This is a genomic window from Nannocystis pusilla (genome assembly GCF_026626665.1).
GTDB classification, from domain to species: Bacteria; Myxococcota_A; Polyangia; order Nannocystales; family Nannocystaceae; genus Nannocystis; species Nannocystis pusilla.
In genome coordinates this window covers 7322814-7380484 of the sequence record NZ_JAPNKE010000002.1, presented here as the reverse complement: position 1 = coordinate 7380484, position 57671 = coordinate 7322814, and the positions used below count along the sequence as shown (strand labels likewise).

The following is a 57671-nucleotide window of genomic DNA, read 5'->3' as shown; positions in this document are numbered from 1 at the left end:
CGCCGGCGCGATCAAGCTGGCGCCGCGGCTCGAGGACATCCACATGAACCTCGAGGCGCTGCTCGTCGACAAGGTCGGGCAGCTCGGCAAGAAGACCCACTCGGCGCGCAGCCGCAACGACCAGCAGGCCACCGCGCAGCGGCTGTACTTCCGCCGCTCGACGCGCGCGCTGATCGACGCGATTCACGCCTGCCAGGTCGAGCTGTACGCCCATTGCCGGCGGCACGCCGACCTGATCATGCCGTCGTACACGCACCTGCAGCGGGCTGAGTTCACCCATTACGCGCACTGGCTGGCGACCTACGTCGTCATGCTCGAGCGCGACCGCAGCCGCTTCGAGGACGCCCTGCGGCGGGCCGACGAGTGCCCGCTGGGCGGGTGCGCCTCGACGGGGACGAGCCTCGGCATCGACCGCGAGCTGTCGGCCCGCCTGCTCGGCTTCTCGCGGCCGACCCGCAGCAGCATCGACGCCGTCTCCAACCGCGACTACCTGCTCGAGTTCGTCAATCACGCGGCGATCCTGATGATCACGCTGTCGCGGCTGTCCGAGGAGATCATCACCTTCAGCAGCCAGGAGTTCGGGTTCCTCGCGCTCGACGACGCGCTGTGCACCGGCAGCTCGATCATGCCGCAGAAGAAGAACCCGGACGTGCTCGAGCTCGTGCGCGGCAAGTCCGGCGTCGTCGTCGGCAACGCGACGAGCCTGCTGGTGATCTGCAAGGCGCTGCCGCTCGGCTACAACAAGGACCTGCAGGAGGACAAGACGGCGTGGTTCTCCGCGCTCGACAACTGCATGTCGTCGCTGGCGCTCATCGGCGACGTGGTCCAGACGATGACGCCGTCGGCCGAGCGCATGGTCGCGGCGACCCGCAGCGGGCACATCCTCGCCACCGAGTACGCCAATTACCTGGTCAAGAAGGGCCTGCCGTTCCGCGACGCGCACCGCGTCGTCGGCGGGCTGGTCAAGCGGGCCGAGGCCGACGGCGTCGACGTGGCCGAGCTCCCGCTCGCGGTCCTGCGCGACGCGAGTGCGCTGTTCGACGAAGACATCCGGGCGATGAGCGTCCGCGAGGTCGCCGCGAAGAAGAACTCCGTCGGCTCCTGCGGCGACGTCGCCCTGCCGGCCCTGCTCCAGGAGCTCGGGGCGCTGCTCGACGACTACGCGTCACGACGGGGGCGCGACGCGGGTTGAGAGCGCGCCCATTCACTCTTGCCATTCACTCTTGCCATTCGATCGGAGCCGAACGTGTCTTGGTCGCTACCCGAGGGAACCGCAGCTTCCGGCGTCTCCTTTGGTTCCTTCGGGGAGCTGCTGCAGGGGGCTCTGCCCGACGGCGAGGACTTCCTCGTCACGCTGCCGATCGAGCGCCACGCGGTGGCCCACTTCTACCGCTCCGACGAGAGCGAGACGCTCGAGGTGTGCCCGCGGTGGAAGACCAAATCGCAGCGGCTGGCCCAGAGCCTGCTGCGCAAGTACGGCGAGAGCGGCGGCGGGCAGCTGTTCTTGGCCAGCGAGATCCCGTGCGGCAAGGGCCTCAGCAGCTCGTCGGCCGACCTCGTCGCCACCGCGCGGGCGATCGAGGCCCACCTCGGCTTCGAGCTGCCGGTCGACGAGCTGTGCCGCAGCCTCAGCGAGGTCGAGCCGACCGACGGGGTGATGTTCTCGGAGTCGGTGGCCTACTTCCACGTCAAGGGGGCGCTGCTCGAGCGGCTCGGCTTCCTGCCGCAGGTCGAGGTGCTGTCGCTCGACGAGGGCGGGCAGATCGAGACGCTCGAGTATCACCGCCGCGGCGCGGCCCACTATTCGCTCGAGGAGAAGCGGCGGTTCCGCGAGCTGCTCGATCGAATTCGCCGCGGGTTCCAGCGCGGAGATCTTCACGCGGTCGGTGAGGTGTCGACCACCAGCGCGTACGTCAATCAGCGGTTCAACCGCAAGAAGTACCTCGATCTGATGCACGCGGTGTGCGAGCAGACCGGCGGCGCGGGCCTCATCACCACGCACAGCGGGACGTGCCTCGGGATCCTGTACGACCGCACCGAGGCCGACCACGCGGCGCGCTGCGAGCGGGCCCAGGCGGAATTGCGGCCCTACGGACAGGTCGAGGTCTACACGGCCCTCAAGGCGCCGATGCGGCCGCCGAGCACTCTGGATTGGAGCAGCTTTGACCGGACCTGAGGCACACGCGTCCCCGTTCGCGAGCGAGCGGCGCCGGCGTCCGCTCCTGCGCCGGCTGTTCTACCGCGAGGACGCGTTCGACGTGCTCGGGCCGGCCGAGCTGACCGCGCTGTTCGAGGCGTTCGCCTGCGTGGTCCGCCTGCACCCCGTGATCCTCTACTGGGTGCATCGACTCGGCGCGCGCGAATATCTGGTGTCGAGCTTCCGCCACCGCTCGATGGTCAAGTACTCGGAGCTCGAGGTCGTCCACGTCACGCCGGACGAGATCGGCTATTACCGGCTGCCCGGGGCCCGGATCGGCGGGGGCGGGCGGGTCGAGCCGGGGCTGTATTCGCTGGCGATCCAGGCGCCGGGCGGACGGCGCCACGATCTGCGGATCCGCAAGTGCGACCATGGCCAGCTCCACCTCGACGAGGTGTGCGAGCGCCCCGAACGCGACGCCGCGTCGTTCCAGTCGCTCCCGCGCCACACGCTCGATCGCAGCAAGTTCGCCGCCGAGATGGCGACGATCGTCGAGCGCGCGCTCGAGTGGGACTACCAGCGCGCGCTGCTCGGCGAGCCGGATCCGTTCACCGAGGCCGAATGGGGCGAGGTGACCCGCAAGTGCGCGGGGCTGAGCCCGAGGGCCGACGCCTTCCTCGCCGAGATCCGCCGGCGCGACCGTTCGCGGAGGGTCCACCCATGAACGCCAAGATCTTTGACAACCGGTCGAGCTCGCTGTGCGACCCGTCGCTCATCGGCCTGGGCCCGAACCTGGTGGTGGCGGCGTTTCGCCTGATGAAGATCCTGCCGGCCAAATACATCATCGAACGCGGGATCGCGCGCGGGGAGATCCACCGCGACGTGCCGATCGTGGAGAGCTCGAGCGGGACGTTCGCGCTGGGGATCGGGATCGTCTGCGCGGAGAAGGGGATCCCGTTCCACATCGTCAGCGACGCGGCGATCGACGACCGCCTCGAGGAGCTGCTGCGACACCTCGGCGGCGAGGTGCAGATCGTCGGCTCGGGGCTCGGCACCGACAACAACATCCAGGTCATGCGCCTCGAGGCGCTGCAGGAGCTCATCCGCGACAACCCGCGCGCGTTCTGGACGCGGCAGTACGACAACCTCGACAATCAACGGGCCTACCGCGAGTTCGCCGAGCAGCTGCTGAACGCGCTCGGCACCGACATCGTGGTGGTGGCGACGGTCGGCTCGGGCGGGTCGTCGTGCGGGACGATCAAGACGCTGCGGGAGATCGATCCGTCGATCAAGCTGGTCGGGGTCGACACCTTCGGCAGCGTGCTGTTCGGCCTGCCGGTGGGCAAACGCAAGCTGCGCGGGCTGGGAATTCGATCCACCCGGGCAACCTCGACCACTCGTGCTTCGACGAGGTCCACTGGGTCTCGGCCGGCGACGCGTTCGCGTGGACGCGCCGGCTCCACAGCGAGTTCGGCCTGTTCTGCGGCCCGACCTCGGGGGCGGCGTACCAGGTGGCGCGGTGGCTGCACGCGCCCGGGAAGACCGTGGTGTTCCTCGCGCCGGACGAGGGCTATCGCTACATGGACACCGTGTTCAATCGCCAGTGGCTGGTCGCCAACGAGTTCGACCGCGTCGTGCCGACCGAGGCGCCGACGCGGGTGACGCACCCGTCGCAGGCGAGCGGGCCGTGGGCGTACATCGAGTGGGATCGGCGGACTCTGGCGGAGGTGACCGGCCAGCCCCACCTCGTGGTCCCGGTGATGGAGCAGCTCAGTCGGAGGCCCTCGTGGTGAGCGCGACGCGTTCGCGCGATGGGAACGGGAGCTTCGTTTTCATCGAGAGCAACACGACAGGCACGGGCCAGCTGTGCCTGCGACGCGCGCGCGAGCGGGGCTTTCGCGTGCTGTTCCTGACCGCGCGTCCGGAGCTGTACGCCTATTTGTCGGCGGAGATGGTGGCGCCGCACGTGATCGACACCGGCGACGTCGCGGCGATCTGCCGCCTGCTCGCGCAGGAGGGCGACGTCGTCGGGGTGATGTCGACGTCGGAGTACTTCATCGAGACCGCGGCGCAGGTCGCCGCTCGCCTGGCGCTCCCGGGGCCGGACGTCGAGGGGGTGCGCAACTGTCGTGACAAGGGCCGGCTCGCGCGCGCGCTCGCGCGGGCCGGCGTGAACGCGCCCGAGACGTTCCAGGTCGACGCGCCGGCGCTGCTCGAGCAGCTGGCGCCGAAGTTGAAGTTCCCGGTGGTGGTCAAGCCTTGCTTCGGCTCCGGCAGCGTCGGCGTGCGCCTCGTGGCCACCGCGGCCGAGCTGCTGCAAGTGGGCCGGAAGATGCTGAGCGAGCCGCGCAACGAACGCGGCATCGCGGCGCCGCCGGACATTCTGATTCAGGCGTTCCTCCCCGGCGAAGAATTCTCCGTCGAGGTGTTCAGCACAGGCGGTCGCGACCACGTCGTCGGCATCACCAAGAAGCACCTCGGGGCGGCGCCGTTCTTCGTCGAGATGGGCCACGACTTCCCCGCGCGCGTCGGTCCGGCGACCGGGCGCGCGCTACAATCATTGGTGACGGAGGCGCTGCGCGCAGTCGGCTATCGCGCGGGCCCGTCGCACGTCGAGTGCCGCCTGGGCAGCGACGGCCGGCCCGCGATCATCGAGATCAACCCACGCCTCGCCGGCGGGATGATCCCGAAGGTCGTCGAGATGGCGATCGGCGTCGACCTCCTGGGCGCGGTCGTCGACTTCTTCGCCGGCCGCGAGGTCGAGCTGACTCCCGTGCGCGAGCGCTGCGCGGCGATCCGCTTCTTCGCCGCCGAGCGAGCGGGCGTGGTCGAGGCGCTGCATTCGCCGGTGGGCGAGCCGCGGACCGACGACGTGGAGGCGGTGTTCGGGGCGCTCAAGCCGGTCGGGACGCACGTCGAGCCGCAGGGCGACTTCCGCGATCGCATCGCCTACGTCATCGCCGCCAGCGAGCGCCCGGAGGTGCTGGAACAGGCGCTGCGGTCGATGCTCGCGCACGAGGTCGTGCAGCTGAGCGAACCGCGAGCGGGCGATGAAGGTCGCATCCGCAAGATCCTCATGCCCGAGGCGCTCGAGATCGTCCGCAAGCTGCCGACGCCGAGCGAGCGGAGCGCCGAGCTCGAGCGCCTCGCGGCCATCGACGAGGCGCACCTGCTCATGCTGGTCGAGGCGGGCATCCTCGACGCGGCCGCGGTCGCGCCGGTGCTGACGGAGATCGCGGCGATGCGGGCCGCTCGCTTCGCGGAGCTCGTCGACAGGCAGGCGCCGCGCGGCATCTATTCGCTGTACGAGCAGGCGCTGATCGCCCGGCTCGGGCCGCAGGTCGCCGGCGCCGTCCACACCGCGCGCTCGCGCAACGACATCCACGCGTGCCTGTTCAAGCTCGAGGCGCGCGAGTGGTTGACGCACACCTTCCGCGCGCTGTGGCGCCTGCGGGCCGCGCTCCTGGCCAAGGCCGCGGACACGCTCGACGTCGTGCTGCCGGTGTACAGCCAATTCCAGCCAGGCCAGCCCGGGGTGCTCGCGTATTACTTGTGGTCGATCGACGCCGCGCTGGCGCGTGACCAGCAGGCGCTCGCGCAGCTCGTCGACGATCTGCAGGTGTGCCCGCTCGGAGCAGGCGCCGGCGCGGGGACCGACTTCCCGATCCGCCCGCAGGTCACTGCGGAGCTGCTCGGCTTCTCGACCAGTCAGCGCAGCGCGCTCGATGCGGTCGCCAGCCGCGACCTCGCCCTGCGCTTGCTCGGCGCCTGGGCGGTGTGCAGCACGAACCTCAGCCGCCTCGCCCAGGACCTGCAGCTGTGGACCATGGCCGACGTCGGCCTGTTCACGCTGCCGGACGAGCTGGCCGGCGGCTCGTCGCTGATGCCGCAGAAGAAGAACCCGTACTTGCTCGAGATCGTCAAGGGCAAGCTGGTGGCGCTGCCGAGCGCGCTGGGCTTCGCGCTGCACGCGATGCAGAAGACGCCCTTCAGCAACGCGATCGAGGTCGGCACCGAGGGCGTTTCGCAGTGCGGCGCGTCGGCGACGGCGCTGGCCGACAGCTGCGATCTGCTGCGCCTGATGATCGAGGGTCTGACACCGCGCCCGGGTCGCGGCGAGGCGCTGGCGCGGCGCGGCGTGGTGGTCGCGACGCAGGTCGCCAACGCGCTGGTGCGCGCGGGGACGATGACGTTTCACGAGGCGCACCGCGCGGTCGGCTCGCGCATCGCCGGCGCGCTCGACGTCGGCGGCGACCCGCTGGCGGCGCTGGCGGGGCTGACCCAGAGACATGCGACGACGTCGGCGCCGCGGCCCGGGCGCTGCGTCACGGCGGCGGGCCGGGGGTGGTCGGCGAGCAGCTCGGTGAGGCTCTTGCCGAGCTGCGGCGGGGCGCCGACGAGTTTCACCGGCGGAGCGCGATCTGGAGCGCCGCGGAGCGCCGGCGCAGCGCGGCGGTCCAGGCCTCGATCGCGCGAGGTACTGACGCGGGAGGATCCGATGATTGACATGCTCAGCGACACGGTGACCCAGCCGACCGCGGCGATGCGCCAGGCGATGTTCGACGCCGAGGTCGGCGACGCCTGTTACGGCGAGGACCCGACGGTGACGCGGCTCGAGGCGCTGGCGGCGGAGATGCTCGGCAAGGAGGACGCGGCGCTGGTGTGCAGCGGGACGCAGGGCAACCTGACCGCGCTGCTCGCTCATTGCCCGCGCGGCCACGAGGTCATCCTCGGCGACCGCACCGATCTCTACGACTTCGAGGCCGGCAGCGTCTCGGTCGTCGGCGGCCTGGTGCTGCACCCCGTCGCCACGCAGAGCGACGGGACCCTGGCGCTGACCGATCTGCGGGCGGCGATCCGCGACCGCTTGGACCATCAGTGCGCGCCGGCGGGGGTGCTCGTGCTCGAGAACCCGCACTGCCAGATGGGCGGGCGCGTGCTGCCGTCGGAGTATGTCCGAAAGGTCAGGTCGCTGGCCGACGAGCACGGCCTGCCGATTCACCTCGACGGCGCGCGCCTGTTCAACGCCGCGGTGGCGACGGGACGAAGCGCGGCCGAGCTGGCCCGCGACGCGGACTCGGTGCAGTTCTGCCTGTCGAAGGGGCTGGCGGCGCCGTTCGGCTCGATGGTGTGCGGCCGGCGAACCTTCATCGATCGGGTCAAGCGCTACCGCAAGTTGCTCGGCGGCGGCCTGCGTCAGGGGGGCATCATGGCGAGCGCGGGAATCGTCGCGCTGTCGACGATGGTCGACCGGCTGGCGGAGGACCATCGCCGCGCGGCCCGACTGGCGGAGTTGCTGCGCGAGGTCCCCGGCGTTCGCCTCACGTCGCGGGTGGTCGAGACCAACATGATCTTCTTTCGCGTCGAGCGCGACGACCTGTCGACCTCGGACTTCCTGGCGCTGCTGTCGCGCCGCGGCGTGCGCATGGGGACGCTGCGCGACGGCGTGGTCCGGGCCGTCGTCCACTACATGATCGGCGACGAGGACATCGAGGCCGCGGCCGCCGCGGTCCGATCGATCGTGTCGACCGGAGCCCGCCGCTAGCGCTGCGCCGAGGAGCCCTCGATGCACGAATACAAGCACCTGATCGAGGTCTGCGAGGCCAGCCGCGAGCGTCACGGCGACAAGCTCGCCTATCGCTATTTGCGCGACGGCGGCGAGGCGCAGGCCCTGAGCTTCGCGGGGCTGCGCGACGCGGCGGTGGGGCTGGCGGCGCGGCTGCAGCAGGTCGGTGCGCGCGGCGATCGAGCGCTGATCATCTGCGGGCAGGGCATGGACTACGTGACCGCGCTGTGGGGCTGCATCTACAGCGGCCTCGTCGCGGTGCCGGCGTACGCGCCGCGCAACAGCCATCACGCCGCGCGGCTCGGGACGATCATCGAGAGCGCGCAGGCGCGGGTGGTCCTGCTGTCCAGCAGGCAGCTCCGGGCGGTGCGCAGCATCGACGAGAAGCAGGGGATGTTGGCTTCGCTGCGCTGGATCGTGGTCGCCGATCCGGCGAGCGACGAGGCGACCGCGGGCGCCTGGGCGCCGCCGGCGATCGAGCCCGACGACCTCGCGCTGCTGCAGTACACCTCGGGCTCGGTGAAGGCGCCGCGCGGCGTGATGGTCTCGCACCGCAACATGCTCGCCAATCAGGCGATGATCCGGCGCGCGTTCACCAACGGGCCCGACACGACGGCGGTGCTGTGGCTGCCGCTGTTCCACGACATGGGGCTCGTCAGCCTGATCCAGGGCGTCTACTGCGGCTACTCGTCGCATCTGCTGAGTCCGCTCGAGTTCCTCACCCGGCCGCTGCGCTGGCTCGAGGCGATCACCGAGCTGCGCGGCACGACCACCGCCGCGCCCGACTTCGCCTATCGCCTGTGCGTCGAGAAGATCCGCGACGACCAGCTGGCGCAGCTCGACCTGTCGTCGCTGGTGACCGCGATCGACGGCGCCGAGCCGGTCTCGCCCGCCAACCTCGACGCGTTCGCGCGCCGCTTCGCGGCCTGCGGCTTTCGTCGCGGCGCGTTCTTCCCGTCCTACGGGCTGGCGGAGGCGACCTTGCTGGTGACGGGCCGCCGCCCCGGCGGGGCGCCGCGCATCACGACGCAGATCCTGGGCGAGGCGGGCCGCGAGGTCGCGCGCGTCGCCTGCGGGCTGCCGGTCGAGGGCTGCGAGGTGCGCGTGGTCGACGAGCGCGGAAGGACATGTTCTCCCGGACAGGTCGGAGAGATCTGGGTGCGCGGCGAGCACGTCGCTGCCGGCTACTGGAACGACCCGGTCGCCACGCGCGAGACCTTCGGCGCGGTCACTGCCGAGGGCGAGGTCGGATTCCTGCGCACGGGCGACCTGGGCTACCTCGACGACGACGAGCTGGTGGTGTCGGGGCGGATCAAGGACCTCATCATCGTCCGCGGGGCCAACTACTATCCCAACGACATCGAGGCGACCGCGACCGCCTCGCATCCGCAGTTGGTCCCCAGCGGCGCCGCGGCGTTCGTCGACGCCGACGAGCGGCTGTGCGTGGTCGCGGAGCTGCGCAAGGATGCGAGGCAGCCGCTGGCGATCGAGGCGGCGATCGTGGCCGCGGTGTCCGAGACGTACGGGCTGCAGCTCGAGCGCGTGGTGCTGGTCAAGGAGCGCACGCTGCCCAGGACCTCGAGCGGGAAGATCCAGCGCGGCGAGACCCGGCGCGCGCTGGCGGCCGACGAGCTCCACGTGGTGCATGCGAGCGCCGGCGCGACGGAGCTGCAGCGCTCGCTCGCGGCGGCGGACGAGAACGACGGGCAGGAGATCCTCGGCGGCTTCTTGCTCGGCCTGCTCGCGGAGCAGCTCGGGCAGCCGCTCCACCGCCTGTCACGCCACAAGAGCGTGGCGGCGCTCGGGCTCGACTCGCTGGCGCTGGTCCAGCTGAAGGACCGCATCGAAGCCGAGCTGCCGATCGAGCTGCCGGCAGAGCTGCTGTTCGCGGAGACGACGATAGCGACGCTCGCCTCCGAGATTTTTAAACAGATGTCGCGGGGCGAGGAGCGGCTTGCGGCGGGGTCCTCGGCGCCGAGCTCGGGGCGGTTCGCGGCGACGACTTCGCAGACGATCTTGTGGGCGATCCAGCAGCGCGAGCGGGACGCCACGGCTTACAACGAGGGGCTGCTGGCGCGCGTCGAGGGGCCGATCGATCTGGCGGCGCTGCGCGCGAGCCTCGAGGTCCTGACGCGGCGTCATCCGGCGCTGCGCACCACCTTTGAAGAGTGCGACGGGCAGCTCTGGCAGCGCGTGGCGCCCTCGTCCGCGAGCGAGCTGCAGGTCGAGTCGGCCGCGTCGACGGAGCAGGCGCTGGCGGTCGGGCGCGCCGTGCTCGACGCGCCGTTCGAGCTGGAGCGCGAGGCCTGGCGCTGGCGCGTGATTCATGGCCTAAAGGCCAGCTATCTGGCCTTCGCCGTCCATCACATCGTGTTCGACATGTGGTCGTTCGGGGTGTTCCTCGCGGAGCTCGGGGCGGTTTACGGGGCGTGCGTGGCGGACCAGCCGTTGCCGTTGCCGGCGGTCGAGCAGGGGGCGGCGTGGCTCGAGCGGGCGCGCAGCCAGGATGAACATGGGGCGTCGGCCGCGGGCCAGCGCGACCTGAGCTACTGGCGCGAGGCGCTCGCAGGGGCGCCGCCGACGTCGCGGTTTCCATCCGCGATCGCATCACCGACCCGGAGGGCTCGGCGTCATCGCTTCGTGGTGCCGAAGCACTCGCTGGCGGCGCTGCAGCGGTTCGCTCGCGCGGAGGAGCTCACCCTGTTCCAGGTGCTGCTGGGCGGGTTCTTCCTGCTGCTGAGCAAGTACACCGGGCAGGACGACCTGGTGATCGGCACGCCGCTGCTCGGCCGCGTCCACGGGGACTCGCTGCGCGACCTCGGCTACTTCGTCAACCTCGCGCCGGTGCGCGTGCAGGGCATCGACCAGACGGACGTCCGTGGGTTGCTGCGGCAGACGAAGCGTAGCCTCGAGGGATGTCAGCGTCACCAGGCGATCCCGTTCGCGCGGCTGGTCGAGGCGCTGGGCGGGGGCGCGAGCTGGGTGCAGACCTCGTTCTCGCTGCTGTCGTCGCAGCTCGCCGGTCGCGGCGAGCTCGCGCCGTTCGTCCTCGGCACGGCAGGAGGTCGGCTGCGGCTCGGGCCCGCGACGCTGCATTCGTGCTCGCACGAGCGGCCGGACGCGCAGTTCGATCTGTCTTGCACGCTCATGGAGCGCGACGGGGAGCTGCACGGCCACGTCGATGTCCGAGCGGAGCTTTATGAGGCGGACATGGTCGAGCGCCTCGTCGCCAATTACGTCGCGCTGCTCGAGCGGATGGTCCAGTCGGCCGATAGCGAGACGCGCTCGATGTCCGCGGTCGGCGATCAGGAGCGCGCGCTGCTCCGCAAGCACTTGCGGCGCGAGGCGAAGCCGTCGTCGAACATGAGCGTGGTCGAGTGGTTTCGTACCGCGGTGAATCGATATGGCGAGCGCGTCGCGCTGGCGGGGCCGGGCGTGACCCTCACCTATGCCGAGCTCGAGCGCGCGACCGACAGCGCCGCGCGGGGGCTCGTCGAGCGCGGCCTGCGGCGCGGAGAATTCGTCGCGCTGGCCTTCGCCGACCGCACGCGCCAGACGATCGCCGCGGTCGCGGTGCTCAAGGCGGCGGGCGTGTTCGTACCCCTCGATCTCGGTCACCCCGACGATCGCCTGCGCCATTGCGTGCGCGACTCCGGGGCGACGTGGATCCTCGCCGACGAGGCGTCGGCGGGGCGCATGGCGGCGAGCGGCGCAGTGGTGTTGACGCTGGATCACTTGCTCGCGAGCACGAGCACCGTCGGATTGCCGGTGCCCGCGAGCGACGACCTCGCCTATTGCATCTACACCAGCGGCTCCACCGGCGCGCCGAAGGGCGTGGTCGTGCCGCATCGCGGGCTGCTGAACCTCGTCGAGTGGCACGTGGCGAGCTTCGCCGTCGACGCCTCGGCCCGCGCGTCGCTCCTCGCCGGGCCGGCCTTCGACGTCGCGGTGTGGGAGGTCTGGCCGTATCTGTGCACCGGCGGCGCGTTGCTCGAGCCGCCCGAGGCGATCAAGGCGGCGGCGCCCGAGCTGGCGCGGTGGATCCGCGAGCAAGGCCTGACGCACAGCTTCGTGCCGACCGCGCTGGTCGAGATGATGCTCGAGGATCTCGCGCTCGACCTCGGCGCGCTGCGCTGGCTGTTCACCGCCGGCGATCGCCTGCGCGTGCGGCCGCGGCCCGGTCACTCGTTCCAGTGCATCAACGCGTACGGGCCGACCGAGAACTCGGTGATCACCACCGCCGGTCGCGTCGAGCCCGACTCTGACGGCCTGCCCGACATCGGCGAGCCCATCGCCGGCCAGGAGCTTTATATTCTCGATCGCCACGGCAACGAGGCGCCGATCGGGGTGCTCGGCGAGCTGCACATCAGCGGCGTGGGGCTGGCGCGCGAGTACCACCATCAACCGGTGCGCACCGCGGAGCGCTTCGTGCCCGATCCGTTCGTGCCGGGCGGACGCATGTACGCGAGCGGCGACGTGGTGCGTCTCGACGGCGCGGGCCGCATTCACTTCGTGGCGCGCAACGACGATCAGGTGAAGATCCGCGGCCATCGGGTCGAGCTCGGCGAGATCGAGGCGGTCCTGCTGCGTCACCCGCAGATCTCTCAATGCAAGGTGACGCTGCAGTCGTCGCCGGCGATAGGTCCCTGGATCGCGGCGTACGTGAGCGGCGGAGGGCCCGAGCTCGAGGCGGACCTGCGGGCGTGGCTGCACGAGCGGCTGCCCGGCTACATGGTGCCGGGGGCGTTTCGCTGGCTCGATGCGCTGCCGGTCGACGCCAACGGCAAGATCGATCGCAAGCAGCTGCCGCCGATCGCCGAACCGAGCATCGAGCGGCCGGCGCCGACGCCGTTCCGCGGGCCGCTCGAGCGAGAGGTCGCGCTGCTGTTCGCCGAGCTGACCGGCGCGGCGGACGTCGGCCGCGACGACGACTTCTTCGCGCTCGGCGGCCACTCGCTGCTGGCGGGTCGACTGGTCCAGCGGGTGCGCGAGCGCCTGGGGCTCCGCATGACCATCGCCGACATTTTTAATAGTGCCCAGGTCCATGCGCTCGCGGCCTTGCTGTCGGCGCGTGGCGAGGCGGTGGTGCTCGAGGGGTTCGGGCCCGATTTACAAAAAGTGCCGCTGAGCCCGGCGCAGCGGCGGCTGTGGTTCCTGCAGCGGCTGAACCCGCGCTCGACCGACTACAACATGAGCGGCGTCGTCCGCGTCTGCGGCGAGCTCGATCTCGCGGCGCTCGAGGCGGCCTTCACTCGAGTGATTGCCAGGCACGGCTCGCTGCGGACGCGCTTCCCCGAGCACGAGGGCGAGCCGTATCAGGAGGTGCTGCCGCACGGGACCGTCTCGCTCGCGCGCACACGCCTCGACCTGCGCGAGGGGGAGGACCGCGACGCGGCCGTGGAGCGCACTCTGCGAGCGTGGGAGGCCGAGCCCTTCGCGCTCGCCGAGGGGCCCTTGCTGCGGGCCCGCTTCCTCGCGCTCGCGCCCGGCGAGGGCCTGCTGTTCCTCAGCGTGCATCACATCGTCGCCGACGGGCGCTCGCTGCAGATCTTGCTCGCCGAGCTGGCCGCGTTGTACCGCGGCGCGAGGGCGGGGCAGGAGCTCGACGAGCTCGCACCGGTCGCGCAATACGTCGACCACGCGCTGGCGAGTTTCAACGAGGAGGCGCGAGCGCGTCAGGCGAGCGCACGTGCATATTGGCAGCAGCACCTGACTTCGCTGCCGCCGAAGTTGTCCGTGCCGTCGCTGCCGCCCACGGGTGACGAGCGCGGCGGCGGCGAGCTGCGAAGGCCGCTGCCGCTCGCGCTGGTCGATCAGGTGCGCAGCCGCGCGATGGCGTGGAAGACCACCGAGTTCTCGATCTACCTGGCGACCCTCGCGCTGCTGCTCGGCGAGATCAGCGGCGAGCCGCGGCTCTTGCTCGGCATCGCTTACGAGAATCGCGACCGGGCCGAGCTGCAGGGCGCGGTGGGCTTCTTCGTCAACGTCCTGCCGATCCTCGCCGAGATGGCGCCGACCGAGGGCTTCGACGCGTTGCTCGCTCGCGTGCGGCGTCACTTGACGCAGGCGATGGCGCACAGCGACGCGAGCTACGAGGACATCGTGCAGGTGGCTCGCTCGCGCGGCGAGGGTGCCGACTCGGAGCTCGTCCAGGTGATGTTCGACTTCGAACAGTTCACCCCGGAGCGCCTCGAGCTCGACGACGTCGACGCGGTCGTCGTTGCGCGCCCCGACAGCACTGCCAAGTTCGATCTCACCTTTCGTTGCCGGATCGGCGGCAGCGAGCCGACGATCGCCTGCAACTATCGCCGGCAGACTTACGGCCGCGCCGTGATCGAGGGTTTGCTCGCGGCCTACGTCGTACTGCTGCGCCAGGTCCTCGGCGACCCCGCGGTCCCGCTCGCGGCGCTGCGTCTCGTCGACGACGCCACCGCGGCCGAGCTCCTTCGCCGGGGCGCGGGCCCCGAGCGCGCGCTCCCGGGCGGCTCGCTCGTCGAGCGCTTCGAGGCCGGCGTGCGCGCGCACCCCGAGCGCCTCGCTCTGGTCGCGGACGGCGAGCGGCTGAGCTATCGGGTCCTCGACGCGAGCGCCAATCGTCTGGCGCGGGCGCTCCGCGAGGCCGGCGTGAAGGCGGGCGACGTTGCGGCGATCTGTCTGCCGCCGGGCCCGCGCTTCGTGATCTCGGCGCTGGCGATCCTCAAGCTCGGCGCTGCCTATGCGCCGATCGATCCGCGCTACCCGGATGAGCGCAGGGCGGCGATCGTCGCCGACTGCCGCGCGCCGATCGTCATCGGCGAGGACGCGTGGTCCGACCTCGCGGCTCGCATGCCGGCCTGCTCCGACGCCCCGCTGGGCGTCCGCACCGACGCCGAGGCGCCCGTCTACGTCGTCTACACTTCGGGCACCACCGGCGCGCCGAAGGGCGTCGTGATCCCGCAGCGAGGCCTCGTCAACCTGTGCCAGTGGCACGCGCGCGCCTACGGCCTCGATCGCGGCGAATTCATCCGCGCCGCTCAGACCGCGGGCATCGGCTTCGACGCCGCGGTGTGGGAGCTCTGGCCGTACTTGCTGACCGGCGCGGGCGTGTGGTTCGCGCCCGCGGCGGCGCGCACCGACTCGCGGGCGCTGGCGCGGTGGTTGACGGAGGCACGAGTGACGCACGCGTTCGTGGCCACGCCGCTGGCGCACGAGCTGCTCGGCGACGGCTGGCTCGGCTCGAACGACCTCGAGGTCCTCCTCACCGGCGGCGAGCGACTCACGAGTCGGTCGCTCGCGGGCGCGAGGTACCGACTCGTCAATCACTACGGGCCCTCGGAGAACACCGTGGTCGCGACCGCCGGCGCAGTCGCTGCGAGCGGGACACGCTCGCCGGCGATCGGTCGGCCGATCGACAACGTCCACGCGCGGGTGCTCGGCCGCGACGGTCAGCTGCTGCCGCCGGGGATCGTCGGCGAGCTCTACCTCGGCGGGGCGTCGCTGTTCCTCGGGTATCGCAACGATTCGGAGGCGACGCTGCGGATCGCCGACCCGTTCGCGCCCGGCGAATGGTTGTATCGCACCGGCGATCGCGTGGCCTGGAACGACGCCGACGAGCTCGAGTTCGTCGGTCGCGCCGACGAGCAGCTCAAGATCCGCGGCTTCCGCATCGAGCCGGGCGAGATCGTCGCGCGGCTGAGCGCGCATCCGAAGGTGCAGAGCGCGGTGGTGCGACCCGTCGAGCATCCGGCGACGGGGCTGCACCTGGCCGCCTACGTCGTCGCCCGGTCCGGCGCGACGATCGACGTCGCCGAGCTGCGCGACGCCCTGACCCGAGCGCTGCCCGGCTTCATGGTGCCGACTTACTTCCTCGTGCTCGAAGGTCTCCCGCTGACGAGCAACGGCAAGGTCGACGTCGAGCGCCTGCCGCTGCCGAGCTGGGACGCGGGACCGGCGGAGCGCCCGCTCGTCACTGCGACCGAGCGAGCGCTCGCCGCGATCTGGTCGCAGCTCCTCGGCGCTGCGGTGGAGGACGCGAGCGCCAACTTCTTCGCCCTGGGAGGTCACTCGCTGCTGGCGGCCCGGGCGGCAGCGGCGATCGAGGCCGAGCTCGGGCGCGAGTGCCCGCTGCAGACGTTCTTCGCGGCGGCGACGCTGGCCGACCTGGCGGCGGCGATCGACGCGGAGGCGGCGTACTTGCCGATCTCGCGCGTGACGCCTGGCGAGCGAATCCCGCTCTCGCCGCTGCAGCGGCGGTTGTGGCTGATCCAGCAGTTCGAGCCCGAGAGCGTCGCGTACAACGTCGTCGGGGCGCTCGAGCTCACTGGCGCGATCGACTTGCCTGCACTGCGGCGGGCCGTCGCCCAACTGCTCGGGCGGCACGGCGCGCTGCGCACTCGCATCGAGGTGATCGACGGCGAGCCCTGTCAGCGGGTGATGGACGCGGACGAGGCCTTCGTCGCGCGCGTGTGGAGCTGGGACGACCTCCGTGGGGCGACGCGCGCGGAGCAGGACGCTCGCCTCGCGGACACGATCGCCGCGCTGGCGCGCGAGCGCTTCGACCTGCAGCGCGGCCCGCTGCTGCGACTCGGCGGCCTCGCGCTCGCCGAGGACCGGGCAGTGCTGACGGTGGCGGTGCATCACATCGTCGTCGACGAGTGGTCGATGGCGGTGCTGCAGCGCGACCTGCTCGTGCTCTATCACGCGTCGCGGCGCGTGCAGGCCCCCGAGTTGCGCGAGCCGTCCGTCGACTACGCGGATTACAGCGCATGGGCGGTTCAGCGGCTGCGCTCACGCGAACGCGCGCTGCTGGCATTCTGGACCGAGTATTTGCGCGATCGGCCGGCGCCCGCCTCGCTGCCGCGCAACGCCCGACCGGGGGCCCTGCGCGGGGCGGGCCAGACGCGATCGCTCGCGCTCGGCGAGGCGCTGACCGCTCGCGTGCGTGCCCGGGCCCGCGACGAGGGCCTGTCGCTTCTTACGATTCTGTTCGCCGCGCACGTCGCCTGGCTGTATCAGCTGACGCGGGCCACCGACCTGATCGTCGGTACGCCCATGCATCAAAGAGGACGGCCCGAGCTCGAGGATGTCGTCGGCTTCTTCGTCAACACCTTGCCGGTCCGCGTCCGCTTCAACCGCGCCTCGAGCTTCCGCGAGCTGCTCGTGCAGGTGCGGGACAACCTCGCCGCCGTTCATCGCCACCACGAGCTGCCCTTCGAGCGGATCGCCGAGCGGACCGCCGCCGGCGACGAGACCCTGTACCGCACCATGTTCGATCTGCGGCAGGCTCCGGCCTTCGCGGCCGAGCGCGGCGACCTCACCATCAAAACCCTCGCCCAGCACGTCGACGCGCCGATGGCCGATCTCGCAGTGACCCTCGCCGAGGGCGATGACGGGCTCGTGTGGTCTTGCACCTTCCGAACCGAGCTGTTCGACAGCGAGGCGATCGCGGGATGGGGGCAGGGCTTCCGTGCGCTGCTCGAAGTCGCGGTCGCCGACATGGAGCGGCCCATGCACGGCTTGCCCTTCGCGCCGCCGCAGCGGCCGGCCGTGGCGACTGCGCCGCGGGCCGCGGGTCGCAAGCGCGGTGCGGAGACCGTGCTCGCCCAGTTCGCCCTGCAGGTCGCGATGCAGCCCTCGGAGCTCGCGCTGGCCTCGGTCGAGGAGCGCTTCAGCTACCTCGAGCTCGACCACGCCACCAACCAGCTCGCCCATTACTTGCTGACGCAAGGTGTCCGCCCCGGCGATCCGGTCGGCGTGGAGGCGCGGCACGACGTCAGCATCATCCTGGCGATTCTCGCCGTATTAAAGCTCGGCGCGCTCTATGTGCCGATCGATCTCGAGCTGCCCGAAGGGCGCCTGCGAGGCGTGCTCGCCGACGCTGGTTGCCGGCACCTCCTCGCCGTCTCGATCGCCGAGCTGGAGGGCTTCGCCGGTGCCGTCGTCAGCGTGCGGCGTGAGCACTGGCAAGACTTCCCGCGCCACGCGGTCGGCGTGCCGGTGCACCCCGACGACCCAGTCTTCCTCGCTTACACCTCGGGCACCACCGGCGCGCCGAAGTCGTCGATCCTCAGCCATCGCGGCGTCGGCAATTACATCAAGACGGTGCGCGAGCGGTTCGACGTCGGCCCCGACGATTGTTTCTTGCTGTTCGCGCCGCTGACCTTCGACGCCTCGCTCGAGGAGATCTTCGTGCCGCTGTGCGCGGGCGCCTCGCTGCACATCGGGCCGCGAGGCGTCCGCGACTCGGTGGCTGCGCTGGTCGAGCTGTGCGAGCGGCTCGAGGTCAGCGTGCTCGTGCTGCCCACCGCCTACTGGCGCCTGGTGGCCGAGCACGTCGAGGCCGTCGGCAGCGCGGCCCTGCCGAGCGTGCGCATGATCAGCCTCGGCGGCGAGACAGCGCCGCTGGCGACGGTCGCCCGGTGGGTCGACACCGTCGGCGACCGCATCGCCTTGTATAACATCTACGGCCCGAGCGAGTGCTCGATCGGCTGCATCGTCGATCCGCTGACGGGCGCGGACGCCCCCGTGGCGAAGGACTACGTCCCGCTGCGGCACCCGGTCACCGGCGTCGAGCTGCACGTCCTCGACGACAACCTCGATCTCGTCCCGCCCGGCGTCGACGGCGAGGTCTACGTCGGCGGCCCCGGCCTCGCGCACGGCTATCACCGGCGCCCCGCTGCGACCGCCGAGGCCTTCGTGCCCAACCCCTTCGGCCCGCCCGGCAGCCGCCTCTACCGCACCGGCGACCGCGTGCGGATCGATCCGGACGGCGCGCTGCAGTTCCTCGGCCGCGCCGATTTCCAGGTCAAGATCGACGGCGTGCGCGTCGAGCCCGGCGAGGTCGAGGCGCTGCTCGAGCGGCACGAGGCCGTGGCCCGGGCCGTGGTCCTGGCGCGCAACGTCGGCACTCCCGACAACCACCTCGTCGCCTACGTCACTCTGGCCGAGACGGGCGAGCGTGTGACCGCGGCGCAGCTGCTCGCCGACCTGCGGACCCGGCTGCCGGCGTACATGGTGCCGGCGACCCTCGACATCGTCGCCGAGTTCCCGCTGACGACCCATCAGAAGATCGATCGCGCCGCGCTGAGCGAGCGGGCGCCGACGCCTCGCGCGGTGATACCGGCCGCGAGCGCGAGCGAGACGCTCCTGCTGGCCATCTGGCGCGAGCTGCTGCCGCGCGCCAGCTTCGGGGTCACCGACGAATTCTTCTCGCTCGGGGCCGGTTCGTTGCTGGTGATCCAGCTGATCACGCGGATCGAGCTGCACACCGGCGTGCGCCTGACGGTGCGGCAGATCTTCGAGCACCCGACCGTCCGCGCGCTCGCGCAGCTCGTCGATGCGCAGGGACGCCACTCAGCGACGGCCGAGATCACACGCATCGACGCCACCGAGGTCGCGCTGTCGGGGGCGCAGCAGCGGATCTGGTACCTGCAGCAGGTCGAGGCCGGGAGCACCGCCTATCACGTGCCGAACTGCCTGCGGCTCGCCGGCCCGCTGCGCCGCGACGCGCTGCTGGCCGCGATCGCCGCGACGATCCGCGACCATGAGTCGCTGCGCACCGTGTTCGTGGTCCGCGGCGACGCGCCGGTGCAGGTCGTGCTGCCCGCCGTCGAGGCCACGCTCGTCGACCACGACCTCGGCGACCTCGATCCCGGCGAAGCCTCGACGCGCGCCGCGGCGCTGGCCCTCGAGTTGCTCGAGCGGCCCTTCGAGCTCGCTCGGGGCCCCCTGTGCCGCTTCCACCTGATCCGCCTCGCCCCCGAGCTGCACGTCCTCGTCTCGATCTTCCATCACATCATCATCGACGGTTGGTCGGTGCGGGTGTGGAACGAACAGCTCGCGCGGGCCTACAACCGCTGCGTGCGCGGCGAGGGCGACGAGCCTCGCGCACCCGTGCGCCCGCTGCAGTACCGCGACTTCTCCGAGTGGCAGCGCCGGCTGCTCGACGACGGCGAGCGCGAACGACAGCTGGCCTACTGGCGCACCGCGCTCGGCGGCGTCCTGCCGTCGCTCGAGCTGCCGACCGACTTCGTGCGGCCGTCGCAGCCGAGCGGCCGCGGCGACGTCCGGACGTTCCGCATCGACGGCGAGCTCGTCGGGAGATTGCAGACCCTCGCGCAGGAGCGCCAGGTCTCGCTGTTCATGGTCCTGCTGGGCGCCTACTTCTCGCTGCTGTTCCGTTACTCGCGGCAGTCGGACCTGCTCGTCGGCATCCCCGCGCATGGCCGCGACCGACCCGAGCTCGAGCGCGTGATCGGCTTCTTCGTCGACACTCTCGTGCTGCGCTGCCGGATCGACGGCGCCGCGGCCTTCGGCGAGCTGCTGCGGCAGGTCCGCGACGTCTACCTCGACGCCGCCGAGCACCAGGACGTCCCGCTCGAGGAGATCGCGGCCCAGGTCAACGCCCCGCACATCGACGGGCGCCGGGCTGTCTTTCAGACCATGTTCTCGTTCCACGAGGGCGAGGGCACCGGCGCCGAGGGGCTCGATGGGCTCGACGTCCGCGACTTCGAGTTCCCCCACCGCAGCGCCAAGTTCGACCTCTACCTGGCGACCTGGACGCGCGACGACGGCCTCGTCGGCGCCATCGAGTTCCGCACCGATCTGTTCGCCGGCGCCACCATCGAGCGGATGATCGGCCACTTCCAGCGGTTGCTGCGCGACATCGTCGATGCTCCCGGCACGCCGGTCGCGCAGCTGCAGCTGCTGGGCGAGGCGGAGTACGACGCGCTCGTGCGCCGGCACAACGGCCCGGCGATGCCGCTGCCGCTTGACGGCCTGGCCCACCGCCTGATCGAGCAGCAGGCCGCCGCGAACCCCGAGCGGATCGCGGTGACCTGCGGGCGCGAGGCCCTGACGTACGCCCAGCTCGACCGGCGGGCCGACCTCGTCGCCCGCGAGCTGCTCGCTCGCGGCGCGCGGCCCGAGGAGCGCGTGGTGCTCCTGCTGGAGCGCGACGCCTCCTACCTGGTAGCGATGCTCGCGTGCCTCAAGGCCGGCGCTGCCTTCGTGCCGATGGACCCGGACTATCCGCGCGACAAGCGGGCGGCGATGGTGCGTCAGGCCTCCGCGCGCTTCGTCCTGTCCACGCCGCGTCACGCCGAGCGCATCGCCGAGATGGGGCCGGAGCTCATCGCCGTCGATCTGCCGCAGGGCGACGTCGACGACGACCCACGCACACGCGACCTCGCGGTGACCATCTCCGGCTCCTCGCTCGCCTACGTCATCTACACCTCCGGCTCCACCGGCGAGCCGAAGGGCGTGATGATCGAGCATCGGGGCATGCTCAACCACCTGCTGAACAAGGTGCGTGGGCTCGCGCTGACTGCAGACGACGTCGTCGCCGAGATGGCCGCGACCACCTTCGACGTGTCGATCTGGCAGTACCTCGCCGCGCTGCTGGTCGGCGGGCGCACGGCGGTCATCGAGGGCGACGCGGCCTGGTTGCCGCGCGAGCTGCTCGCCGAGCTGGAGCGCGAGCAGGTCACCGTGTTCGAGTCGGTGCCGTCGCACATGCACGTGATCCTCGACGAGCTCGAGTCGCGTCCGGACGCGCGGCCGCTGCCGCGGCTGCGCACGTACATCAGCAACGCCGAGGCGCTGACGCCCGAGCAGTGCCGGCGGTGGTTCCGGCGCCTGCCGCACGTGACGCTCATCAACACTTACGGCGCCACCGAGTGCTCCGACGACACCAGTCACTTGATCATCGACGGCCCGTCGATCGGCGCGCTGCCGTACATGCCGATCCACGGCACCCTGGCGAACCTCACCACCTACGTCCTCGACGAGTGGATGCAGCCGACGCCGATGGGTGTGCCCGGCGACATTTACATCGGCGGCGTCGGCGTCGGCCGCGGGTACATCGGAGATCCGCAGCGCACCGCCCAGGCCTTCCGCCCCGATCCGTTCGCAACCGAGCCGGGCCGGCGGTTCTACCGGACCGGCGACCTCGGTCGCTTCCACCCCGGCGGCATCCTCGAGTTCCTCGGCCGCGCCGACTTCCAGGTCAAGATCCGCGGCCGCCGCGTCGAGCTCGGCGAGATCGAGGCCGCCCTGGCCGCGCATGACGGCCTGCGCGAGGTGCTGGTCTCGGCCGCGCGGTCGCAGCAGGGCAACCTCTACCTCCTCGCCTACGTGGTACCGGCGCGCCACCCCGCGCCGACGGCCCAGGAGCTCAAGTCGTTCGTGCGGGCGCGCCTCGTCGAGCACATGGTCCCCGCGGCCTTCGTGTTCATGGACGAGTTCCCGCTCAACGACAACGGCAAGGTCGATCGCAAGCGGCTGCCGACGTTGACCGACGCCGAGCTGTTCCACCGCCACGAGTACACGCCGCCAGCCACCGACACCGAGCGCGAGCTCGTCGCGCTGTGGGCCGGCCTGCTCGGCGTCGACGCGCTCGGCGTCCTCGACAGCTTCTTCGAATTGGGCGGCCACTCGCTGCTCGTCGCGGAGCTGATGATCGCGGTGCGCAACCGCTACGGCGTCGAGCTGTCGTTCCGCCAGTTCTTCGCCGGCCCGAGCGTGCGCGAGCTGGCCGCCCTGATCGATCGTAGCGAGACATTGCCCGCCGCGCTGACGCCGGCGCTGCGCCGCTACCCGCCGCAGCCGCGCTACGAGCTCGCGCCGTGCCAGGTCCCTGAGTGGTACGCCTATCAGTTCGACCCGTCGAGCCCGGTCTACAACATCTGCGTCGGCGACCTGTTCCTGCGCGGCAAGCTCGACAAGCCGGCCTTCCTGCGCGCGTGGCAGCAGATCTTGGAGCGACACGACGTGCTGCACGTGCGCTTCGGCTACCGCGACGGGAGGCCGTTCCAGACCGTCGACCGGCGGATCGAGCTGCGCGCGGAGGAGGTGTTCTGGTCGCGCGAGAACCTCTTGAGCGACGACGAGGTGATGACCGAGGCCAACCGCCTGACCGGCGCGCTGGGCGTGGCGCCGTTCGAGTTCGAACGCGGCCCGCTGTTCCGCCTCCACCTCGTCTCGTACGGCGGCGACCGGCACCAGCTGATCTTCGTCGTCCATCACATCATCTGGGACGAGACCTCGCTCATCAACCTCACGCGCGAGCTGAAGGAGTTTTACAACGCCGAGCTCGAGGGGCGCGCGCCCGAGGTCCCCGCGCTGCAGGCGAGCTACTTCGACTACGTGCAATGGATGCACGAGTCGCTGGCCAGCGGCGTCTTCGAGGCCTCGCGGCGGTACTGGCTGGAGATGTACCGGACCTTGCCGCCGCTGCTGGATCTGCCGACCGATTATCCGCGCCCCGAGCTGCAGTCCTACCGCGGCGACGCGATCGAGACCTGGCTGCCGCGCCGCGTCGTCCGCAAGGTCGAGGCGTTCCTCAAGGGCAACGACGCGACCTTGTTCATGCTCAAGCTCGCGGTCATCGATCACTACCTCCACTTGCTCACGGGGCAGAGCGACTTCGTGATCGGGTGCCCGATCGCCGGGCGCGCCCGGCCGGAGTTCGCGCCGCTGCTCGGCCTGTTCGCCACGCCGATGCCGATCCGCTGCGAGATCGACGCGGGCATGACCTTCCGCGAGCTGCTGCGCCACGTCGCGGGCCGGGCCGTCAACGCCTTCGAGCACTTCCTCTACCCGTCGAACCAGCTCATCGAGCAGCTCAGCCACCAGAAGGACCTGTCGCGGCCCAAGCTGTTCTCGGTGATGTTCGGGGTGCAGAACGACAAGACCGACGTGCTCGGCGGGCTGACGTTCCGCGGCCTCGCGGCCAGCTTCGAGAAGGTCGTCGACACCGAGAACAAGTCCTCGCGCTTCGACCTCAACTTCGTCGTCGACCAGTTCGGCAGCGACATCAAGTTCAGCTGCATCTACAACACCGACCTGTTCCACCGCGAGACCGTCGCGCTCATGCTCGACAACATGACCGCGCTGCTCGAGGCGGTGATCGACGACCCCGACCGCCCGCTGCACGGCTACGGCGACCTGCGCCCCGACCACGCGGACGAGCTCGGCCCGCGCGTGCCCGTCGCCGCGACCACGATGCACGCCGGCTTCGAGCAGCAGGCGGCCCGCACGCCCGAACGCACCGCGGTGATCGCCGGCGACGAGCGCTGCTCCTATCGAGAATTGAACCAGCGCGCCAATCGCCTGGCGCACTACCTCCGCTCGCTGGGGATCGTCCCCGGGCAGACGATCGCGGTCGCCCTGGAGCCGTCGATCGCGCTGATCGAGGCCCTGCTCGCGGTCCTCAAGGCCGGCTGCTGCTACGTCCCGCTGGTCCTCGACCACCCGCAGAAGCGGCTCGAGGCGATCGTGCGCGCCGCCGACGTCCGCGCAGTGCTGACGACGTCGCCGCAGCAGCACCGACTTCTGAATATCGCGGCCGAGACGATCGCCGTCGACAAGCTGGGGGACGTGCTCGCCTGCTTCGTCGCCGACGACCTCGGGCCCGTCGATGCACGAGCGCTGGCCTACGTCCTCTACACCTCGGGCACGACGGGACAGCCGCGCGGGATCCAGATCGAGCACGCCGGCGTGGCGAACATGCTGGCGGCGATGCAGCACCAGTACGCGCTCGGGCCCGAGGATCGCGTGCTGTTCCAGACGTCGATCACCTTCGATGTCTCGGTCCAGGAGATCTTCTGGCCGCTGAGCGTCGGCGCGGCGGTGGTGGTCGCGCCCGGCCATCAGCTCAAGGGAGCGCGCGAGGTGGCGGCGCTGATCGACCGCCACGCGGTGACGCTCGCGCAATTCGTCCCGGTCACGCTCGAGGCGCTGGTGACCGGGCGGCGCAAGGGGACGGTGTCGGCGCTGCCGTCGCTGCGGCAGGTGCTGTGCGGCGGCGCGGCGCTGTCGCGGGCGCTGCTCGCGGCGTTCCGCGCGGCTTTTTCGGCGCGCCTGGCCAATCACTACGGGCCCACCGAGGTCACGGTCGACGCCTCGTGCTTCGACTGCGAGCGACCCTTCGTCGGCGAGGTCGTGCCGATCGGCCGCCCGCTCGCGAACACGCGGATCTTCGTGCTCGATGCCCACGGAGCGCGCGTGCCCCGGGGCGTGATCGGCGAGATCTACGTCGCTTCGCCCGGGCTCGCCCGCGGCTACCTCGGCGACGCCGCCGCGACCGAGGCCGCGTTCGTCGAGCGCGAGATCGACGGAGTGCGCCACCGGCTGTTCCGCACCGGCGACCTCGGCAAGTTCGACCGCGACGGCCTACTTTATTTCAAAAATCGCCGCGATCGGCAGCTCAAGGTGCGAGGCAATCGCGTCGAGGCCGACGAGATCGTGGGCGCCCTCATGGCCCACCCCGACGTCGCAGTGGCTGCGATCCGCTGGTCGGAAAATTCTCGCGAGGGCGAGCGGCTCGTCGCCTACGTCGAGCAAGACCCATCGGTCAACCAGGTGATCACGCCCGGAGGCCCGCGCTTCGCGTTCACGCTCACGCAGCGGCCGGAGCTGCTCGCAGCGGCGGCCGCGTGGCAGCGTCGCCATCAGCCGGCCTTCTTCGCCGGCGAGGCGACCCTCCGGCAGCAGTGGCCGCGCCTGGCGAGCGAATTCCCCGAGCTGCAATTCGTCGTCACCGACGCCGCCGATACCATCGACCTGGTCGGCAGCGCCGTGCCGCTGTGGCTGCCCGAGGCCGACGACGCGCTCACGACTCTCGGCTGGCGTGACGCCCTTTTGACAGGCTTCGCGCGCGAGCGGGGCCCAACACCCTCTACGCCTTCATCGGCGCCGAGGCGCTCGCGGATTCGGCGGGGTGGGCCGTGTTGCTCGAGCGACACCGCGAGCTGGCGCGGGCCCACGGTTTCACGCGGATCGTCTACGCCCACCGCCCGCTCGGCCTGCGCGACGTCTCGCCGGGCGATTGCGCCGAATGGCTGCGCCGGGTCGGCGAGCACCCGGACCCGCAGCTCCGGGCGCAGCGTCAACACGGCGGTCACTTCGTCGGCGTCGTCCACGAATCGTTGCAGGTCGAAGGAACCGGTTGCCAGTGGATCGAGTGGACGGGCGCCGCGGTCACGCGCTCGGGCCCCGTCATCGTGCCCACCGCGCTCCGACCCGTCGACGTCGACCTCGACGCCAATCGCTGGACCTACGCCGAGCCGTGCCTGTTGTTCGTCGAAAAGCTCGCGCCGACGAGCCGGCGCCCGCCGCTCGACCCCGCGAGCGTGCGCAGCTTCTTGCTCGAATCGCTGCCCGCGTACATGGTCCCCGACGCGGTCCACTTCCTGGTGGAGATCCCGCGGACCGACAGCGGCAAGGTCGACGACAAGCGCCTGCCCGACATCGACATCCGCGCCGGGGCCGCGCGCAAGGCGGCCGAGACCACGCTGCAGCGAGAGCTCGCGGAGCTCGTGCAGCAAGTCCTGGGGACCGCGGTCGAGGTCGGCCTGGGCGACGACTTCTTCCTCCTCGGCGGCCAGTCGCTCAAGGCCGTCGAGCTGATCTCCGAGCTCAACCACCGCTACGGCGCCGACGTGAAGCTGCGCGAGTTCTACCGCGAGCCCACGATCGAGCACCTCGAGCGGATGTTGCACCTGCACGCGAAGGGATGAGGGCACCATGTACATCCTCGGTCTGAACGCCGCGTACCACGAATCTGCCGCCTGCCTGGTCAAGGACGGGGTGGTGCGGATCGCCATCGAAGAGGAGCGGCTCAACCGCCGCAAGCACGGCAAGCACTCGACGCCGGACAGCACGAGCGTCCTGCCGTGGCGGGCGATCCGGGCCTGCCTGGCCCACGAGGGCATCGGCCTCGAAGACGTCGCGCACGTCGGCTACTCGTTCAGCCCCGAGGCGCTGCAGGCCGGGGTCGAGGCGTGGCGAAGCAGCGGGGCGCATCAGCACGAATGGGAGCTCGAAGCGACGAGCTACCAGAGCCAGGAGAACGGGCTGAAATTTTGGAGGGCGTGCTGGCCTCGAAGAAGCAGCTCGGCGAGGCCGGCTTTCGCGGCGAGTTCCACTTCCTGTCGCACCACGCGTGCCACGCCGCCAGCGCCTTCCACGTCTCGCCGTTCGAGCGCGCGGCGGTCCTCGTGGTCGACGGGATCGGCGAGTGGGCCAGCAGCTCGCTCTACCACGGCGCGGGCACGCGGCTCGAGAAGGTCCGCGACTTCACCTTCCCCGACTCGCTCGGCTTCGTGTGGGAGAAGCTGTCGCGCTACCTCGGCTTCAGCCGCTACGACGCGTGCAAGGTCATGGGCCTCGCGGCCTACGGCGACCCGGCGCGGACGATCGACGCGTTCTCGCGGATCATGACCGACCGGTCGACCCTCGCGGTCGACCAGGACATGCTGCGCCACGAATCACCGGACTTCTCGCCGCTCGAGCGGCTGTTCGAGCTGCCGCGGCGCAGCGAGCCCGTCGACTTCGGCGTCGACGATTGGCAGGCCTACGCGCACGTGGCCGCGGGGCTGCAGCAGCTGACCGAGGAGGCGCTGTTCGCAGTGCTCGCCAATTTCGACCGCGCGAGCTACCCCAACCTGTGCATGGCCGGGGGCGTGGCCCTCAACTGCGCCGCCAACGGCAAGATCGTGCGCAGCGGGCTGTTCGACGACGTGTTCATCCAGCCGGCCGCGCACGACGCCGGGACCGCGCTCGGAGCGGCGATCCTGATCTGGACCGAGGTCCTCGGCCAGCCGCGCAACTACGTGTTCACCGACGCCTACCTCGGGCCGGAGTACGGCGACGCGGAGATCGAGCGGATCCTGGCCCACACTTCGCTGCCGCATCGCAAGGTCGACGTCACTCGAGAGGTCGCGCGCCTCTTGACCGAGGGGAACATCATCGGCTGGTTTCAGGGGCGGATGGAGTGGGGGCCGCGCGCGCTCGGCAACCGCAGCCTGCTGGCCGATCCGCGCGACAAGGACGTGCGCGAGCGGATGAACGTGCAGGTCAAGCACCGCGAGCGCTACCGGCCGTTCTGCCCGAGCGTCCTCGCCGACAAGGCCGACGCATGGTTCGACGCCGGCGGCGGGGCCGACGCCAACAAGTACATGCTGGCGACCTCGATCGTGCGCCCGGACAAGCGCGAGCGCATCCCGGCGGTGATCCACAAGGACGACACCGTGCGGGCGCAGCTCGTGAGCGGCGCCGACAACCCGCGGTACTACGAGCTCATCGCCGAGTTCGAGCGCAGGACCGGCGTGCCGCTGGTCCTGAACACCTCATTCAACGACTCGGAGCCGATCGTGTGCTCCCCGCAGGACGCGATCAAGACGTTCATGACGACCCGGATCAACTACCTCGCGCTGGGGAGCTACCTGGTGTCGCGGCCGAGCTAGGCCCGCCACTCCGAGCGCAGCAGCGCGAACACCACGTCGTCGACCCATTCGCCCTTCCAGAACAGGCTCTCCCGAAAATGGGCCTCTTGCCGCATACCGACCTTCTTCAGCAGCGCCATCGAGGCCTCGTTGCGCGGGTCGACCGACGCGTACACCCGGTGCTTCTGAAGCGCGGTGAACAGGTGATCGAGCACGGCGATCACCGCCTCGGAGCCCAGGCCCCGGCGCTGGGACGCGGGATCGATGGTGAAGCCGATCTCCGCCTGTTGGCCGTCGTCGCCGATGAAGTGCACGCCGAAGTCGCCGATCAGCGCGCCCGTGTCCGCGGCGCGGATGGCGAGCTGATACCACGAGTCGTGCTGGTTGAAGGGTTTGGTCGCGTTGCGAGCGATGAAGGCCCCGGCGTCTTCGACCGCCGCGGGGCACCAGCCCTGAAAGCGGGTCACCTCCGGATGGGAGCGGTAGGTGAACAGCGCGTGGGCGTCATCCGCGGTCAAATCGTCGAGGCGCAGGCGTTTGGTGAGGATCTCTGGGGGCACGACAACTCCGTGTTCGCCGCCAATGTAGGCCAGGCGCGCGCGGCGTCCAACACAAATTCCGAACAGCGGCGATCGCCGCCGCAGGGGCGCGCGAAACAGCATTCTCGGCGCGGCCCCGCCATCGCGGTTCGGCCGGCGAGCGCGCTCGGCGAGGAAAGACCCGCCCGCGCGCCGCCGCGTCTTCGATCCGCGGGCCGCGCCCGGGGAGCGACAATGGTCTGGTCGTCCCGCGCGCTGGGCGACCGCCCGGGCCCCGGTTCGGGGCGAGGCTGCATTCGTCATGGTCACCGCAATCGCCCGCCCTAGCGCGCCGGTCGGCCATGCATGGCGATTGTCGGCAGGAAGAGCGACGGCGTGCAGCGCCGATTCGCCGGCGGGAGCGTGCGCTTCGCATTGCGCCGCAGGAGCGGGCCCCGCGGCCGTCAGGCGCAGGCGGAGCACGCCTCCGCGCAATCGACGGGGCGCGGCCGTCATCACACGAACGACGAACGCGAGGCCGTGTGTGGCCTTTAACCTTGACCCGACCGATCCAGAGTGGTTAACGTACGGGGCCTTAATGTAGGCAGTCAGGAGTAGAAAAGACATGAAGAACGATGCCTCAGAATTTCTCGCCGCGGTCGCTGCGTCGCCGAAGCTGCAGGGCGAGGTGAACGCCGCCAAGAACCCCCAGGAGCTGTTGAAGATCGCCGAGACGGCCGGATACACCCTGGAGAACCACGCCCTCTCCTCCGCCGTGCGGTCCGTCGCGGCGAAGGCGTTGGCGCCGCTGTCCCTGCCGCACTGGGCGGTCGACAGCATGTTCCTCGGCGAGTCCGTCTGCTGGTAACTTGAACGCCCATACCCCGTCCATCGTGTCGGTGTATGGGCACCTTCTCCTCGCCTCGAATATCCACCCCGAACCCCGACCTCGTTCGCCCGGAGATCGCAGCATGAAGCGTCGTGTCGCTCTCGTGGGGATGTATGGCGGCTACTTCGGCGAGCGGAACCCCGGCTGTTTTCTCATCCTCGAGGCGGCCCTCCGCGCGCTCGGCCGGCGGCTGCCCGACGCCTCGTTCGACATCTATTCGGAGGACGCGATCGGTCGCTTCCACGGGCTCCGCAGCGAGCTCGTGCACGGCCGCGAGCTGCGATACTTCTCCTCGCAGTGGGGCCAGACCCTGCTGGAGACCAGCCTCATGGGCTACGACGCGCTCGTCCTCGGCGGCGACATCATCCTCGCGCCGCCGCCGGCGCCGTCGGTGTTCCTCCTCGATTCGCCGGTCTTCCTCGAGTCGCCCGGTCCGCCGGTGTTCTACAACGCGGCGCACTCGGCCCTGTCCCGCGAAGAGATCGTCGACGGCTTCCACACCGAGCGCCTCCGCGGCCTGTGCGAGCGCGCAGACTACGTGGGCGTGCGCACCGAGTACGTCCGCGACGCGCTGCGGGAGCTCGGCTGCGCCGACAAGATCGCGTTCTGCCCCGACCCGACGCTCTCCCTGGACCTGACCGAGGTGCTCCGCGGGGTCGAAGTGCCCCGCTTGAAGCGCGAGAAGAAGATCCTCGGGCTCTCGGTCATGGCGCACTTCATCGAGGGCATCGTGGACGCGATCGCAGCGGACGCGACCCTTTTAAAAGACTACGACGTGTGGGTCTATCCGTACAGCCGCCAGTACAACCACATCGAGGGGGTGCTGCGGATCCAGCAAAAATACGGGGACCGTTTCCACTACATCGAGCGCTACCAGGACCCGCTGGCGACCTTCGCCTTGATGGCGCAGTTCGACGCCTCGATCAACGACACCTACCACGGGACGATCGCCGCGCTGCTCGCGGGGATCCCCTTCCTGGTGATCGATCGGGAGGACGCAGTCCGCTCGCGCAGCCGCAACCTCCTCCGGCTGTTCTCCTGGGAAGACCGCATCGTGACCGCGCGCCGGCACGGGCTCACCGATCCCGCGGACGACGCCCTGCTCCTGGGCGACGCGCTCGTCGAGCGCTGGCGCGGACCCCTGCAGCGCTTGCGCGAACGACCGCGCGGCGAGCCACCCGACCTCGGTCCGGTCCGCGCGATCATCCACGCTCACTTCGACCGGATCGCGCACGGCATCGCCGCGTCGTCCAGTCTCACGAATACGACCGCACGAACATGGGCTCGGCCCGCTTGAGAGGTCCCTCCGCCGTCCGTCCTCGAGCGTGAATCGTCGCTTTGGCGAATCGAAGTCGGCCCGTCGTGCTCCGGGTCGATGTCGTCATTGGTTCAGCGCAACGCCGGCAGCGGGCGCGGCTGTCTCGGAATGGTGATTGTGGCAAAGAAGCCCCTGTGGAGGGTGCGGCGGCGCTGAAAATGCGCGGGTAGACGCGGCTGACTCCGGCGGATCGCGCCGGCGATCGCGCCCGCGCTCGCGCGTATGCACGTGCTGATTCGTGTGTCCGGCCCGCCGTCCGGCGTCTCCGAGAGCCCCCATTGTCGAACGTCGTTCGTATGATTGACAGTTGCGATACGATTGCAGCAAGATTCATAGAGTAGGGCGCATGTGTCGCTCTACGTCCCTGAAACCAAGGATGAAAACGATGAGCGAGAGCATCTTCAACAAGGCTGCGGGCTCCAAGGACCTGCACAACAAGCTGCGCAACGCCAAGAACAGCGACGAGCTGCTCAAGCACGCGCAGGACGCCGGCCTGGGCGACGACGAGAACACCCTGGCCGCCAACGCGCGGTCGATCGCCACGGCAGAACTGCGCAAGCATGGTCTGCCCGAGTGGGCCATCCGCAGCCTGTTCCTCGGCGAGCCCGTCTGCTGGTAGCAGCGGGGTCCGTCCCAGGACCATGATCCTCGCTGAATAGCGAGGAACGAGCGGCGGAGCCTCTTCGCCGCTCCCTTTGGACTTATCAGGGCACTCGCGGTACGCTGACGCGATGTACGCCGCGAAGCGGACGATTTCAGTTCAGCCGGAGCGCGCGCGCCTGCGGGCCCACGTCGAGGCGGTCGCGGAGCCTCGGTGCCCCCGCGCCAACCCGAAGGGGCACGCCCGCGTCAAGCAGCGGCTGCTCGAGCGGATGTCGGCGATCAGCGGGGCGCTGCGGATCGAGCCGTTCCTGCGCGGTCGGGTCGTCCACGAGAACCTCGTCGTCGAGCTTCCGGGCGACGGTGACGACGGCGAGCGCGAGCTGGTGGTCGTCGGGGCCCACTACGACTCGGTCCCCGATTCGCCCGGCGCCGACGACAACGGCTCGGCCCTGGCGGCGCTGCTGGAGATCGGTCGTTGCCTGGCGCCGCTGCCCCGGCGCCACGATCTGCGCCTGGTCGCCTTCGATCTCGAGGAGGTCGGGTTCTGCGGCAGCCGCCATCACGCGGCCCAGTGCAAGTGGGCCCGGCAGCCGATCCGCCTGATGATGTCGCTCGAGATGGTGGGCTACTGCAGCCACGCTCCCGGCAGCCAGCAGTACCCCGGCAACCTCGGCAAGGTGCTGCCTGATCGCGGCGACTTCATCGGGCTTCTCTACAACCTCCGCGGCCTGCGCTCGACCTACACCCTCGCGCGCGGGCTGCGAGCGGCGGAGGCGCGGACGTTCACCCTGCCGACCGGCTTCAAAGGTGAGTGGATCCCGACGTCGTGCCGCAGCGATCACGTGCCGTTCTGGGAGCTCGGATATCCGGCCGTGCTGGTCACCGACACCGCCGGTCTGCGCAATCCGCATTATCACGAGCCGTCGGATCTGCCCGACACCCTCGACTACGAATTCCTCGAGACGGTCAGCCGCGGCCTGGTGACCGGCATCGGGCGCCTGGTCGGCGCGCGGGCGAAGTGAGTCGTCGCGGTTCGGCTCAGGCGATGGAGTCGACCGCGTCACCCTCGGGCGAGAGGGGTCCGCGGTACAGGCAGCCGAGCACGATAAACTCGCAGTCGCCGTGGACCATGATGAGGGACAGCCGGAACGGCACGTGCGGCCACGGCTCGGGCACCTGAAACGACTGCGCCGGCTCGCCCGTCGCGGCGGCCGGCCAGTCCCAGTGGAGGGTCTCGCGCGTGAAGAAGCGTTCGATGGTGACGCGGGCGAGCCACTCCGATCGAGGCGGCGATCCGTGCAGGTGCATCCAGCCGTCGGGCGTGACCGACATCGACAGGGTGTGATCGAGCGGCATGTCCTGCACCGAACCGCAGCTCGGGCACACCGTCTCGCGCCGCGGCACGGCTCCGGCGATCCGCAGGACGAACGCCCGCGCCACGGTCCGCCGGCCGCACACGGAGCACGGCGTCTTCTCGGGCAGGGCCTCGATGCTGTCGACGAACCGGCCCCAGTTCTTGGACAGCATCGTGTCCTGGCTCGTCAGCCAGTCGAGCATGTCATGGCGAAAGCGATCGACGAGCGCGGCGTCGTGACGTCGGCCCTCGACGAGCATCGCCTCGTACTCGGCGGCGCTCGCGGTGACCCTGGCGGCGACGTCGGGGCGACCTTCGCTGGCGTGGCCGCGGAGGATCATCAGCCGCAGCAGGGCGAGCCCCGCGAAGCAGCGTGGCGACGGTGTCGGGGGTTTTGGAAGGCTTGCACGCCCGCGAGCGGATCGGGCACGTCGAGGGGCTCGAGGCGGACGCCGGGGTCGCCGATCAGGCACAGCTTGTGGTAGTTGCCGCGGGCCTCGGGTGACGACAGGTGGCGCGCCAGCGCCTCGCCGAGCGGCAGGCCGCGCGCGACGTCGTGGAACAGGCGGGCGGTGAGCGGGAGGCGCTGGATGTTGATCTCCCAGCTCGTCACCAGCGCGCCGACGGTGAAGCTCTCGAGCAACCGGCGCGACAGGGCGTAGGCGGGCGAGTACATGTGCTGCGACGGATAGAGGCCCCAGCACACGCAATAGACGAGGACGTGGGCCTTGACGGCGCGCGGGTGGAGCAGGGTTTCGGTGCCGAGCACCTCGGACATCGGCCGGCTGCAGCGCTGGCAATAGCCCGTGACCACGCAGCTGGGCGCCGGCTGGACGTCGAGGTCGGCGCCCTCCATGGGGCAGAGCACGAGGCCGTCGCGCAGGTAGGCGTCGATGCCGTCGGAGTGGCTGTAGAGCGTGAGCAGGCCGGCGTTGCTCGCCAGGGCCCGGCGAAACTCCGCGGGCGTGGCCTGGGCGCCGACGATCGAGAACTCGGGCGCCATGTGGGCGCCGAACTCGATGTTGGTGTTGATGTCGACGCGGCGGTATTCGAAATGCCGGTGGCTGCAGTGGAGCGCGGCGGCCCGCGTCAACACCTGCAGCGAGAGGTCGGCGTCGTCGTAGCTGAAGATCAGGCCGGGCGCGGAGGTCAGCGGGTAGCGATCGTAGAGCTGGTCGAGCAGCCGCTCGTCGACGAAGGCGTAGGTGGTGACGACGACGGCGGCCTCGGGGAATGCGGCGAGTCGCTCGAGGTCCTCGGCGAATTCGCAGGCGCGGCCGGTCAGGTGGGCGTAGAGCCGGGCGTGCTCGAATGCGCCGACGCCGAGGCCGACGACGAGCTCCGGTCCGCTCAATACCGCCTCGTCGGCGCGGTCGACGAACGCGACGGTGCCGCCGAGGGTCGAGACCATCCGCTCCAGGCTGTCCCGCTCTCTCGCGCTGCGCACGGGCCATACGGGCCGGCCGTCCATTTGGTAGAAGCGAGCGCTCGGCGCCTCGATCGCGAGGATCACGTCATTGCCAGGCCCTGTCATCGTGAAACGGTTTTACCACGAATGGAGGGTCCCGAGGTTTGCGCGAGCCGTCGCGGTCGCGGGGCGACTGCCGACACATTCGCGTCGGTGCGCGGACGCGCCGGGGACCGCGTTCAGGGCGGTCCGTGCGCGAGAGAGTCGCGGTTGCGGAGGTCGCTTCCGCGCCGGGCACGAGGTCGGTTACGCTGCGCGGGTGCGCGGCGGGCCCTGGGCGAGACTGTTCGAGCGCGAGCCGGCGCTGTTCGCCGCCGGCCTGCGCGGGGCGACGATCGCGGCGGCGCTGTGGCTGTCGCTCGAGGTCGACCTGCGCTGGACCTCGCTGCCCAAGGACGCGACGGTGTCGGCGGCGGGGCTGGTGGTGCCGACGGCGTGGTGGTCGTCGCCGGCGCTGCTGTGGCTGGGGCGCGCGCTGCTGTGGGGTGGGGCGGCGACATGGCTCATCGGACATGCGCGAACGGTCAGGCTGATCGCGGCCTGGGCGACCGCGCTGGGGATGCTGACCCTCGGCTCGCTGTACTGGGAGGACCTGCCGTGGTTCCGCCACAAGTTCGTGCCGCCGCTGTGGCTGCTGGTGGTGCTGGTCGCCCACGAGCACGCGCGCGCGGAGCCGGGGCAGGCGCCGCGGTGGGTCCGCGAGGGGGCGGTGTTCGTGCTGGCGTGCTTCTACGCCGGCGCCGGCTTGAACAAGGTGCTGACGTCCGGGTGGCGCTGGGCCGACGGGACCGCGCTGCAGCTGTGGCTGTGGCGCCTCGGCGATTCCGACAGCCTGGTGCGGGCGTGGGCGATCGGCGACGCGCGGGTGGCCGCGGCGCTGGCGACCGCGGCGCTGGCGATCGAGCTGGCCGCCGTCCTGCTGGTGCCGCTGCCGCGCCTCCAGCCCTGGCTGGCGGCCGGGCTGGTGGCGCTGCACGTGGGCATCGACCAGGTGCTGCACATCGACTTCCGGCCGATGATCTTGCTGGTCGTCGTCGTGCTGCTGCCGTGGCCGGAGTGGTGGCAGCGGCGAAGGGCGCGCGGGTGATCCATCACGGTTCGGCGGCGGAGCGGCGGAGCGAGCGAATGTCCCTCGGGACATGTCGTCGTCGAGCGAGCGCGGTCGTCGGCGAATGTCCATCTGACCTTCGGGTCATGTCATGATGGATCGGTCGGCAGGAGTTGGTCGCGGGTGCTCGCGTAGGTGGGCTCGTCGACCTGCTCGAGGTGCTCGACGATGCGCGCGCGGGGCTGGCCGTCGGGGCTGACGAACAGCTTGTCGGTGTCGAGGCTGCGGGCGCCGAGGCGGCCGCTGCCCTGCAGCTTGCCGGAGCCGTCGCTCATGGCGATGTCGTAGGTCCACGCGGTCCAGGCCCACTCGGGGCCGGTGAAGCGGACCGTGCCGCTGAAGCTGCCGGCGCGGTCGGTGGTCGTGAACACCGCGGTGTCGCCGGGACGGCGCCGCAGCTCGGTGAAGAACTGCTCGCCGGGGTGGACGACGAGCTCCTCGATGCGGTCCTGCGCGGGATCGACGGTGCGGCGCACGGCGATGGTCTTCGGCGGGCCGTAGGGCTGCGCGCCGTCGGGCGACGTGGTGGCGGTGGTGCCGACGTAGTATGTTGCGGCGACGGCGGGAGGCGGGGTCGATTGTTCGGGGTGCTTGCAGGCGAACGCGGCGACGGCCAACGCGACGAACGCGGCCCTGTGGACGTACTCGGACGGCATGGACGACTCCTCGATGACGCGACGCGGGCCGCGGCGCGAGGGTTGTATCGCCCGTCGACGGCGCGACCCCTACCGGTCCTGGGAATGACGGGAGGCGCAGGATGAGCCGGGCGTACGCGGTCGGACCGGAGGCGCGCGCGGCCCTGGCGGTGCTGCTGCTCGAGCTGCAGGACGCACCCGACGAGCCGTGGACGGTCGAGGCGATGGCGGGGCGCGTCGGCTACGATCCGTCGCACTTCGCCCGCGCGTTCCAGACGGTGGTCGGGCAGCCGCCGCTGCGCTGGCTGCGGACGCTGCGGCTCGAGCGGGCGGCGCACGAGCTGGCGTCCGCCCCGGGCAAGGCGCTGGAGGTCGTGGCGGAGGAGGCCGGGTACGCGTCGCACGAGGCGTTCCGCCGCGCCTTCGTGCGCGCGTTCGGGGTGCCGCCGAGCGCGATGCGTGGCCGCCCGCGCGGGCCGAGAGGGGCCGCTCCGCGGCCGCAGGGGCCCTGCGAGGGCGGCCGGAGGGGCTCCTGGAGTCGCCGGAGATCGTGCGCTTCGGACCGCTGTCCTCGGCGGTGAGCGTGGTGGCGGCGCGGTTCGACGACGCGGCGATCGCCGCGGCGTGGCGCCGGCTCTACACCGTCGAGCCGCCCGCGTCGACGTGGGAGCTGGCGGCCGCGTCACCGCCGTGGGGTTTCTTTTCAAAAAAACAAGACGCAGGGCTGCCGCGCGAGTACCGGTGCATCCGCCTCGGGTACGGCGAAAAGGCCCCGCCAGGGTTCTCGCCGTGGCGCATGCAGGCCGGCTGGTCCGCCCGCTTCCGCTACGAGGGGGCGATGGCGGGGATCCACGCGCTCATGACGTGGATCTTCCGCGACTGGCTGCCGGGCTCGGCGCTGCGCTGGCGCTTCGCGCCGGTGGTGACGCTGTTCGACCCAGCGGTGTGGCACGCGTCGCGGTTCGAACGCTCGCGCTGCGTGGTGCACGTGCCGGTGCAGCGCCTCGGCGGGCTCGGCAATGCGATGACATGACCTTTCAGTCATGCCATGATTGAGGGCGAATCCGCGCTCGCGGGCGAGACGAGGAGAACATCGGATTGTGGCGCTGCGAGGCTCTACCGAGCTCGTCGGGCGATCCCCCGCGATGCTCGCGGATCGCCTGGGGATTCTCGCCTTGTCCCGCGCGCTCTCACGGGTTAAATCCGTGCGACCCCATGACGACCCCCGACGAGTTCACCTTCCGGAAGGCTGTCTTCTACTTCCGCACCTTCGATCGCTGGCCCGGCGGCAACGCCGACATGATCACCATCAAGGTGGTCCTGCGGCTCGCGCCCGGCGCGGCGCCCGAGCTCGCGGCCCAGTTCTACCGCTGCTTCGACGGGCGCCACCTGTGGTACCCGACGCGCCGCGTCGAGGTCGATGCCGGCGATGCGCTCGCGGAGTTCGTCGCGGTGACGCGCTCCCTCGCCGCGCGCGGCAGCTCGATCGTGGCGGCGCACGTGCTCGACCCCGCCGAGGACGAGTGGGACTGCGACTGGGCCGACTCCGAGGTCTATCTCCATGCGACCGACGACGCCCCCGAGACGGCGGACGGGGCCCTCTTGCAGCTCGTGCGTCGGGCCTCGAAGGCCGTGGCGTCCCCGCCGGACGCCGAGCTGGAGCGGGCGTTCGAGCTGGCGCGGCAGCTTACCGGCGTCGGTCGCGTGTTCCAGTTCGGCAACACGGAGGACGCGTTGTCCGCGGCCTACTGGGGCCCGGACGGGCCGCCGGAGCAGGAGCTCGAGTACGCGGCGGAGGCGGTTCCGTGGTACCTGCCGCCCGAGACCGACGCGGTGTTCCTCGAGCTGCAGGCCGCGCGGGCGCAGGCCGAGTCGCAGGCGGCGGCGAGAGTCGCGGAGGCGAGGGCCCGGAGACGTTGCTGGTGTACCGCCTCGACGAGGTGCCCGAGTTTTTGACCCGCGATCTGCCGCCCGATTCGAGCGTGCGGCGGTGCCTGTTCTTCACCGCGCGCGACGACAGTCCGGCCATCGACGCGATGCTCGCGGCGATCCCCGAAGACGAGCACGCCGACGTCGACGCGGCGATGCAGATCGCCCACCAGGTGACGGCGATCGCGGCGCGGTCCGAGGCGTTCGCAAATACGCTGCGACCCGACGAGGTGCCGCGCGGCGGGGCGCTCATCGGGGGCACCTACGTCAACGGGTTCCACGGTGGGGACGCCGAGGCGGTCGAGCGCTGGATCGAGGCGCAGGGCCTCAGGCGCGTGCCGCTGCGGAGCTTCCTCGATCAGCTCATCCTGCTGCGCGCGCTGGACGAGGCGGGTGCGCCGCTCCAGCAGGTCGACAAGTTCGCCGGCGGACCGCCGGCGCTGACGGCGGACCCGGTCGATGACGACGGCCTCTACGTGTTCGAACGCGACCGCCGCCACGAGCGCTTCAAGCTGGCGCAGGTGAGCGAAGAAGAGGAGGTGCCGTGGCTCGAGCTGCGCGCGGAGGACCTGCCGCCGGGCGTGCTGCACACCGTGACCGTGCCTGCGGTGAGCGCGGAAGCGAAGACGGGGGCGCAGGCGGAGGACGAGCAGCCGGCGGAGGAGGAGACCGAGGCGGCTGCGGAGGAGGAGACGGCGGCGGCTGCGGAGGAGGAGACCGAGACGGCTGTGGAGGAGGAGACGGCTGTGGAGGAGGAGACGGCGGCTGCGGAGGAGACGGCGTCCAGAAATACGCCTGCGAAGAAGGCGGCGAAGCGAGCGGCGGCGAAGAAGTCGACGTCGAAGCGAGCTGCGGCGAAGAAGACGGCCGGGAAGAAGACGGCGGCGAAGAAGTCGGCGGCGAAGCGAGCTGCGTCGAAGAAGTCGGCGGCGAAGAAGACTGCGAAGGCCGGGAAGAAGTCGGCGGCGAAGAAGACGGCGGCCACGAAGTCGGCGTCGAAGAAGTCGGCGGCGAAGAAGACGGCGGCGAAGAAGACGGCGGCGAAGAAGTCGGCGGCGAAGAAGACTGCGAAGGCCGGGAAGAAGACGGCGGCGAAGAAGACGGCGGCGAAGAAGACGGCGGCGAAGAAGACTGCGAAGGCCGGGAAGAAGACGGCGGCGAAGAAGACGGCGGCGAAGAAGACGGCGGCGAAGAAGACCGTGAAGGCGGCGAAGAAGCCGGCGGCGAAGAAGTCGCCGTCGAAGAAGGGGCGGTCCGCGAAGTCGAAGTAGATCGTTTCGCCCGAGCGCCGCACGGGACGACGCCTCGGCGTGCCCGTCGCGGCCCATCTCACGCGAGACGGAGAGCACGTTGCGACAGCGATTCACGACCCTCGTCGAAGAGCTTCGCTCCACGCCCGAGATCGACCTCGAGGACATACATGAGATAGTCCGAGCGCTGGGAGCGGCCGATCGTGGAGACATGTCCATCGGGACATGTCTCCTCTCATTCCGATAGACGCCGTCAGGCCGCGCGGACCTGGGCGAGGGCCGTGAGCAGGTGGTCGCGGTCGATCGGCTTGCCGACGTAGGCGGAGGCGCCGAGGACCAGGGCGCGGGCCTGTTCGTCGAGCAGCGAGGCGACGATCACCGGGACGCTGCGCAGGCCGATGTCGCTGCGCAGCTGGACCAGGGCGTTCCAGGCGTCGTCGTCGGGGACGGCGATGCCGAGCACGATCGCCTGCGGGCGCACGGACTTGGCCAGCGACAGGCCCTGCGAGGCGCTGGTGCAGCTTATCACGGGGACGTGCTCGCCCTGCAGGCCGCGCTGGACCTGCTCGAGGGTGGCGGGGTCGTCGTCGATGACGAGGACGGGGCCCTGCGGCGGGGCGGTGGCGTCGGGCGGCGGGGCGGCGACGTCGAGCTCGGTGGGCACGGTGATGGTGAAGGTCGAGCCCTCGCCGGGGACGCTGGTGGCGGTGATGTCGCCGCCCATGAGGCGGCAGAACTCGCGGGCGATCGACAGGCCGAGGCCGGCGCCGCCGTAGCGGCGGGTGGTCGAGGCGTCGGCCTGCGTGAACTCTTGAAACAGGCGCGGCAGGGCCTCGGCGGCGATGCCGATGCCGGAGTCGGCGACCGCGATCTCCATCCAGTCGCGCTCGTCCTGCGTCATGCGCCGCACGCCGACGCGGATGGTGCCGCGCTCGGTGAACTTGATGGCGTTGCCGATCAGGTTGAAGAGCACCTGGCGCAGCTTCAGCATGTCGGTGACCATGAAGCCGACTTCGCGGGGGATCCGCAGCTCGATGCGGTTGCCCCGCTGCTGCGCCAGGGTCTCGAGCGCCGAGGTGACGCCCTGGACCAGCGCGCGGCAGCTGAAGCGCTCGGGCCACACCTCCATGCGCCCGGCCTCGATCTTGGTCAGGTCGAGGATGCTGCTGATGAGCTCGAGCAGGTGCACGCCGGCGATGCCGATCCGCTTGAGGTCGCCGACGCTCTCGTGGTCGCCGCGCGCCTCGGCCTCCTCGAGCAGCAGGTCGCTGTAGCCGATGATGGCGTTGAGCGGGGTCCGCAGCTCGTGGCTCATGTTGGCGAGGAAGCGGCTCTTGGCGATGCTGGCCGCCTCGGCGGCCTCTTTTTGGCGCAGCAAGATCTCGGCCTGGCGACGCTCGGTGACGTCGCGCAGCGTGACGCACAGGCCGACGAAGCCGCGCACCGGCAGCTGCAGCGGGGTGACGGTGATGTCGAGCCAGCGGTCGCCCCACGCCAGCTCGGCGGCGAAGCGGTCGCGGGTCGCGGCGGGGCTCTGCAGGTGCTCGGCCAGCGGGCCCGAGCCGGAGCCGTGGGCGGTGAGCAGCGGCCGCAGCGGGCGCCCGCGCAGCGCCTCCTCGCTGAGGATGACGCCGTGGGCCGAGCGGAAGCGCATGATCTCGAAGAAGGCGGCGTTGGAGTCGACGATCCGGCCCTCCGGGTCGAGCACGACCACGCCCTCGGTGCTGCGCTTGACGATGTGGGCCCACCGCTCCTGCGCCGAGTAGAGCTGGTAGACGAGGTTGCCGTCGGCGGTCAGCGGCTCGACGCGGGCCAGCCACTGGCGGTCGCGCGGGACCATCTGCATGCGCGAGAGCACCTCCTGGCCGCCGATCTGCAGCGTGATGAGGAGGTCGAGGCCGGCCTCGTCGGCGCGGCTCAGGGCCTGGTAGAAGAGGCGCTGGCCCTTGCGGTCGCGCGGCGAGAACAGCTCGTCGAGGCCCTGGCCGACCAGGGTGCCGCTGGCGCAGCCGAGGCGGGCGCACAGCTGCGGGTCGACGGCGACGATCCGCAGCTCGGCGTCGAGCTCGAGCTCGTGGGCCCAGGAGGTCGCGCCGGCGCGGTCGCTCGTCATTCGTGGTACCCCAGCAGCGCGTGCAGCTCGGCGACGTCGTCGGCGGTGCACTCGCGGCGCCGCAGGACGGTGATGGGGTTGCCGAGCACGGTGCTGCGCAAGGTGAACCGCGGGGCGGCGATCTCCATGGTGCGAAAGCTCGGGTTGTGACGCGGCTCGCCCCAGCGAGCGGCCAGCCTCTGCCAGGTCGGGATCACCGCGTCACGCTCGAGGAAGTACTTGTAGGTCTCCGGATGCACGCACGCGGGGACCTTCTCGCGGTGCATGCGGCGGCTACTCCACCTGCTCGACGGCGAAGTTGCACGAGGGCTCGCCGCAGCTGACGCAGCGCTCCTCGCGGGCGTTGAAGGTGCCGTAGCGCTCCTCGACGGTGCCCTCGCCGTAGACGAGCTCCATGACGCCGGCGGCGACGCCGGTGAGCATGGCGCACTGCGGGGTGGCGGCCAGGCCGCGGTACTCGCGGTAGCCGACGGCCTCGTAGCCGTAGCGCGACTCGAGCGCGAGCGAGCGCGGGGTGTGGGCGGTGACGTGCCAGTCGCCCCAGCCGAGGGCGTTGCTGATGGCGATGATGGCGTGCAGGGCGTCGGACCGGTCGCGCACCATGGGGGCGATGAGGCCGTCCCACTCGGGCGAGTGCATGATGCCGCGGAAGGTGTTCATGCCGCAGTGCTCGGCGTCGGAGATCAGCAGGCGGATGGCGGCCTTGTCGCGGCCGAGCGCGCGCATGGCCTCGACGAAGCCGATGCAGATCCGGTTGTAGAAGTCGGCCGGCATGTTGGCCAGATACACGCTGAAGGCGGGGATGAGGCCCGCCTCGTCGCCGACCATCGGCATGCCGACGACGGCGTCGATGATCGCCTGCTCGTCGACGTGCGGCGAGCGCAGCCAGTGGGCGCCGGGCTCGCGCGGGGCCGGGATCGCCAAGTCCTTGCGGTTCGGGGCCACCGGCGGGCGCTCGCCGCGGTCGACCTCGAAGCGGCAGCGCTCGGCGCCGCGGGCCATGCACTCGACCTCGCGCACGCGCACCGCGGCGCCGGTGACGGCGTGCACGGCGCCCTGCACGTAGCCCTCGGTGAAGCTGCACACGTTCTCGCCGCTCTCGCCGAGGCCGGCGAGCCAGCCCTCGACGAAGTGCGACGAGTCGGCGGTGACCACGTCGGCGCCGATCTGCGACAGGTCGATGCGGCCGAAGCCGAGGTGGCGGTAGAGCTGCTCGGCCACGGCCCAGCGCTGCGCCTCGTCGTCTTCGGGGCGCAGCGCCCGCGCGAGTTGGTCGGCGAACACGGTCTCGGCGGCGCCGACGATCAGGCCCTTGCCGTCGATGCCGCGCGCGCCCTCGAGGGTCCGCTGCAGCCGCGCGTTGTAGTGATGACAGTGGATGATGACGTCGTGCCCGGCGATCCGCCGGCGATACGTCGTCGGCTCGTACTGCATGGCCAGCCGTGAAGCCAGGTCGCTGTCGATCGCCATTGTCATCCTCCTCGCGCGGCGCGCGGGGAGCATCATACTCCTCCGGACATCGCCGCCGCGACTCCACACGTGAGGGTGCGCCGCGCGCGAGCAGGCTGAGGCGCAGCCGCGCGCATCACAGCGCCAGAGTGACGACGCCGGTGATCACCAGCGCGGCGGCCCACAAGACGTCGAGGTTGAACCACGCCTTGCGCAGGATGGCCAGGCCGACCTTCTCGTAGACCACGACCGCCACGAGGCCCATCACCAGCAAGTAGCCGAGCGTGTGCAGCGCCGTGGCGAGCAGGCCGAGCAAGGGCGTCGAGGCGCCCAGCTCCGCGAGGTGCTGGGCGTGCCCGGCATGGCCGCCGGCGGCGTCGACCGCGTGCTGCGCGTGATGGCCCGCGTGATGCATGTGCTCGGGCATGGAAGCGTGGTCGACAGCCGCGCCGTCGCGCCAGCCGAGCAGCACCGGGGCGAGCATCAGGCCGGCGCCGTGGGCGGTGGCCATCAGGAAGCTCCACCAGGTCAGGTCGAGCCAGTTGACGCGCATGCCGACCCACCGCGGGTGACGGCAGCGCACCAGCTTGTAGAGGCCGAAGCCGGTGAGGCCGAGGCCGACCGGCCAGCGCACCCAGGCGTCGGGCAGGGCGTCCTTGAGGACGCCGATGACGAGCAGGACGACCGCGATCGACAGCGCGTGGCCGAGAGCGATCGGCAGCAGCGCGCGCAGGACCGCCACCCGCCGCTGTTCCTGCAGGCCGAGGGCCACGGCGAACAGCCAGCCCATGCCGGGGTTGATGCCGTGAAAGGCGCCGAGGCCCAGGAGGGCCAGCCATGCCTGCGCGTCGCTCATGGGTAGCAGTATGAGTCGGAGGAGGCGTCACCGCCCTGCAGGCGGATCTGGTGGCCGCGCAGGCCGGGCTCGAATTGCAGGAAGAACCTCGGGTCGAGGGTCATGCCCTTGCCGTCCGCCGGCACGTCGAGCTTGACCATCCAGCCGTCGAAGCCGCCGGGGTAGAATTGCTCGTCCCACGGGGCGTACAGCGACTGGTGAAGTAGACCCGGCGACCGTCGCGGCTGATCTCGACCATCTGCGGGCCGCCGCCGAGCTTCACGTCGGGCTGGTTCGGGTGGGCGGTCTGGCGGACGATGCCGCCGAGGTGGACGCTGCCGGTCTTCTTGGGGTTGTGCGGGTCGGAGACGTCGTACTGGATGAACTCGCCGGTGCCCCAGCACGAGACGTAGAGGGTCTTGTCGTCGAGCGAGAGGTTGATGTCGGTGATCAGCGGGGGCACCGCGCCGAAGCCCTTGAGGAGCGGCGGCAGCAGGGCGGGGTCGGCCGGCTCGGCGGGGATCTCGATGACCTTCTTGATCTGCCACTTGCCGCCCTCGAGGAACCACAGCCAGATCGAGGCCGAGAGGTCCTTGAGCGAGACGACGACGCTGGCGAAGCCCCACGGGCGGGTCGGGTTGTGGGCCGGGCGCAGCTCCAACACCATCTGATACTCGGGGCCGAGCTCGAGCCGCTCGAGGTGCTTGCGCCGGCGCAGGTCCCACACGTGCAGGGAATTGCCGTACTTGCCGCCGAGCAGCAGCTCGGGGACGAGACCGTTCCGCACCATGTTCGGCGTGCCCCACTCGCTCGAGATCAGGGTGTCGTGGCCGAGGTGCCACCAGAAGTCGTAGTGGAGCACCTGCGGGCCGCGATCGATCTCCCAGCGGCCGCGGATGTCGAACGTCTCGTGGTCGAGCATGAAGATGCCGCCCGGGCCGCCGCCGTCGGGCGCACCGAGGGCGCTGACGTAGATGCCCTCCGGGCCGCAGTGGGTCGTGTGCGGGCTGGCGTAGCCGGTCTTGCGGAACAGCTCGTCGGGCTCGATGGTGCGGACGATCTGCGGCCGCTTCGGGTCGGGCTGGGTGTCGAGGATGTAGATCCGCGACGAGTTGATGCCGGGGACCACGAGGTAGCGGCGCTCGACGTGCGGGTGCGGGGCGTACGGGCACAGGCACGCGCTGCAGGCGTTCCAGCCGAAGTGGTGCAGCTCGTCGCCGATGTTCGGCATGTCGAGCTGGCCGACCAGCTGGGCGAAGCTCTTCGAGGCCGGGTCGACGTCGACCACGCCCATCGCGTCCGGCCGCTTGGCCCCGGTCGGGTCGAGCAGCACCACGTACGCGAGCTGCTCCGGCGGGGCCTGCATCGCCATCGTCGGCGACGGATAAAAGGTCGGGTCGGGACGAAAGCGAGCGGCCATGTGTCCGGCAGCCTGCCCCGCGCGGCCAGGCCGCGTCAAGGGCCGCCAGGCCGGTGCGGCGGCGGACTATTCATAGGACCGCGAGGACAGATTCATTTCGCGCATCCGGCCGCGGGCGACTGCCGCGATTCGTCGCGCGGGCGTCGGCGCCGGCGGACCGGGTCGCGACGCAGGCGTGCAGGCAACACCTGTGCCCACATTGCTGCCACCTTGGTTACGCGGGATCGCGGCCCGAAGAACAGGACGCGAATCGGCAGCCGCCGCCGCGCCGAAATGTCTGGCGAGACGTGCCCGATGTGTCAGCGCCGCGCCACGCGGCTGCCGGCGGTCGGGCCCGACGCACTGTCGTCGTCGCGGCCGGCGCGGCTCAGGCCGCTGCCTGCGTGCGCCCGGCGAGGACCACCGCGGCGCGGGTCCTGGAGCCGGGGAGCGATCCGCCGGCGATCGCGAGCGGGGTCGCGGCGATCGCCGCCGCGGCGTCCCGCCCTCCGGGAGCTCCGAGCCGAGCCGCGCGGCGGACCGCGCGAGCTCGGGCCCGTCCGCGCCGATCTCGGCGAGCATGTCGTCAAGGACATGTTCGATGGGTCAGAAGCGATCGGTCATGCGACATCGAGCGCCGGGGGCGGGCCGTCGAGGACATGCGCCAGCGAGCAGGCGCGCGCGCAGGTGCGAGCCCGGCCTCGGCCCCGTCCGTGTCGAATCCGGCGCCGGACGCGACCCGAGTGTCGAACAGGACATGTTCCATCGAGCATGGCCGATCGGACACGGCCCGGGAGGCGTCTCCGTGGACGTCGACGAGCGGGAGGTCCATCGAACATGCCCGATCGGACATGACGCGAAGACATCTCAGTGGACGCCGGCGAGCGGGAGGCGGACGGTGACGGTGGTGCCGGCGCCGGCGGAGCTGGCGAGGTCGATCGTGCCGCCGAGGAGCTCGGTGAGGTGCTTGGCGATGGTGAGGCCGAGGCCGGTGCCGCCGAGGCGGCGGGGGTCGACGGGGCCGACCTGCGAGAACGGCAGGAACACCGCGGCCGACTCCGCGGCGCCGAGGCCCTTGCCGGTGTCGCGGACCTCGAACACGAGCGCGGGCGGGTCGGCGCGGCGGTCGGGGCGGACGACGAGGTCGATGGTGCCGGCGGCGGTGAACTTGCTGGCGCTGGCGAGCAGGTTCACCAGGATCTGCCGCAGCTTGGCGGCGTCGGTGTGCAGCTCGGGCAGGTCGGGGTCGATGTCGACGCGGACCACGTTGGCGCGGCGGACCGCCAGCGGCTCGGCGGTGACGAGGGCGAGCCGGCAGACCTCGGCGGCGGCGACCGGGCCGAGGTGGAGGTCCATGCGCCCGGCCTCGATCTTGCTGAGGTCGAGGACGTTGCCGATCAGGTCGCACAGCATGCGCGCCGAGAGATAGATGCGGCCGAGCGTCTCGCCGAGGTCGGGGTCGCGCTGGGCGGCGCGGTCGGCCAGCAGGTACTCGCAGTAGCCGACGATGGCGCTCAGCGGGGCGCGCAGCTCGTGGCTCATGCTGGCGACGAAGCTGCTCTTGGCCCGGCTGAGCTCGACGGCGTGGTCGCGGTCGACCTCGAGGTCGACGAGGTGCTCGGCGGTCTGCAGGGCCTGACGCGCGAGGGCGGCGAACCGGCGGGCGCGGATGACCCGGTCGGGGGTGAAGAAGCCGCGCCGGCGGTGGAGACAGACCAGCATCGCCTGCGAGTGCAGCGCGTGCAGCGGGACGTGCAGCGCGGAGGCGTACTCCTCGCGCAGGGCCGGCTCGACCTGCTGCCACTCGGGGTTGTCGGCGAGGTCGAGCAAGGCGGCGGGCCGGCCGGCGAGCACGCGGTCGGTGAAGGCCCCGCCCGGCCAGGCGATGAGGCGCAGCCGCGGGTCGGTGGCCGCGACGATCTGCGGCGAGACCTCGGGCGCGAAGCCGACGATGAACGCGGCGTCGAACTCGAGCACGTCGCCGAGCACGCGCAGCACCTCGGCGAACAGCGGCAGGGCGTCGCGGGCCTCGCCGAGCACCTCGAGGCCCTCGAGCAGGCGCTCGGTGTGGGTGACGGCGATGCGCTCGCGCTCGCCGGTGTCGGTCAGCTCGACGCGCAGCGCGGCGACCTCGGCCTCGGCGGCGAGGCGCGCCTGCTCGGCCTCGGCGAGCCGCTGCTCGAGCTCGCGGACGCGATCCTCGAGGTTGATGTCGCGGTCAGCCATGGCGGGAGACGACGGCGGAGATCATGAGGTTGTCGAAGCGGCCGGGAGTCGAGCTCGCGCGCGACGTCGAGTGCGTACGGGTCGCAAGCTCCATCCGCGCCGATTGTAGCGGCAACGATGCGGCCCGGCGCGCCGCGGGCGACGCGCGTGCGGCGATAGCGACCCGCTGCGGAGGACCGGTCCGGCGCGACGGGTGTGGCTCCGGACGGCGAGCTCAGCGAGCCTGCGGGGTCCCACGTGCGCTCGGGCCCGACGGCGCGCGCGCGCTCGGGCCTCGGGGTCAGGGTGCGACGAGCAGGCCGTCTGCGACTGCGGGTGTGCGGGCACGTCGGTGAGGTGCGGACCGCCGCCGAGGGTGAACGGGATCTCGAGGACGGGCCCGGGCGGGGCGCCCTCGTTGGAGTTGTCCTCGGTGAACTCGACCACCAGCTCGTAGTCCCCGGGCGGGACCGGCTGGCCGAGGCGATCCTTGAGGTCCCAGGCGAGGTCGGTGGTGCGGTGCGAGCCGCGGGTGGCCGAGGTCATGGCGTCGGCGTTGTCGCCGTCGGACAGCGAGCGCCAGCGGATCAAGTGCTGCTCGCGGACCTCGGCCCACACCGCCAGGGTGCGCACCAGGCCGTCGCTGCCCTGGATCCACGCGGCGCCGACGTGCTCGTCGGCGTACTCGCCCCCGTAGCTGCGCGTGCGCACCTGGGCGGTCAAGGTGTCGGCTGGCTCATGGGACATGTCCCAAACGTCCAGCTGGAGATCGAAGCCGAGACCGGCGGCGCCCGACTGGAAGCGACGGACCTCTACCGCGACCACGTTGTCGCCGGCGAGCAGGCTGGCGTGCGGGGCGGCGACCCGGATGTAGCGCAGCGGCTCGTTGCCCGCGAGGTCGGTCTGGGCCCGGGTGTCGGCGGCGAGCGGGTCGGGCGGGAGGTTGGAGCGCAGCAGCGGGGCGCCGTTGAGCCACACCGCGACGCCGTCGCCGCGGCGCAGGTAGGCGCGCAGGAGGATGTCGTCGGCGGCGGCGGGGACGGTGAAGGTGTGGCGCAGGCGCAGGCCGAGCGGGGCGGTGGCGGGGTCGAGCGGGGTGGCGTCGCCGGGGCCGTCGCCGAACGGGGCCTGTCCTTCGGACCAGGTGGAATCGTCGAAGCCGGGGACCTTCCAGTCGCCGTCGACGGCGGTCTGCAACGGCTGCCAGCGCCAGGGGGCCTTGGCGGGGACGAGGGCGCCGGGGATCGGGCCGCCGCCGGTGTCGCTGTCGCCGGTGGCACCGCTCGGGTCGGCGGTGGTCGGCAGCGGCGGCGGGAGGCCGGGTCCGCCGGAGGTCAGCGAGTCGTCGCCGCCTCCCGTCGTGTACGCGGTGGTCGAGCCGGTGCCGTCGGCGCTGGTCGGCGGGTACTCGAAGCGGGCGCCGCCTTCGGGGGCGCAGGCGAGGACGAGGGCGAAGGCGGCGAGGCTGCGGCGAGGCATGGCGTCTTTCAGTTGCATCCGCAACCTCCGCCGCCGCCGCCGAGGCCGCCGGCCGAGCCTTCGCGGTAGTCGAGGGCGTGCTCGGGGCCGGCGGACAGGTCGGCGTCGCCGTTCAGCTGCATGTCGGGCTGGGCCAGGCGGCCGCGCTCGTAGGGCTGGACGCGGGCGCAACCTGTCCCGAGAGACAGCACCCCGAGCAGCGCGGCGGCGCGGCGGCGTCGGCGGGTCAGCAGCAGCAGGGCCCACCACGGCGGGGCGCCGGCGGCCGCGTTGCAGCCCGACTCGGCGGCGGGCGGGCCGACCGGGAACTCCCACGCGGCCGCGCCGTCGCCGGCGGGCGTGCCGTCGTCGTCGGCCGCGACCGCGGCCATGTAGATCGCGCCGGGCAGGTGCTCGTCGGGGGCGGTCCACTGCACGCGCAGGCGGTGCGAGCCGCACACGTTGACCGCGACGGCCTGGCGCGGGTCGCCCTCGGGGAACTCGATCCACTCGGCCGCGCGCCCGCCGGGGCAGCGCTCGTCGTCCTGCAGGACGTCGGGCGGCGGCAGGCGCAGGGTGCCGAGCGGGGCGCCGGACGGATCGGTGGCCTCCAGCACGATCCCGAACACGTCCTCGGGCCAGGTCACCTCGAACAGGTACGTCGCGCCAGTTTTATAAGGGCCGCCCGGGCCGCCGCGGATCTCCGGGCTCGGGATCGGGCCGCCCGTGTGGCAGACCGCGCAGGTGAAGCCGTCGCCCGGGCTGCCGCTGAAGATCCGCCCGCCCGCGCCGCCGTGGCGCGCGGGGTCTGCCGTGTACAGCGCGGGCGAGGAGTAGGCGGCGGCGGCGGCGGGGGCGAGGGCGACGAGCGCGGCGAGCAGCGAGACGGGGCGGATCATCGGGTCACCTGCGCGGTGTCGAGGGGTGGTCGAAGGGGCATGCTCTTGAGGGCATGTCGGATGGGATATGCCGCTTGAAACATGCTCTGAAAGGCATGTGCATGGGGACATGTCTGGATGGTCATGGCGCGGGGGCCTCCGTGCCCTCGGCCCAGGCGGTGAGGACAGCCAGGCCGGGGGCGTCCGGGTCCTCGTAGACGTTGCGGCCGTGCTCGTCGCGGCCCTCGTGGGCGGCGCGGGGGCCCGGCTTGTGCAGCAGCGGCGGCGGTTCGTCGCCCTCGGCGAGCAGCCAGGCGCGGGCGCGGTCGTAGGCGAGGTCGACCTCGGCGCGGGTCGGGGCGTCGAGCGGCGACTCGGGCTCGCCGAGGCGGGTGCGGCCGGGGCCGGGGACGAACAGCGGGCGGCGCGGGTCGCCGTGGCAGGCGGGGAAGCTGCAGTCGCGCAGCAGCACCGGGTAGACCTCGGCGCCGAAGCGGGCCCGGTCAGGCGCGGGCACCACCCGCACCGGGTCGTCGCAGCCGACGGCGAGCAGCATGACTGCGGCGGCGACGGCGGCGCGCGGGCGGCCGACGAGGGCGAGTACACCTGTCACGAGGGGCATGTATAAGAGGGCAGGTCGGCCGAGGAACGCGTAGCCGGCCGCGGCCAGCAAGGTGCCGGCGAGGAAGCCCCAGGTCTCGCGGGCGAACACGCGGGCGGTCGCGGCCCCGCCGGCGACCGCGGCGGCGAAGTAGGTGCCGGAGGCGAGCCCGGCGGCCGCCACGGCGGGCGCGAACCACCACGGGCTGGCGGCGACGAAGTCGACCCGGCCGAGCGACAGCGCCGCGGCGGCGTAGGCGACGAGCCCGAGGCCGAGCGCGCGCGGCAGGTCGCGGGCCGGCGCGCGCGACCACAGGCCGAGCGCCGAGCCGGCCAGCCAGGCGGTCAGCACCAGCGCGTAGGTGGTGTGCGCTGCCGACAGGGCGCGCGACAGGGTGAGCAGCAGCCCGGCCTGCAGCAGCCCGAGGTGGACGCCGACGAGGAAGGCGGAGGGCAAGGCGCGCGGCATGACGATCACGAGAGCGACGGGGAGAGCGTGCGCAGGCCGGCCGCGGCGAAGGCGGGGAAAGGAGGCGTGGCGGCAGGGCGGGGCATGAGGGTCACGGGAGTGATGGAGCGGAGAGCGGGACGAGCGTGCGCAGGCCGGCCGCGGCGAAGGCGGGGAAAGGAGGCGTGGCGGCAGGGCGAGGCGTGAGCAGATCGGGAGTGATCGGGCGGCGCTCGTGACGAGCGTGCGCAGGCCGGCCGCGGCGGCGAGAGAATGTGGCGAGGGCGCGGGGCATATTCGTCAGAGGTAGCGCTCGTGCAGGCGTTCGGCGCCGCGGCGGAGCACGAGGTCGAGGTCGTCGAGGGTCAAGGGGATGGCGCCGGCGATCCGGGCGTCGAGCTCGGGGCCGGCGAGGACGAGGAGGCGGCGCTCGCCGGCGACCGCGGTCGCTCGCAGGGCCTCGGCGGTGAAGGGCAGAGCGTCGGCGGCGTAGGCGAAGGCGCGCTCGGCTGTCTCGCTGTCGGCGACCATCACCTCGGAAAACTCGGCGCGCAGCGACGCGACCAGCCGCGCCGGCGTGCGCGTCGGAGCGCCGAGCGGGCCGCTGAGCTGGATCGCCAGGACCCCGCCGGGGTTCAGGCGCGCGCGGCACAGGGCGTAGAATTCGCGGGTATGGAGATAGGCCTCGCCGAGCGTCAGCGGCGACGGCACGTCGACCGCGATCAGGTCGAAGCGGCGCTCGGTGGCCGCCAACATTGCTTGCCGTCGGCCAGCACCAGTCGCCAATTGGCCAGGCGGGCCAGCGGCTCGCCGGGGGTGAAGAAGCGGGCGCCGGCGTCGACCACGGCGGCGTCGAGCTCGACCGTGGTCAAATGATCGGACATGGCCGAAAGTTCAGGCACCATCGACAGGGTGCCGTTGCCGATCAGCAGCGCATTCCGCGGGCGGACCAGCGTCGCCGGGGCGCGGGCGAGGTAGTGATTGAGGGCCCCGAGGTCGCGGTCGTCGAGGTCGCGCAGGCCGTCGAGGTAGAGCATGCGGCCGCGGCCCGGCGCGGTGACCACCTCGACCCGCTGGTACGGCGAATCGACGGACCACAGCACCTGGGCGCCGGGGAGGCGGTGCTTGTGGCGGTACACCAGATCGGCGCCGTAATCGACAGGGGGGCATGCGTGGCGCAGGCGAGGGCGGCGGCGACGGCGAAGGCGAGGGTGACGGCGCGGCGGTCGAGGGCGACGTGGACGAGGGCGACCAGGGCGGCGGCGAGGACGGCGAAGCGCAGGCCGGGGGCGCTGCCGAGGGCGAGGGCGGCGGTGCTGCCGAGGCCGAAGCCGACGAGCTCGCAGGTGTAGCCGCGGCGCAGGGCGGCCAGGCGATCGTCGGGTCGCTCGTGGCGGTCGAGCAGGGCCGGGACGACCGCGGTGAACGGGGCGGCGGCGGCGAATGTCAGCAGGGCGAGGACGAGCAGCAGCTCGGGGCCGGAGTCGCCGCGGAGCAGGCACAGGCCGGCGACCGCGAATCGTGGCAGGGCCGGCGACAGCAGCAGGAGGGCGCCGCAGGCGAGCAGCAGGCGGGCCAGCGCGCGCGGCGACAGGCGAGCGCCGAGGCCGTAGCCGAGCGAGGCGGCGGCCAGGGCGGCGGCCGAGACGAACAGCAACACCACCTCCTCGCCGTAGAGGAGGCTGACCAGCTCGCGCACGACGAGCTGCTGGCTGGCGCCGAAGCACAGGCCGGCCAGGAGCAGCGTCGCCGCCTCGCGCGCGGCCGCGGGGCGCGGTGAGGAGCCGGCGATCACAGCGGCGCGGGCAACGTGGTCGTGTCCACGTCCTTGTCCTTGTCGTCGTCCTTGTCCTTGTCCTTGTCGTCGTCCTTGTCCTTGTCCTTGTCGGTGTCGCCGGTGGTGAACTCCGGCGGCAGGTCGAGCTTCGGCGCGCCGGTCGGGTCGGGCGACGTCGTCGAGGTCGAGGTCGAGGTCGAAGTCGAAGTCGACGTCGACGTCGTGGGGCCCTCGGTCGTCGTGCTCTCGCCCGCAGTGGCGCCGCTCGTCGACGTGGTCGCGCCGGGCACCACGTTGCCGCTGCCGTCGCTCTCGCTCTCGCTGCCCATCCACGGCGGCACGGCCGTCGTGAAGTTGTTGTTGTCGCTGTCGCCGGGGTTCCCGAGCCCGCCGCATGCGGCGAGTCCGAGGAGCAGGACGAGCGTGGTGGGTGCCCTTTCGGCCATGTCTCAAAACTCCAGAGTTGACGGCAAACGCCGCGCCGGATAGTCTCTGATCTGAAAATGGTTTTCAAAATTAATTTCGGGGATTCGCGCGATTTGCGCGCGCCGATTCACCGTCGATGAGGTGGATCCCCCTGAGCGTGGCTCTGGTCCTCGCGGCCGAGCCGGCCCCGATCGGGGGTCAACTCCGCGGCGGCATCTACGTGCGCAGCGACAGCGACCGGACCACCGTGATCTCGCCGCGGGCGCACGTGCGGCAGCAGCTCGGCAGCCCGCAGACGCAGCTCGACATCAGCTACAGCCTCGACGCCTGGACCAGCGCGTCGGTGGACATTCGTACGGCGGCCACGCCGATCGTCCGCGAGAACCGTCACGAGGGGGTCGTGGGGGTGGAGCGCGAGCGCGGCAACGCGGCGTGGGCGGCGTCGTATCGCTTCTCCCACGAGCCCGACTACCTGGCCAACAGCGCGACGCTCGGGGGCAAGCTCGACCTGGCGCAGCGGACGATCACTTTCGCGGGGCGGCTGTTCGGCGCGCTCGACCGCGTCGGCCGCTCGGGCGACCCGACCTTCCGCGAGCCGCTGCGGGCCGGCGGGGCGCAGGTCAGCGCGACGTTCGTGTTGACGAAGACGACGCTGCTGCAATTCGCCTACGAGCTGCGCGGGGCGCTCGGCTACATGGCCAGCCCGTACCGCTTCGTCGCCGTCGGCAGCGGCGACGGGCTGTGCAACGAGACGGCGGAGTTCTGCCTGCCGGAGGTCCACCCGCGCCGGCGGAGCCGCCACGCGTGGGTGCTGCGCGGCCGCCAGGCGCTGCACCGCAAGGTCTCGCTCGGGGCGACGTACCGCTTCTATTACGACTCGTGGCAGCTGCGCTCGCACACCGCGTCGGTCGACCTGGCGGTGATGCCGGCCCGCGGGGCGACGCTGGCGCTCGAGTACCGCCATTACGCGCAGTCGTCGGCGTTCTTCTACCGCTCTCGCTACATGGCCCCAGGGCCAGGTGGCTACTTCACCCGCGACCGCGAGCTGTCGTCGCTCGGCAGCCAGCGGCTGGCGCTGCACGGCGTCTACGCCAGGCCGCTGAAGCGCGGCTCCGTCGAGGTCGGCGCGCTGGTCGCGGGCACGCGGATCGGCTACGACGACTTCGTCGGGCTGTCGCGGGTGTTCGCCCTCGAGCTGTCGGCCATGCTCGGCGGGCGCTACTGACACGGCCGTCCCCGGAGCACACGCATGCGTTCACGACCTGTCCTCTTCGCCATGTTCTTGCTCTCCGCCTGTGAGCCGAAGCCGGCCTCCCAGGCGCCCGGCGGCGCCGCGCCGGCGACGGCCGAGGCGCCCGCGCCGGCGCTGGCGGGCCCCTCGCTGGCCGGCGCCGGCACGACGGTCGACCTGGCGGCGATGCGCGGCAAGCTGGTCCTGGTCGACTTCTGGGCCTCGTGGTGCGAGCCGTGCCGGCGCGAGATGCCCGAGCTCGAGGCGCTCTACAAGCGCCACCAGGCCAGCGGCCTCGAGCTCATCGGCGTCAGCATGGACGAGGCGCGCGGCGACGCCGAGGCGTTCCTGCGCGACGTGCCGGTGTCGTTCCCGATGATCTTCGACGAGGGCCAGGCGCTGGCGAAGTCGTGGTCGCCGCCGAAGATGCCGACGCTCTACGTGGTCGACCAGGACGGCAAGGTCGCCAAGGTGATCGCCGGCGAGGTGAAGTTCGCCGAGCTCGAGGCCGAGGTGACGCAGCGCCTCGGCGGCGGCTGAGGTCGGCGCGGCGATGTCGCGTGAGCGGCCGGTAATTGGCCGTTTTTGCAGATGCAGAAGAAATTCGCGGGCCGTGTCGATCGCGCCGCGGGCCGTTCGACGTGGAGGGAGAGCCCGGGCGCGCGGCTCCGAGAAGGGCCGCGGCGCCCGGCAGAACCCGAGGAGAACGACCATGCGATTTCTGATCGTCATCAAGGCCGACGCGAAGTCCGAGTCCGGGGCGATGCCCAGCAAGCAGCTCATCGAGGCGATGGGCCGCTACAACGAGGAGCTGGTCAGGGCGGGGGTGCTGCTCGGCGGCGAGGGGCTGCAGCCGAGCTCGCAGGGGGCGCGCGTGACGTTCCGCCCCGGCCAGCCGCCGACCGTGACCGACGGGCCGCTGCCGCTGACGCCGGACCTGATCGCGGGCTACTGGCTGTTCCAGACCCGCTCGAAGGAGGAGGCGATCGCGTGGGTGAAGAAGATCCCCGGCGACCCGGACAGCCACGAGCCGTGGTCGGTCGACATCCGCCGCGTGTTCGAGACGGAGGACTTCCCGTCCGAGGTGCTGTCGCCGGAGGAGGCCGCCCGCGAGAACGCCCTCCGCGACGAGCTGGCCCGCCGCCAGTCGGGCAGCTGAACGAGGTCGCCGCGCGGCGGCCGGCGCCACGAGGACGCGCCGGCCTCCGCCGTCGATGCGCTCGCCGACCGGAGAGGGGTGTTGTTTATAGGCACCTGCGTTCCGCGGCCATGAGGAGGCCGCGGCCCGCGGGGCGGACCAATCACCCGTCGCAGCCAGGGAGGCGCCCGCCGTGCGAGTGCATGCATTCGCGAGTCGGTGCAATGAGGCTGCACCGCGCTCGCGAATGCTTTTTGTGCTTTCTGATAAGCAATAAATAGGGACGGGCGATGACGGGATCGGGAGCGAGGGGTTCTCTTCATCGCCCGACGGGCACGACACGTCTGGGGCCGGTTCGGATGCCGGTCGCCCCGGGCGTCACGCGGGCGCGGGCGCGAGCGCGTCGGAACCGCGCGGGCCCCGATTGACACGCACCCGGCGGTGATGGTCCGCTCGCGGCCGCATGCTCCGTCTGTCCCCTCGCCTCCGCAGTCTCGCAGCAGTCGTGCTGCTCGCCTCCGCCTGTGCCGACACGAGCTCGTCCGCGAGCAAGACCGCGGCCGCGCCCGCGAAGGCGGCGGAGAAGACCGATACGCCGGCCCCGGCCAAGGCGCCCGAGAAGACCGACGCGCCGGCCCCCGCGGACAAGTGCGACGTGACGGTGACGGCAGGCGCGGAGGCGCCGGCGACCCAGGTCGAGGCGGGCAAGACGTACTGCATCGGCGAGGTCCGCCTGAACCGCGACACCAAGCCGGACGACGTGAAGGACAAGCTCACCGACTGCAAGGTCGACAACGAGTACGACGGCGAGATGCGCCTGCAGTGCAAGGGCGTGATGCTGTCGTTCGGCGGGCCGCCCCAACTGCTGTCGCGGATCGTGCCGAAGGCGGGCTGAGTCGGCCGGCCGCGGATGCTCCGTCGCCGCGAGCGTCGAGCGCGGCGCGGCGCGGACGGGTCGGAGACTCGGCTGACCCGAAGGACATGTTGCCTCCGCGCGGCGCTGGGCAGCCGCGCGGGCCCGATCCGGCGCCGTGGACGCGAGCGCGAAAACGCGCGCTGACCGGCAGGACGGGGCGTGGTACCACCGTGGGCGCGTGTTTACGGAGCTCCTCGAACCTGTTCATCGCGCGGCGACGCCGGCGGCGTGGCACCGCGGATTGAAGCTGGCGCGGCTGGGCGCGGCGCGGGTGCAGGGCTGCGACGCGGGGGGCTGGGTGTTTGCGATCGCGCGGCTGGCCGGCAGCGGCGTGCGGGCGGAGGTGCGCTGGGCCTGGGACGGGTGGCGCTGCGACTGCGGCGGGGCGGCGCCGTGCGAGCACGTGGTGGCGGCGGCGCTGGTGCTGCACACGGCGGGCGGATTGCTCGAGCAGATAGGTCCGCAGGTCGCGGAGGCGCTGAAGCTCGGTTACCGCCTGCAGAGCGGCGGCGACAAGCTGCTGCTGCGCGTGGTGGCGGTCGGCGCCGGCGACGAGGCGGTGCTCACGGGGGCGGTCGACGCCGACGATCCGCTGCTGTCGGCGATGCCGGCGGGGGCGCCGTCGCTGGCGATCTACCCGGACATCGCCGAGTTCGTGGTGGCGAAGCTGGTGGGGGCGTTCGACGTGACGCTCGACGGGGCGCCGATCACGGTCGATTCGGCGCCGCTGCGGGTGTTCTCCGCCGCGGCGATCGAGGGCCGCACGTTCGTCGGCGGGCGGCTGGCGCTCGTCGGGCAAGTGCTGCGATTCGTGGAGCGCATGGCGGCGCCGGCGGCGGAGGAGTCTTCACAATCGCCTGACCAATCGCCGGAGGCGCGCGAGCCGGAGAAGCGCACGCTGGAGCCGCGCTGGGAGGCGCCGGAGGGGCAGGACGGGCAGGAGGTCGCGGAGCCGGAGGTGACGTTCCGGGCGCCGGGCGGGGCCGGCGGCGAGACGCAGGTGGACGCGGCGCGGGTGGTGCAGGCGTGGCGCTCGGGGCAATACGCGCTGCAGACGGCCGACGGCGGGCTGGTGTGGCTGCCGCGCGACTGGCTCGAGCGCTACGGGCCGATGCTCGAGCAATTCGTGGCGGCGCGGCGGGCCGACGGGAAGCGGCCGCGCTGGGCCCGGACGGCCGCGGCGGCGCTGTGCGAGGCGCTGCAGGTGCCGCCGCCGCCGGAGCTGGCGGGGCTGGCGGCGCTGTCGCGCGAGGAGATGTTCGCGGCGCTGCCGTCGGCGACGCTGCCGGAAGACCTGACGGCGACCCTGCGCGACTACCAGCGCCGCGGCGTCGACTGGCTGAGCCTCCTGCGCGACGCCGGCATCGGGGCGCTGCTCGCCGACGACATGGGCCTCGGCAAGACGCTGCAGACGCTCACGGCGGTGCGCGGGCGGACGCTGGTGGTGGCGCCGACGTCGACGCTGCACAACTGGCTGAGCGAGGCGCGGCGGTTCCGCCCGAACCTGCGCGCGGCGCTGTACCACGGCCCGAAGCGCAGCCTCGAACCCACCGCCGACGTGACGATCACCAGCTACGCGGTGCTGCGGCTCGATCGCGACAAGCTGTCCCGAGAGACATGGGACACCGTGGTGCTCGACGAGGCGCACGCGATCAAGGAGCCGACCACGGCGACCGCGAGCGCGGCGTTCGGCCTGCGCGCGGGCTGGCGCGTGGCGCTCAGCGGCACGCCGGTGCAGAACCGCCTGACCGAGCTGTGGAGCCTGAGCCACTTCCTCAACCCGGGCCTCCTGGGCCAGCTGCGCGAGTTCGTGGCGGGC

General features: G+C 71.6%; 36 protein-coding genes and 4 pseudogenes (2 of these 40 cut by a window edge). 23 read left to right on the top strand and 17 right to left on the bottom strand.

The window, feature by feature from the left end; all coding sequences use genetic code 11:
• The 9 genes and pseudogenes from argH to OV079_RS32410 all read left to right on the top strand — a co-directional run.
• Window positions 1-1192, top strand: partial view of an argininosuccinate lyase gene (gene argH, locus OV079_RS58950; protein WP_420829555.1) — the 3' portion only. Its footprint begins 233 nt before the window's first position; the window shows 1192 of its 1425 coding nt (coding positions 234-1425); its start codon lies beyond the left edge, outside the window; its stop codon occupies window positions 1190-1192.
• Between the two features lie 54 nt (window positions 1193-1246).
• Complete coding sequence (locus OV079_RS32445) at window positions 1247-2176, top strand: GHMP family kinase ATP-binding protein (protein WP_267773052.1); 930 nt, start codon at window positions 1247-1249, stop codon at window positions 2174-2176.
• Complete coding sequence (locus tag OV079_RS32440; protein ID WP_267773051.1) at window positions 2163-2861, top strand: hypothetical protein; 699 nt, start codon at window positions 2163-2165, stop codon at window positions 2859-2861. Before OV079_RS32445 ends, OV079_RS32440 begins: the two co-directional genes overlap by 14 nt.
• Window positions 2858-3930: pseudogene (locus tag OV079_RS32435) on the top strand (cysteine synthase family protein). The gene OV079_RS32440 and the pseudogene OV079_RS32435 overlap by 4 nt, the downstream one beginning before the upstream one ends.
• Window positions 3825-6371, top strand: a pseudogene (locus OV079_RS56390) (lyase family protein); the annotation flags it as partial. The pseudogenes OV079_RS32435 and OV079_RS56390, both read left to right, overlap by 106 nt.
• Before the next feature lie 264 nt (window positions 6372-6635).
• Window positions 6636-7682 carry a GntG family PLP-dependent aldolase gene (locus OV079_RS58945; RefSeq protein WP_420829554.1) on the top strand — a complete coding sequence of 349 codons (1047 nt, stop codon included), beginning with the start codon at window positions 6636-6638 and terminating at the stop codon, window positions 7680-7682.
• Window positions 7683-7703: 21 nt separating this feature from the next.
• On the top strand, window positions 7704-26090 hold the full coding sequence (locus OV079_RS32420) for a non-ribosomal peptide synthetase (RefSeq protein ID WP_267773043.1): 18387 nt from the start codon (window positions 7704-7706) through the stop codon (window positions 26088-26090).
• Window positions 26000-26200, top strand: coding sequence for an acyl carrier protein (locus tag OV079_RS32415; protein WP_267773041.1), 201 nt, complete (start codon window positions 26000-26002; stop codon window positions 26198-26200). Before OV079_RS32420 ends, OV079_RS32415 begins: the two co-directional genes overlap by 91 nt.
• Before the next feature lie 7 nt (window positions 26201-26207).
• Window positions 26208-27928: pseudogene (locus OV079_RS32410) on the top strand (carbamoyltransferase family protein).
• On the opposite strand, the gene OV079_RS32405 reads toward OV079_RS32410, so the two are convergent.
• Entirely contained in the window at window positions 27925-28569 is a 645-nt protein-coding gene (locus OV079_RS32405) for a GNAT family N-acetyltransferase (RefSeq protein ID WP_267773038.1), read from the bottom strand. The pseudogene OV079_RS32410 and the gene OV079_RS32405 overlap by 4 nt on opposite strands.
• A gap of 481 nt (window positions 28570-29050) precedes the next feature.
• Here OV079_RS32405 and OV079_RS32400 point away from each other — a divergent pair, with 481 nt between their 5' ends.
• The 4 genes from OV079_RS32400 (at window position 29051) to OV079_RS32385 (ending at window position 32257) form a co-directional block, all read left to right on the top strand.
• The gene (locus OV079_RS32400) at window positions 29051-29293 is read left to right on the top strand and encodes a Nif11-like leader peptide family natural product precursor (RefSeq protein WP_267773037.1); all 243 of its coding nucleotides are present in this window, start codon (window positions 29051-29053) and stop codon (window positions 29291-29293) included.
• Between the two features lie 103 nt (window positions 29294-29396).
• The gene (locus OV079_RS32395) at window positions 29397-30611 is read left to right on the top strand and encodes a polysaccharide pyruvyl transferase family protein (RefSeq protein ID WP_267773036.1); all 1215 of its coding nucleotides are present in this window, start codon (window positions 29397-29399) and stop codon (window positions 30609-30611) included.
• A 406-nt stretch (window positions 30612-31017) separates the two neighbouring features.
• Window positions 31018-31251, top strand: coding sequence for a hypothetical protein (locus tag OV079_RS32390; RefSeq protein ID WP_267773035.1), 234 nt, complete (start codon window positions 31018-31020; stop codon window positions 31249-31251).
• 112 nt (window positions 31252-31363) lie between these two features.
• On the top strand, window positions 31364-32257 hold the full coding sequence (locus OV079_RS32385; protein WP_267773034.1) for a M28 family peptidase: 894 nt from the start codon (window positions 31364-31366) through the stop codon (window positions 32255-32257).
• A gap of 16 nt (window positions 32258-32273) precedes the next feature.
• On the opposite strand, the gene OV079_RS32380 is transcribed toward OV079_RS32385, so the two are convergent.
• Together OV079_RS32380 and OV079_RS32375 are read right to left on the bottom strand one after the other, a co-directional pair.
• The gene (locus OV079_RS32380; RefSeq protein WP_267773032.1) at window positions 32274-32930 is read right to left on the bottom strand and encodes a hypothetical protein; all 657 of its coding nucleotides are present in this window, start codon (window positions 32928-32930) and stop codon (window positions 32274-32276) included.
• Window positions 32930-34000 (bottom strand): hypothetical protein, encoded by a 1071-nt coding sequence (locus tag OV079_RS32375; protein ID WP_267773031.1) that lies wholly within the window; start codon window positions 33998-34000, stop codon window positions 32930-32932. The genes OV079_RS32380 and OV079_RS32375 overlap by 1 nt, the downstream gene beginning before the upstream one ends.
• A gap of 316 nt (window positions 34001-34316) precedes the next feature.
• On the opposite strand from OV079_RS32375, the gene OV079_RS32370 reads away from it, so the two are divergent.
• Window positions 34317-35144, top strand: coding sequence for a hypothetical protein (locus tag OV079_RS32370; RefSeq protein WP_267773030.1), 828 nt, complete (start codon window positions 34317-34319; stop codon window positions 35142-35144).
• A gap of 110 nt (window positions 35145-35254) precedes the next feature.
• On the opposite strand, the gene OV079_RS32365 is transcribed toward OV079_RS32370, so the two are convergent.
• Window positions 35255-35821: a hypothetical protein gene (locus OV079_RS32365; protein WP_267773027.1), complete on the bottom strand. Its 567-nt coding sequence runs from the start codon at window positions 35819-35821 to the stop codon at window positions 35255-35257.
• A 101-nt stretch (window positions 35822-35922) separates the two neighbouring features.
• Between OV079_RS32365 and OV079_RS32360 the strand changes: the two genes are divergently transcribed.
• From OV079_RS32360 to OV079_RS32345, 4 genes are all read left to right on the top strand, one after another.
• Window positions 35923-36381, top strand: a complete 459-nt coding sequence (locus OV079_RS32360) for a helix-turn-helix domain-containing protein (RefSeq protein ID WP_267773025.1) — start codon at window positions 35923-35925, stop codon at window positions 36379-36381.
• The gene (locus OV079_RS32355; protein ID WP_267773023.1) at window positions 36351-36833 is read left to right on the top strand and encodes a GyrI-like domain-containing protein; all 483 of its coding nucleotides are present in this window, start codon (window positions 36351-36353) and stop codon (window positions 36831-36833) included. The genes OV079_RS32360 and OV079_RS32355 overlap by 31 nt, the downstream gene beginning before the upstream one ends.
• A 182-nt stretch (window positions 36834-37015) precedes the next feature.
• Entirely contained in the window at window positions 37016-37756 is a 741-nt protein-coding gene (locus tag OV079_RS32350; RefSeq protein ID WP_267773021.1) for a hypothetical protein, read from the top strand.
• Complete coding sequence (locus tag OV079_RS32345) at window positions 37723-39000, top strand: hypothetical protein (RefSeq protein ID WP_267773019.1); 1278 nt, start codon at window positions 37723-37725, stop codon at window positions 38998-39000. The genes OV079_RS32350 and OV079_RS32345 overlap by 34 nt, the downstream gene beginning before the upstream one ends.
• Before the next feature lie 232 nt (window positions 39001-39232).
• Here the strand turns inward: OV079_RS32345 and OV079_RS32340 are convergent, their stop codons facing one another.
• The 13 genes and pseudogenes from OV079_RS32340 to OV079_RS32280 all read right to left on the bottom strand — a co-directional run bounded on the left by OV079_RS32340 (window position 39233) and on the right by OV079_RS32280 (window position 52587).
• A complete protein-coding gene (locus OV079_RS32340) occupies window positions 39233-41092 on the bottom strand; it encodes a PAS domain-containing hybrid sensor histidine kinase/response regulator (protein ID WP_267773016.1) in 1860 nt (619 codons plus the stop codon).
• Window positions 41089-41358, bottom strand: a complete 270-nt coding sequence (locus tag OV079_RS32335) for a hypothetical protein (protein ID WP_267773014.1) — start codon at window positions 41356-41358, stop codon at window positions 41089-41091. Before OV079_RS32335 ends, OV079_RS32340 begins: the two co-directional genes overlap by 4 nt.
• Before the next feature lie 7 nt (window positions 41359-41365).
• Window positions 41366-42562, bottom strand: a complete 1197-nt coding sequence (locus OV079_RS32330) for a V4R domain-containing protein (RefSeq protein ID WP_267773012.1) — start codon at window positions 42560-42562, stop codon at window positions 41366-41368.
• 115 nt (window positions 42563-42677) lie between these two features.
• Window positions 42678-43397, bottom strand: a complete 720-nt coding sequence (locus tag OV079_RS32325) for a hypothetical protein (protein ID WP_267773011.1) — start codon at window positions 43395-43397, stop codon at window positions 42678-42680.
• Window positions 43394-44796: pseudogene (locus tag OV079_RS32320) on the bottom strand (selenium-binding protein SBP56-related protein). The gene OV079_RS32325 and the pseudogene OV079_RS32320 overlap by 4 nt, the downstream one beginning before the upstream one ends.
• An 846-nt stretch (window positions 44797-45642) precedes the next feature.
• On the bottom strand, window positions 45643-47001 hold the full coding sequence (locus OV079_RS32315) for a sensor histidine kinase (protein WP_267773009.1): 1359 nt from the start codon (window positions 46999-47001) through the stop codon (window positions 45643-45645).
• Window positions 47002-47022: 21 nt separating this feature from the next.
• On the bottom strand, window positions 47023-48459 hold the full coding sequence (locus OV079_RS32310) for a DUF2271 domain-containing protein (RefSeq protein WP_267773008.1): 1437 nt from the start codon (window positions 48457-48459) through the stop codon (window positions 47023-47025).
• An 8-nt stretch (window positions 48460-48467) separates the two neighbouring features.
• A complete protein-coding gene (locus OV079_RS32305) occupies window positions 48468-49337 on the bottom strand; it encodes a DUF4266 domain-containing protein (protein ID WP_267773006.1) in 870 nt (289 codons plus the stop codon).
• Between the two features lie 121 nt (window positions 49338-49458).
• Entirely contained in the window at window positions 49459-50373 is a 915-nt protein-coding gene (locus tag OV079_RS32300) for a hypothetical protein (protein ID WP_267773002.1), read from the bottom strand.
• 291 nt (window positions 50374-50664) lie between these two features.
• A complete protein-coding gene (locus OV079_RS32295; protein ID WP_267773001.1) occupies window positions 50665-51120 on the bottom strand; it encodes a spermidine synthase in 456 nt (151 codons plus the stop codon).
• Window positions 51087-51248 carry a polyamine aminopropyltransferase gene (locus OV079_RS32290; protein WP_267773000.1) on the bottom strand — a complete coding sequence of 54 codons (162 nt, stop codon included), beginning with the start codon at window positions 51246-51248 and terminating at the stop codon, window positions 51087-51089. Before OV079_RS32290 ends, OV079_RS32295 begins: the two co-directional genes overlap by 34 nt.
• Window positions 51249-51289: 41 nt before the next feature.
• On the bottom strand, window positions 51290-52159 hold the full coding sequence (locus OV079_RS32285; RefSeq protein WP_267772999.1) for a hypothetical protein: 870 nt from the start codon (window positions 52157-52159) through the stop codon (window positions 51290-51292).
• Window positions 52156-52587 (bottom strand): hypothetical protein, encoded by a 432-nt coding sequence (locus OV079_RS32280; protein WP_267772997.1) that lies wholly within the window; start codon window positions 52585-52587, stop codon window positions 52156-52158. The genes OV079_RS32285 and OV079_RS32280 overlap by 4 nt, the downstream gene beginning before the upstream one ends.
• Before the next feature lie 137 nt (window positions 52588-52724).
• Between OV079_RS32280 and OV079_RS32275 the strand changes: the two genes are divergently transcribed.
• The 5 genes from OV079_RS32275 to OV079_RS56385 form a co-directional block, all read left to right on the top strand.
• Window positions 52725-53792, top strand: a complete 1068-nt coding sequence (locus tag OV079_RS32275) for a DUF3570 domain-containing protein (RefSeq protein WP_267772996.1) — start codon at window positions 52725-52727, stop codon at window positions 53790-53792.
• A gap of 51 nt (window positions 53793-53843) precedes the next feature.
• Window positions 53844-54338: a TlpA disulfide reductase family protein gene (locus tag OV079_RS32270; RefSeq protein ID WP_267772995.1), complete on the top strand. Its 495-nt coding sequence runs from the start codon at window positions 53844-53846 to the stop codon at window positions 54336-54338.
• 172 nt (window positions 54339-54510) lie between these two features.
• Entirely contained in the window at window positions 54511-54957 is a 447-nt protein-coding gene (locus tag OV079_RS32265) for a YciI family protein (protein ID WP_267772993.1), read from the top strand.
• A 484-nt stretch (window positions 54958-55441) separates the two neighbouring features.
• Window positions 55442-55831: a hypothetical protein gene (locus OV079_RS32260; RefSeq protein WP_267772992.1), complete on the top strand. Its 390-nt coding sequence runs from the start codon at window positions 55442-55444 to the stop codon at window positions 55829-55831.
• A gap of 199 nt (window positions 55832-56030) precedes the next feature.
• Window positions 56031-57671, top strand: partial view of a DEAD/DEAH box helicase gene (locus tag OV079_RS56385; RefSeq protein ID WP_267772991.1) — the 5' portion only. The gene runs 810 nt beyond the window's last position; 1641 of the gene's 2451 nt are visible here — the first part of the coding sequence; it begins with the start codon at window positions 56031-56033; its stop codon lies off the right edge, out of view.

Bases quoted from the DNA above. Each gene is read 5' to 3' on its own strand.
- OV079_RS58945 (WP_420829554.1), top strand. From the start codon at position 6,636: ATGATTGACATGCTCAGCGACACGGTGACCCAGCCGACCGCGGCGATG.
- OV079_RS32420 (WP_267773043.1), top strand. From the start codon at position 7,704: ATGCACGAATACAAGCACCTGATCGAGGTCTGCGAGGCCAGCCGCGAG.
- OV079_RS32405 (WP_267773038.1), bottom strand. From the start codon at position 28,569: ATGCTGTTTCGCGCGCCCCTGCGGCGGCGATCGCCGCTGTTCGGAATT.
- OV079_RS32400 (WP_267773037.1), top strand. From the start codon at position 29,051: ATGAAGAACGATGCCTCAGAATTTCTCGCCGCGGTCGCTGCGTCGCCG.
- OV079_RS32395 (WP_267773036.1), top strand. From the start codon at position 29,397: ATGAAGCGTCGTGTCGCTCTCGTGGGGATGTATGGCGGCTACTTCGGC.
- OV079_RS32390 (WP_267773035.1), top strand. From the start codon at position 31,018: ATGAGCGAGAGCATCTTCAACAAGGCTGCGGGCTCCAAGGACCTGCAC.
- OV079_RS32385 (WP_267773034.1), top strand. From the start codon at position 31,364: ATGTACGCCGCGAAGCGGACGATTTCAGTTCAGCCGGAGCGCGCGCGC.
- OV079_RS32380 (WP_267773032.1), bottom strand. From the start codon at position 32,930: ATGATCCTCCGCGGCCACGCCAGCGAAGGTCGCCCCGACGTCGCCGCC.
- OV079_RS32375 (WP_267773031.1), bottom strand. From the start codon at position 34,000: ATGGTCTCGACCCTCGGCGGCACCGTCGCGTTCGTCGACCGCGCCGAC.
- OV079_RS32365 (WP_267773027.1), bottom strand. From the start codon at position 35,821: ATGCCGTCCGAGTACGTCCACAGGGCCGCGTTCGTCGCGTTGGCCGTC.
- OV079_RS32360 (WP_267773025.1), top strand. From the start codon at position 35,923: ATGAGCCGGGCGTACGCGGTCGGACCGGAGGCGCGCGCGGCCCTGGCG.
- OV079_RS32350 (WP_267773021.1), top strand. From the start codon at position 37,016: ATGACGACCCCCGACGAGTTCACCTTCCGGAAGGCTGTCTTCTACTTC.
- OV079_RS32340 (WP_267773016.1), bottom strand. From the start codon at position 41,092: ATGACGAGCGACCGCGCCGGCGCGACCTCCTGGGCCCACGAGCTCGAG.
- OV079_RS32335 (WP_267773014.1), bottom strand. From the start codon at position 41,358: ATGCACCGCGAGAAGGTCCCCGCGTGCGTGCATCCGGAGACCTACAAG.
- OV079_RS32330 (WP_267773012.1), bottom strand. From the start codon at position 42,562: ATGGCGATCGACAGCGACCTGGCTTCACGGCTGGCCATGCAGTACGAG.
- OV079_RS32325 (WP_267773011.1), bottom strand. From the start codon at position 43,397: ATGAGCGACGCGCAGGCATGGCTGGCCCTCCTGGGCCTCGGCGCCTTT.
- OV079_RS32315 (WP_267773009.1), bottom strand. From the start codon at position 47,001: ATGGCTGACCGCGACATCAACCTCGAGGATCGCGTCCGCGAGCTCGAG.
- OV079_RS32310 (WP_267773008.1), bottom strand. From the start codon at position 48,459: ATGCCTCGCCGCAGCCTCGCCGCCTTCGCCCTCGTCCTCGCCTGCGCC.
- OV079_RS32305 (WP_267773006.1), bottom strand. From the start codon at position 49,337: ATGATCCGCCCCGTCTCGCTGCTCGCCGCGCTCGTCGCCCTCGCCCCC.
- OV079_RS32295 (WP_267773001.1), bottom strand. From the start codon at position 51,120: ATGTTGGCGGCCACCGAGCGCCGCTTCGACCTGATCGCGGTCGACGTG.
- OV079_RS32290 (WP_267773000.1), bottom strand. From the start codon at position 51,248: ATGTCCGATCATTTGACCACGGTCGAGCTCGACGCCGCCGTGGTCGAC.
- OV079_RS32280 (WP_267772997.1), bottom strand. From the start codon at position 52,587: ATGGCCGAAAGGGCACCCACCACGCTCGTCCTGCTCCTCGGACTCGCC.
- OV079_RS32270 (WP_267772995.1), top strand. From the start codon at position 53,844: ATGTTCTTGCTCTCCGCCTGTGAGCCGAAGCCGGCCTCCCAGGCGCCC.
- OV079_RS32265 (WP_267772993.1), top strand. From the start codon at position 54,511: ATGCGATTTCTGATCGTCATCAAGGCCGACGCGAAGTCCGAGTCCGGG.